This is a genomic window from Dysgonomonas sp. GY75 (genome assembly GCF_015234155.1).
Taxonomy (GTDB): domain Bacteria; phylum Bacteroidota; class Bacteroidia; order Bacteroidales; family Dysgonomonadaceae; genus Dysgonomonas; species Dysgonomonas gadei.
In genome coordinates this window covers 57,672-115,342 of record NZ_JADCLQ010000030.1, presented here as the reverse complement: position 1 = coordinate 115,342, position 57,671 = coordinate 57,672, and the positions used below count along the sequence as shown (strand labels likewise).

53 protein-coding genes and 1 riboswitch (2 of these 54 cut by a window edge) are annotated in these 57,671 nt (G+C 40.6%); of the genes, 32 read left to right on the top strand and 21 right to left on the bottom strand.

Annotated elements, in window-relative coordinates; genetic code table 11:
• From rpoB to IR083_RS11535, 5 genes are all read left to right on the top strand, one after another.
• Positions 1–191, top strand: partial view of a DNA-directed RNA polymerase subunit beta gene (gene rpoB, locus IR083_RS11555; protein ID WP_006800201.1) — the end only. 3,619 nt of this gene lie to the left of the window's left edge; 191 of the gene's 3,810 nt are visible here — the last part of the coding sequence; its start codon lies off the left edge, out of view; it ends in the stop codon at positions 189–191.
• A gap of 117 nt (positions 192–308) precedes the next feature.
• Positions 309–4,592 carry a DNA-directed RNA polymerase subunit beta' gene (rpoC, locus tag IR083_RS11550; protein ID WP_006800200.1) on the top strand — a complete coding sequence of 1,428 codons (4,284 nt, stop codon included), beginning with the start codon at positions 309–311 and terminating at the stop codon, positions 4,590–4,592.
• A 693-nt stretch (positions 4,593–5,285) separates the two neighbouring features.
• Positions 5,286–8,408 (top strand): SusC/RagA family TonB-linked outer membrane protein, encoded by a 3,123-nt coding sequence (locus tag IR083_RS11545; RefSeq protein ID WP_006800199.1) that lies wholly within the window; start codon positions 5,286–5,288, stop codon positions 8,406–8,408.
• Positions 8,409–8,430: 22 nt separating this feature from the next.
• Positions 8,431–9,996, top strand: coding sequence for a SusD/RagB family nutrient-binding outer membrane lipoprotein (locus tag IR083_RS11540; protein ID WP_006800198.1), 1,566 nt, complete (start codon positions 8,431–8,433; stop codon positions 9,994–9,996).
• A gap of 50 nt (positions 9,997–10,046) precedes the next feature.
• Positions 10,047–10,556 (top strand): lipid-binding protein, encoded by a 510-nt coding sequence (locus IR083_RS11535; RefSeq protein WP_194224445.1) that lies wholly within the window; start codon positions 10,047–10,049, stop codon positions 10,554–10,556.
• Positions 10,557–10,761: 205 nt separating this feature from the next.
• On the opposite strand, the gene IR083_RS11530 is transcribed toward IR083_RS11535, so the two are convergent.
• The 4 genes from IR083_RS11530 to IR083_RS11515 form a co-directional block, all read right to left on the bottom strand.
• Positions 10,762–11,292: a GNAT family N-acetyltransferase gene (locus IR083_RS11530; RefSeq protein WP_194224444.1), complete on the bottom strand. Its 531-nt coding sequence runs from the start codon at positions 11,290–11,292 to the stop codon at positions 10,762–10,764.
• A complete protein-coding gene (gene pdxB, locus IR083_RS11525) occupies positions 11,285–12,397 on the bottom strand; it encodes a 4-phosphoerythronate dehydrogenase PdxB (RefSeq protein WP_194224443.1) in 1,113 nt (370 codons plus the stop codon). Before pdxB ends, IR083_RS11530 begins: the two co-directional genes overlap by 8 nt.
• Positions 12,378–13,073: an ABC transporter ATP-binding protein gene (locus IR083_RS11520; protein WP_194224442.1), complete on the bottom strand. Its 696-nt coding sequence runs from the start codon at positions 13,071–13,073 to the stop codon at positions 12,378–12,380. The genes pdxB and IR083_RS11520 overlap by 20 nt, the downstream gene beginning before the upstream one ends.
• A gap of 89 nt (positions 13,074–13,162) precedes the next feature.
• The gene (locus tag IR083_RS11515; protein ID WP_006800194.1) at positions 13,163–13,651 is read right to left on the bottom strand and encodes a ferritin; all 489 of its coding nucleotides are present in this window, start codon (positions 13,649–13,651) and stop codon (positions 13,163–13,165) included.
• Between the two features lie 392 nt (positions 13,652–14,043).
• On the opposite strand from IR083_RS11515, the gene IR083_RS11510 reads away from it, so the two are divergent.
• From IR083_RS11510 to IR083_RS11495, 4 genes are all read left to right on the top strand, one after another.
• Positions 14,044–15,768, top strand: coding sequence for an ABC transporter ATP-binding protein (locus IR083_RS11510; RefSeq protein ID WP_194224441.1), 1,725 nt, complete (start codon positions 14,044–14,046; stop codon positions 15,766–15,768).
• A gap of 3 nt (positions 15,769–15,771) precedes the next feature.
• The gene (locus tag IR083_RS11505; RefSeq protein ID WP_194224440.1) at positions 15,772–17,544 is read left to right on the top strand and encodes an ABC transporter ATP-binding protein; all 1,773 of its coding nucleotides are present in this window, start codon (positions 15,772–15,774) and stop codon (positions 17,542–17,544) included.
• Between the two features lie 155 nt (positions 17,545–17,699).
• Positions 17,700–18,035, top strand: coding sequence for a hypothetical protein (locus IR083_RS11500; protein ID WP_194224439.1), 336 nt, complete (start codon positions 17,700–17,702; stop codon positions 18,033–18,035).
• A 248-nt stretch (positions 18,036–18,283) separates the two neighbouring features.
• Positions 18,284–20,260: a KUP/HAK/KT family potassium transporter gene (locus IR083_RS11495; RefSeq protein WP_006800190.1), complete on the top strand. Its 1,977-nt coding sequence runs from the start codon at positions 18,284–18,286 to the stop codon at positions 20,258–20,260.
• Here the strand turns inward: IR083_RS11495 and IR083_RS11490 are convergent.
• The 10 genes from IR083_RS11490 to IR083_RS11445 form a co-directional block, all read right to left on the bottom strand.
• Positions 20,249–21,316, bottom strand: coding sequence for a M20 family metallo-hydrolase (locus IR083_RS11490; protein ID WP_194224438.1), 1,068 nt, complete (start codon positions 21,314–21,316; stop codon positions 20,249–20,251). The two genes, IR083_RS11495 and IR083_RS11490, sit on opposite strands and share 12 nt — an antisense overlap.
• An 8-nt stretch (positions 21,317–21,324) precedes the next feature.
• Positions 21,325–21,696, bottom strand: a complete 372-nt coding sequence (locus tag IR083_RS11485) for a DUF1801 domain-containing protein (protein WP_194224437.1) — start codon at positions 21,694–21,696, stop codon at positions 21,325–21,327.
• An 8-nt stretch (positions 21,697–21,704) separates the two neighbouring features.
• Positions 21,705–22,262, bottom strand: a complete 558-nt coding sequence (locus IR083_RS11480) for a hypothetical protein (protein WP_194224436.1) — start codon at positions 22,260–22,262, stop codon at positions 21,705–21,707.
• Between the two features lie 30 nt (positions 22,263–22,292).
• On the bottom strand, positions 22,293–22,964 hold the full coding sequence (locus IR083_RS11475; protein ID WP_194224435.1) for a 2-C-methyl-D-erythritol 4-phosphate cytidylyltransferase: 672 nt from the start codon (positions 22,962–22,964) through the stop codon (positions 22,293–22,295).
• Positions 22,961–23,158 (bottom strand): exodeoxyribonuclease VII small subunit, encoded by a 198-nt coding sequence (xseB, locus tag IR083_RS11470; protein WP_194224434.1) that lies wholly within the window; start codon positions 23,156–23,158, stop codon positions 22,961–22,963. Before xseB ends, IR083_RS11475 begins: the two co-directional genes overlap by 4 nt.
• A 2-nt stretch (positions 23,159–23,160) precedes the next feature.
• Positions 23,161–24,213 carry a WG repeat-containing protein gene (locus IR083_RS11465; protein ID WP_194224433.1) on the bottom strand — a complete coding sequence of 351 codons (1,053 nt, stop codon included), beginning with the start codon at positions 24,211–24,213 and terminating at the stop codon, positions 23,161–23,163.
• Between the two features lie 22 nt (positions 24,214–24,235).
• Positions 24,236–25,603, bottom strand: a complete 1,368-nt coding sequence (gene xseA / locus IR083_RS11460; protein ID WP_194224432.1) for an exodeoxyribonuclease VII large subunit — start codon at positions 25,601–25,603, stop codon at positions 24,236–24,238.
• The gene (locus IR083_RS11455) at positions 25,600–27,021 is read right to left on the bottom strand and encodes a S8 family peptidase (RefSeq protein WP_194224431.1); all 1,422 of its coding nucleotides are present in this window, start codon (positions 27,019–27,021) and stop codon (positions 25,600–25,602) included. The genes xseA and IR083_RS11455 overlap by 4 nt, the downstream gene beginning before the upstream one ends.
• A 366-nt stretch (positions 27,022–27,387) precedes the next feature.
• Complete coding sequence (locus tag IR083_RS11450) at positions 27,388–27,537, bottom strand: hypothetical protein (protein ID WP_006800180.1); 150 nt, start codon at positions 27,535–27,537, stop codon at positions 27,388–27,390.
• A 792-nt stretch (positions 27,538–28,329) separates the two neighbouring features.
• Positions 28,330–29,571 (bottom strand): carboxypeptidase-like regulatory domain-containing protein, encoded by a 1,242-nt coding sequence (locus IR083_RS11445; protein ID WP_006800178.1) that lies wholly within the window; start codon positions 29,569–29,571, stop codon positions 28,330–28,332.
• Between the two features lie 157 nt (positions 29,572–29,728).
• Here IR083_RS11445 and IR083_RS11440 point away from each other — a divergent pair, with 157 nt between their 5' ends.
• The 5 genes from IR083_RS11440 (at position 29,729) to IR083_RS11420 (ending at position 32,290) form a co-directional block, all read left to right on the top strand.
• A complete protein-coding gene (locus tag IR083_RS11440; protein WP_006800177.1) occupies positions 29,729–30,385 on the top strand; it encodes a rhomboid family intramembrane serine protease in 657 nt (218 codons plus the stop codon).
• A gap of 145 nt (positions 30,386–30,530) precedes the next feature.
• Entirely contained in the window at positions 30,531–30,860 is a 330-nt protein-coding gene (locus tag IR083_RS11435; protein ID WP_006800176.1) for a hypothetical protein, read from the top strand.
• 53 nt (positions 30,861–30,913) lie between these two features.
• Positions 30,914–31,588 (top strand): OmpA family protein, encoded by a 675-nt coding sequence (locus tag IR083_RS11430; RefSeq protein ID WP_006800175.1) that lies wholly within the window; start codon positions 30,914–30,916, stop codon positions 31,586–31,588.
• A gap of 200 nt (positions 31,589–31,788) precedes the next feature.
• On the top strand, positions 31,789–32,037 hold the full coding sequence (locus tag IR083_RS11425; protein ID WP_006800174.1) for a GlsB/YeaQ/YmgE family stress response membrane protein: 249 nt from the start codon (positions 31,789–31,791) through the stop codon (positions 32,035–32,037).
• A 28-nt stretch (positions 32,038–32,065) separates the two neighbouring features.
• Positions 32,066–32,290 (top strand): hypothetical protein, encoded by a 225-nt coding sequence (locus IR083_RS11420; RefSeq protein WP_006800173.1) that lies wholly within the window; start codon positions 32,066–32,068, stop codon positions 32,288–32,290.
• Positions 32,291–32,358: 68 nt separating this feature from the next.
• Here IR083_RS11420 and IR083_RS11415 read toward each other — a convergent pair whose 3' ends face one another.
• Entirely contained in the window at positions 32,359–34,293 is a 1,935-nt protein-coding gene (locus IR083_RS11415; protein ID WP_194224430.1) for a S9 family peptidase, read from the bottom strand.
• Between the two features lie 183 nt (positions 34,294–34,476).
• Positions 34,477–37,068, bottom strand: a complete 2,592-nt coding sequence (gene clpB, locus IR083_RS11410; RefSeq protein ID WP_194224429.1) for an ATP-dependent chaperone ClpB — start codon at positions 37,066–37,068, stop codon at positions 34,477–34,479.
• Positions 37,069–37,682: 614 nt separating this feature from the next.
• A riboswitch (TPP riboswitch) is annotated at positions 37,683–37,782 on the top strand.
• Between the two features lie 80 nt (positions 37,783–37,862).
• On the opposite strand from clpB, the gene thiM reads away from it, so the two are divergent.
• From thiM to pyk, 7 genes are all read left to right on the top strand, one after another.
• Positions 37,863–38,663, top strand: a complete 801-nt coding sequence (gene thiM, locus IR083_RS11405; protein WP_194224428.1) for a hydroxyethylthiazole kinase — start codon at positions 37,863–37,865, stop codon at positions 38,661–38,663.
• Between the two features lies 1 nt (position 38,664).
• Positions 38,665–39,303: a thiamine phosphate synthase gene (gene thiE, locus IR083_RS11400; RefSeq protein WP_194224427.1), complete on the top strand. Its 639-nt coding sequence runs from the start codon at positions 38,665–38,667 to the stop codon at positions 39,301–39,303.
• 2 nt (positions 39,304–39,305) lie between these two features.
• Positions 39,306–39,959 carry a thiaminase II gene (gene tenA / locus IR083_RS11395; RefSeq protein WP_194224426.1) on the top strand — a complete coding sequence of 218 codons (654 nt, stop codon included), beginning with the start codon at positions 39,306–39,308 and terminating at the stop codon, positions 39,957–39,959.
• A gap of 83 nt (positions 39,960–40,042) precedes the next feature.
• Complete coding sequence (gene thiD / locus IR083_RS11390; protein WP_194224425.1) at positions 40,043–40,852, top strand: bifunctional hydroxymethylpyrimidine kinase/phosphomethylpyrimidine kinase; 810 nt, start codon at positions 40,043–40,045, stop codon at positions 40,850–40,852.
• Positions 40,853–40,962: 110 nt separating this feature from the next.
• The gene (locus tag IR083_RS11385) at positions 40,963–42,225 is read left to right on the top strand and encodes a PLP-dependent transferase (protein WP_006800166.1); all 1,263 of its coding nucleotides are present in this window, start codon (positions 40,963–40,965) and stop codon (positions 42,223–42,225) included.
• Between the two features lie 191 nt (positions 42,226–42,416).
• Entirely contained in the window at positions 42,417–42,845 is a 429-nt protein-coding gene (aroQ, locus tag IR083_RS11380) for a type II 3-dehydroquinate dehydratase (protein WP_006800165.1), read from the top strand.
• Positions 42,846–42,893: 48 nt separating this feature from the next.
• Positions 42,894–44,360 carry a pyruvate kinase gene (gene pyk, locus IR083_RS11375; RefSeq protein WP_006800164.1) on the top strand — a complete coding sequence of 489 codons (1,467 nt, stop codon included), beginning with the start codon at positions 42,894–42,896 and terminating at the stop codon, positions 44,358–44,360.
• A 111-nt stretch (positions 44,361–44,471) separates the two neighbouring features.
• Here the strand turns inward: pyk and IR083_RS11370 are convergent, their stop codons facing one another.
• Both IR083_RS11370 and IR083_RS11365 read right to left on the bottom strand, forming a co-directional pair.
• Positions 44,472–45,554 (bottom strand): linear amide C-N hydrolase, encoded by a 1,083-nt coding sequence (locus tag IR083_RS11370; protein ID WP_194224424.1) that lies wholly within the window; start codon positions 45,552–45,554, stop codon positions 44,472–44,474.
• A gap of 211 nt (positions 45,555–45,765) precedes the next feature.
• Positions 45,766–46,119: a cupin domain-containing protein gene (locus IR083_RS11365; protein WP_194224423.1), complete on the bottom strand. Its 354-nt coding sequence runs from the start codon at positions 46,117–46,119 to the stop codon at positions 45,766–45,768.
• 222 nt (positions 46,120–46,341) lie between these two features.
• Here IR083_RS11365 and IR083_RS11360 point away from each other — a divergent pair, with 222 nt between their 5' ends.
• The 3 genes from IR083_RS11360 to IR083_RS11350 all read left to right on the top strand — a co-directional run bounded on the left by IR083_RS11360 (position 46,342) and on the right by IR083_RS11350 (position 48,705).
• Positions 46,342–46,986, top strand: coding sequence for an O-methyltransferase (locus IR083_RS11360; RefSeq protein WP_194224422.1), 645 nt, complete (start codon positions 46,342–46,344; stop codon positions 46,984–46,986).
• Between the two features lie 96 nt (positions 46,987–47,082).
• Positions 47,083–47,436: a 30S ribosome-binding factor RbfA gene (gene rbfA, locus IR083_RS11355; RefSeq protein WP_006800160.1), complete on the top strand. Its 354-nt coding sequence runs from the start codon at positions 47,083–47,085 to the stop codon at positions 47,434–47,436.
• A gap of 3 nt (positions 47,437–47,439) precedes the next feature.
• Positions 47,440–48,705, top strand: a complete 1,266-nt coding sequence (locus IR083_RS11350; protein WP_194224421.1) for an FtsX-like permease family protein — start codon at positions 47,440–47,442, stop codon at positions 48,703–48,705.
• On the opposite strand, the gene IR083_RS11345 is transcribed toward IR083_RS11350, so the two are convergent.
• Both IR083_RS11345 and IR083_RS11340 read right to left on the bottom strand, forming a co-directional pair.
• The gene (locus tag IR083_RS11345) at positions 48,700–49,185 is read right to left on the bottom strand and encodes a GNAT family N-acetyltransferase (protein ID WP_194224420.1); all 486 of its coding nucleotides are present in this window, start codon (positions 49,183–49,185) and stop codon (positions 48,700–48,702) included. The two genes, IR083_RS11350 and IR083_RS11345, sit on opposite strands and share 6 nt — an antisense overlap.
• A gap of 3 nt (positions 49,186–49,188) precedes the next feature.
• Positions 49,189–49,608, bottom strand: coding sequence for a hypothetical protein (locus IR083_RS11340; protein WP_006800157.1), 420 nt, complete (start codon positions 49,606–49,608; stop codon positions 49,189–49,191).
• Positions 49,609–49,715: 107 nt separating this feature from the next.
• Between IR083_RS11340 and IR083_RS11335 the strand changes: the two genes are divergently transcribed.
• The 8 genes from IR083_RS11335 to IR083_RS11300 all read left to right on the top strand — a co-directional run bounded on the left by IR083_RS11335 (position 49,716) and on the right by IR083_RS11300 (position 56,735).
• Positions 49,716–50,078: an MmcQ/YjbR family DNA-binding protein gene (locus IR083_RS11335; RefSeq protein ID WP_044216314.1), complete on the top strand. Its 363-nt coding sequence runs from the start codon at positions 49,716–49,718 to the stop codon at positions 50,076–50,078.
• A 15-nt stretch (positions 50,079–50,093) separates the two neighbouring features.
• Complete coding sequence (gene yihA / locus IR083_RS11330) at positions 50,094–50,690, top strand: ribosome biogenesis GTP-binding protein YihA/YsxC (protein ID WP_006800155.1); 597 nt, start codon at positions 50,094–50,096, stop codon at positions 50,688–50,690.
• A 36-nt stretch (positions 50,691–50,726) separates the two neighbouring features.
• Positions 50,727–51,371, top strand: a complete 645-nt coding sequence (locus IR083_RS11325; RefSeq protein ID WP_194224419.1) for a carbohydrate-binding family 9-like protein — start codon at positions 50,727–50,729, stop codon at positions 51,369–51,371.
• A 161-nt stretch (positions 51,372–51,532) separates the two neighbouring features.
• Positions 51,533–52,180: a DUF47 domain-containing protein gene (locus IR083_RS11320; protein WP_006800153.1), complete on the top strand. Its 648-nt coding sequence runs from the start codon at positions 51,533–51,535 to the stop codon at positions 52,178–52,180.
• 12 nt (positions 52,181–52,192) lie between these two features.
• A complete protein-coding gene (locus IR083_RS11315) occupies positions 52,193–53,230 on the top strand; it encodes an inorganic phosphate transporter (protein ID WP_006800152.1) in 1,038 nt (345 codons plus the stop codon).
• 38 nt (positions 53,231–53,268) lie between these two features.
• On the top strand, positions 53,269–54,432 hold the full coding sequence (locus IR083_RS11310) for an acyltransferase family protein (RefSeq protein ID WP_194224418.1): 1,164 nt from the start codon (positions 53,269–53,271) through the stop codon (positions 54,430–54,432).
• 137 nt (positions 54,433–54,569) lie between these two features.
• Positions 54,570–56,372, top strand: a complete 1,803-nt coding sequence (gene rpsA, locus IR083_RS11305) for a 30S ribosomal protein S1 (protein ID WP_194224453.1) — start codon at positions 54,570–54,572, stop codon at positions 56,370–56,372.
• Between the two features lie 126 nt (positions 56,373–56,498).
• Entirely contained in the window at positions 56,499–56,735 is a 237-nt protein-coding gene (locus IR083_RS11300) for a hypothetical protein (protein WP_194224417.1), read from the top strand.
• A gap of 67 nt (positions 56,736–56,802) precedes the next feature.
• On the opposite strand, the gene IR083_RS11295 is transcribed toward IR083_RS11300, so the two are convergent.
• Positions 56,803–57,671: the 3' portion of a catalase gene (locus IR083_RS11295; protein WP_194224416.1), read on the bottom strand. 637 nt of this gene lie beyond the right edge of the window; the window shows 869 of its 1,506 coding nt (coding positions 638–1,506); the start codon falls outside the window, past its right edge; its stop codon occupies positions 56,803–56,805.

Below are 57,671 nucleotides of genomic sequence, written 5' to 3'. Positions count from 1 at the left end.
TTGAAGCATTCGGTGCGGCTTATATCCTGAGAGAAATCCTGACTATCAAGTCCGATGACGTTGTCGGCCGTTCCAAGGCTTACGAAGCTATTGTGAAAGGTGAGCCAATGCCACAGCCGGGAATACCTGAATCCCTGAACGTATTGCTTCATGAAATGCGTGGTCTGGGATTAAGCGTATCGCTTGACTAAACAATATTAGCCGTTAGCTTTTGGCTTTTAGCCTTTAGCTGACGGATTCTAAATACTCTAACAAACAGCTATTGGCTAATAGCTAACAGCTAACAGCTTTTAAAGGAAAAAAGTAATATGGCTTTTAGAAAAGAAAATAAAGTAAAGAGTAGCTTTTCAAAAATAACCGTGAGTCTTGCCTCTCCCGAAGAAATTCTGGAAGCATCGAGCGGGGAAGTTTTGAAACCCGAAACTATCAACTACCGTACATACAAACCGGAACGTGACGGGCTTTTCTGCGAACGTATATTCGGCCCTGTAAAGGATTACGAATGTCATTGCGGTAAATACAAAAGAATCCGTTACAAAGGTATTGTCTGCGACCGTTGCGGTGTTGAAGTAACAGAAAAGAAAGTTCGCCGCGAACGCACAGGTCATATCCACCTGGTAGTTCCGGTAGCTCATATCTGGTATTTCCGTTCTCTACCTAACAAAATGGGTTATCTTCTGGGTATCCCTACAAAGAAACTGGACTCTATCATTTACTACGAACGTTATGTAGTGATCCAATCAGGTATCGCGGTAGAAGAAGGAGTAGCAGAAAAAGACCTTCTTACAGAAGATGAATACTTGAACATACTGGATAAACTCCCTAAAGAAAATCAACTGTTGGACGATACCGATCCGAACAAGTTTATTGCTAAAATGGGAGCCGAGGCCGTTTACGATTTGTTGTCACGTATCAATCTTGATTCGTTGGCAAACAATCTGCGTCACAAAGCCAGTACAGATACATCTCAACAACGTAAGAACGAAGCGTTGAAACAACTTCAGGTTGTAGAAGCGTTCCGTGGATCGAAGGGCAAGAATAAACCTGAATGGATGATCGTTAAGATCGTTCCTGTTATTCCGCCGGAACTTCGTCCGCTTGTTCCGTTGGATGGTGGCCGTTTTGCTACATCCGACCTGAATGACTTGTATCGTCGCGTTATTATCCGTAACAACCGTCTGAAAAGACTTATCGATATCAAAGCACCGGAAGTGATCTTGCGTAATGAAAAACGTATGCTTCAGGAAGCTGTCGATTCATTGTTCGATAACTCACGTAAATCAAGCGCGGTTAAAACAGATGCTAACCGTCCGTTGAAGTCGCTTTCCGACAGTTTGAAAGGTAAACAAGGACGTTTCCGTCAAAACTTGTTGGGTAAACGTGTCGACTATTCGGCCCGTTCGGTAATCGTCGTTGGTCCTGAATTGAAGATGCACGAGTGCGGTATTCCTCAGGATATGGCAGCCGAGTTGTACAAACCGTTTATCATCCGTAAGCTGATTGAGCGCGGTATCGTTAAGACCGTAAAATCAGCGAAGAAAATAGTAGACCGCAAGGAACCTGTGGTTTGGGACATCCTCGAACACGTAATGAAAGGACATCCTGTGTTGCTCAACCGTGCCCCTACACTTCACCGTTTAGGTATACAGGCATTCCAGCCGAAGATGATCGGAGGTAAGGCAATTCAGCTGCATCCACTATCGTGTACGGCGTTCAATGCCGACTTCGACGGTGACCAGATGGCCGTTCACTTACCATTAGGTAATGAAGCTATCCTCGAAGCGCAGATGTTGATGCTTGCATCTCACAATATCCTTAACCCTGCGAATGGCGCACCTATTACTGTACCATCTCAGGACATGGTTCTCGGATTATATTATATTACTAAGATACGCAAGGGAGCTAAAGGCGAAGGCCTTATATTCTACGGACCCGAAGAAGCGATCATCGCTTATAATGAAGGAAAAGTAGATATTCATGCCCTTATTAAAGTATATGTAAATGATCTGGATGAAACAGGAAACGTTGCTAAACTGATGCGTGAAACTACTGTCGGACGTGTTCTTGTTAACGAGAAGACACCGGTAGAAGTAGGTTTTATCAATGAAGTACTTTCTAAGAAATCACTTCGTGATATCATCGGTAACGTGATCAAAGTAGCCGGAGTTGCTAAAACAGCCCAGTTCCTCGACGATATAAAAGACTTAGGATATACAATGGCATTCCGTGGAGGATTGTCGTTCAATCTTGAGGATGTAATCATACCGGAAGAAAAAGATGAATTGGTACTTCAGGGTTATGACGAGGTTGAGCAGATAATGAATAACTACAACATGGGATTCATTACCTACAACGAACGTTACAATCAGATTATTGATACATGGACTCACGTTAACTCCAGATTGTCAAATATCCTGATGAAACAATTATCGGAAGACAATCAGGGATTCAACTCTGTATATATGATGTTGGATTCAGGAGCCCGTGGTTCGAAAGAGCAGATCCGTCAGTTGTCAGGTATGCGTGGTTTGATGGCAAAACCCCAGAAGAGTGGAGCTGAAGGTGCTCAGATTATTGAGAACCCGATCCTTTCCAACTTTAAAGAAGGTCTGTCGGTGTTAGAGTACTTTATCTCTACCCACGGTGCGCGTAAAGGTCTTGCGGATACAGCTTTGAAAACAGCCGATGCCGGTTACTTAACCCGTCGTCTGGTTGACGTTTCTCAAGATGTTATCATCAATGAAGAAGATTGTGGAACACTTCGCGGACTTGTTTGTACAGAGTTGAAGAACAACGAAGAAGTTGTGGCTTCTCTTTACGAACGTATCTTAGGCCGTGTATCAGTTCACGATATACAACATCCGTTGACAGGCGAACTAATCGTTAAATCGGGTGAAGAAATCAAAGAAGATACCGCAGCCAAAATTCAAAACTCTCCTATCGAAAGTGTTGAAATACGCTCGGTGCTTACCTGTGAATCAAAAAAAGGTGTTTGTGGAAAATGTTACGGACGTAACCTTGCCACAGGGCGAATGGTTCAGCGTGGTGAGGCTGTCGGCGTAATCGCAGCACAGTCAATCGGTGAGCCGGGTACACAGCTGACACTTCGTACATTCCACGTTGGGGGTATCGCCTCTAACATTGCTACCGAAAGTAGTATCGTTGCAAAATATGACGGAGTATTGGAAATCGACGATCTGCGTATCGTAGAAGCAATTGATGAAACCGGTAAAAAGACACAAATCGTAGTTAGCCGTTTGGTTGAACTTCGTTTGGTTGACCCGAATACTAAAATTGTCCTTCTTACTCACAATATACCTTATGGTTCCAAACTTTATTTCAAAGATGGGGCCAAAGTGAAGAAAGATGACCTTATCTGCGAATGGGATCCGTTTAACGCAGTTATCATTTCTGAAGCAACCGGACGTATCAAATTTGAAAATGTTATTGAGAATGTAACATACAAAGTTGAGTCGGACGAACAAACCGGTTTGAAAGAAAAGATTATCGTTGAATCACGTGATAAAACCAAAGCACCGGAGGCTCATATCCTTGATGAGAAAGGGAATATGATGAAAATGTACAGCTTACCATTAGGTGCTCACATTGTAAAAGATGATAATGACACTATCAAAGCCGGAGATGTACTTGTTAAGATTCCTCGTGCCGTAGGTAAAGCGGGTGATATCACGGGAGGTTTGCCTCGTGTGACCGAGTTGTTCGAGGCTCGTAATCCTTCCAACCCTGCTGTGGTATCTGAAATCGACGGAGAAATCTCATTTGGTAAGATCAAACGTGGTAACAGAGAGGTTATAGTTACGTCTAAACTTGGAGAAGTGAAGAAGTACCTTGTTCCTCTTTCGAAACAGATCCTTGTGCAGGAGAATGACTTCGTAAGAGCAGGTATGCCATTATCGGACGGAGCAACCACTCCTTCGGATATTCTGGCTATCATGGGACCAACAGCTGTTCAGGAATACATTGTAAACGAAGTACAGGATGTATATCGTCTGCAAGGTGTGAAGATCAACGATAAACACTTCGAAGTAATTGTGCGTCAGATGATGCGCAAGGTAGAAGTGATCGATCCGGGAGATACACGCTTCCTTGAACAACAGGTTATCGATAAATACGATGTAATGGAAGAGAATGACCGAATCTGGGGCAAAAAAGTAGTCCTTGATGGTGGTGATTCTGCAACATTCGAGCCGGGACAGATTGTAACCGCACGTAAACTGAGAGATGAGAACTCTATGCTCAAACGTAGAGACCTTCGCCCGGTAGAAGTGCGTGATGCAATTCCTGCTACAGCTAACCAAATACTTCAGGGTATCACACGTGCAGCCCTTCAAACTCAAAGCTTTATGTCAGCCGCTTCGTTCCAGGAAACTACAAAAGTACTGAACGACGCTGCTATCAACGCGAAAGTGGACAGGCTGGAAGGTTTGAAAGAGAACGTAATCTGTGGACACTTGCTTCCTGCAGGTACAGGTCAGCGTGAATTCGAAAAACTTGTAGTTGGTACCAAAGAAGACTTTGACAGAATTGCTGCTACGAGAAAGACTGTTGTAGATTTTGACGCCGTAGAATAATTAATTATTCTTTTATATAGTTAGAAGGAGGGGTGATGTAATGTCACTCCTCTTTTTTTATTGTACAAATTTTAAGCATCCCTTTTGCCGTACTCTATGTTGTGATAATATCAAGCCGGTGATTGCAAGTCGCCTTGTAACGGGACTGTAAAGTACTATATCGGAATATCAATTATTTTGTTTTTGTATTTTCTTGGAAGTTAGTTAAGAATTGATAGGCTATCCCTCCTGTTAAGCCTTTGTTTCCATTGTTTAGGAAAGTGACAGGATAAAAAGTGTATAAATGCTTCAATTTAAATACGCTATGTTCCTGTAACCGTTGATTATCAATTTCTAAAAAAAAAGCTATCTAAAAAACATTCCTCTTTTCTACTATCTAAGCTCAAGTGAATCTTTATAAAAATGACACAAATAATGCTCAAAAATGACATAAAGATTCTTTTAGTATATAAAATAGTCATAATTGTTAAATATTGCACTTTTTTATAAATTTTTGTACATAATTGAAAAATTGTTGTACATTTGTCGACTATAAAAATGAGATATATCACTATGAACGTTTATTTGTCGATTAATAATCATTTTGAGTCATTTCTGAGTTTTATTATTTCATAATGAAAATAACATGGCAAATATAAAATCATATTGAAACAGTCGAATATGTAGTACTAATCTAAAAAGAGTGTGTGTAATATGAAAAAAAGGTTGTTATTGATTCTATCCTGCTTATTTCTAAGTATCGGATACATTGCGGCACAAACAACAAAGATCACGGGGACTGTTGTTGATGATCTGGGAGAGCCCGCCATAGGCGTATCTGTGGTAGTGAAAGGTACTACTATCGGTACTGTAACTGATGTTGAGGGAGTGTTCTCTATTAATCTTCCCGAAGGAAAATCAACATTGGTATTCTCCCTGATAGGGATGAAATCGAAAGAAGAAACTGCCAGAGCAGAGATGAGGGTGGTATTGGAACAAGATGCCAAAGTAATGAATGAAGTTGTGGTAACAGCAATGGGCATACAACGCGATCAGAAGATATTAGGATATGCTGCTACTCAAATCAAATCAGATGAAATATCAGCAGCGAAATCCGGATCTGTAATGAGTGGCTTGAACGGTAAGGTAGCCGGAGTTAATATTTCGACAGCAGGACCTACCGGAACCTCACAAAAGGTACTGATCCGTGGTATATCTTCTTTTAATAATAATAATCCTCTGTATATTGTTGATGGTGTACCAATTACGAATGAGCGTTTAGGGACTGATTATGTAGACTTTGGCAATAGTGCCAATGACATAAACTCTGAAGACGTGGAATCCGTAACTGTATTGAAAGGTGCGTCAGCAACTGCACTTTACGGTTCGCGTGCAGCTAATGGTGTTATAATGATAACAACTAAAAGAGCAAAAAATGAAAAGCTCACTATATCTTATGACGGTGCGTTTACTGCATCAAATGTTCTCCGTGTTATGCAGACCCAAGACCTGTATGGACAAGGCTGGGGTGCTTGGGACAGGGCAGAGAATGGTTCGTGGGGGCCACGCCTCGATGGAACTATCCATGAGTGGGGGTCAGATCAACTGGATCCAGTAATGACAAAGCCTTTTTCGTATGTGAAAGATAATATCCGTAACTTTTACAAGACCGGTTCCGAATTAAATAATGTTCTATCGGTACGCTATGGAACAGATAAACTCGGAATTTATGCCTCTTATGGAAATGTAAGCAGTAATGGAACCTTGCCTAATGATGGTGATAAATATTCACGTAATACAATTTCTTTGCGCGGAAATGCGAAATGGGATAAGTTCTCACTTGATGTATCTGTCAACTTTGCTCGTAAAGATATCCGTCGTACAGAACAAATGGAGATGGAACTTTTACAGCATGCAGTGGATGTAAACTATTCAGAAATGAAGAACTATAATGATGAACGTTATAATCTTGATAACTATTATACTTTCTATGCCACTAACCCTTACTGGATGGTTGACAATAACTATTATTTATATCAGGATAACCATACATACGGTAAGATTGAAGCTTCTTATCAATTGTTTGGAGGACTTAAAGCCACTGCACGGCTAGGTGGAGACTTTCTTAATTATGACAGAGAAAATATAAATGCCAAAACGTCTTTTTCCCCAGGATCTTATAGCGATTTGGGAGGTGCGACTCCACAAAATGGATACTATTCAAATTACAGATATAACAGAGATCAGTTAGATGCGACAGCATTCCTCTCTGCAGATTATAAAATAGCAGACTTCACTATTGGCGGTACAGCGGGGTGGAACCTGAATCAACGTACATATCAATATACAGGAGGATATGTAAATGGATTAGATGTTCCTGGATGGTACAATTTGCAAAATACAACATCGGCCGCCATTTCCGAACAGTATTCCGAAAGAAGGCGCTTAATCGGAGTATTTGGACAAGCTGAAATAGGCTACAAAAACTTCGTGTATCTGAATCTATCGGCCCGTAACGATTTATCGTCTACATTGCCAAAAGATAAAAATAGCTATTTCTATGGAGGGGCCAATGTTTCCCTTATTCTTACAGAGCTGCTTCCTACACTGAAAAATAGTAAAGTAGACTTCTTGAAAATACGTGCAGCTTTAGGACAAACAGGTAATGATACAGATGTTTACCGGACTTCGTCATGGTATACACCATTAACTTCTTCCACCTTCTATTACACACGTTTACCTATTGGTGGTGTATCGGGACTTAGTGAAAATAACAGACTGCCAAACTCGGATTTGAAACCTGAAATAACTACAGAATATGAATTGGGATTGCAAGGTAACTTTTTCGATAACCGGGTTCATGTAGACTTTTCTTATTATAACAAACGTACCAAAAACCAGATCATACCGGCTACACTTGCTCCTGAATTAGGCTATACAACCGAAACTAAAAACATAGGTCTTTTGGAAAACAAAGGGGTAGAAATCGCTGCCGGTGTGACTCCGATCCGCACAAAAGACTGGGAATGGACAGTGAATGGTACATTTACCAAAAACACAGGTAAGGTACTTAAACTTTGGGATGAAATAAAAGAATACAATATCTACTCTTGGCGCGGTGTAGAATATAAGATGAGACTAGGCGAAGAAATAGGAACGTTTCAGATACCGGACGTTGCCCGCGTAGAGGATGAAAATAGCCCTTATTATGGTTATACAATCATTACCTCCAGCAATGGATTGCCTACCCCGTCAACCACTAAGAAAAAAGTGATCGGCTCATCACAACCAGATTTTATTTTGGGATTAAATACTGCTCTTAAATACAAAAACTGGGGATTAACAATTGTGGGAGACTGGCATAAAGGAGGATGGATGGCATCCAATACATCGTATATTACGCATTTCAATGGTAATTCAACTCAAACAGTGTTTAATGAACGTAATACCTTTATTTATCCACATTCTGTTAAAATAGTAAATGGCGAGTATGTGGAAAACAATATTCCTGTATCAAGCAGTTCATTCAGTTCTTTTGGTAATTATTCGAGCAACCCTTTGGTTAGGGATGATATGGTTATACCTAAAGATTTCTTTAAGATCCGTGAAATAACACTATCTTATGATGTGCCGAAGAAGTTTCTAAACTCTACACCTTTAAGTAAGGTTGTAATAAGTTTCATTGGCCGAAACCTTTTCTTATTTACTCCTAAGAAAAATAACTATGTAGACCCTGAGGTTGCAAATATGGGTAACGACCTGACTTCCGAATTCGGAGAAATATCCAGTGCTGCTTCTTACAGAAGTTTAGGAGGAGCTATTAAGGTAGAATTTTAATCAATCTAACGAAGAAAAAAATATGAAAAAGAAGAAATTTTTATATAAAACCTTGTTGGTGTTTTTGTCAAGTATATCACTTATTTCATGTGATGAGTATTTAGATATCAACAATAACCCGAATTATCCTACAGAAGCGACACTGGGAACCTTACTGCCTTCTACGGGAGCCACTACTGTAGCTCAATGGGGATTAAACGGGCAGTTACTAGGTGATTTATGGAATCAGTATGTGACTCAGGGAAATACTACTAATCAGTATAATACAACTGTAAATTATACCCTAAATCAGGATTCATACAATGCATTTTGGACCAATGCTTATGCTAATACATTGCCTGACTTAAAAATAATGGTTTCCCTTGCAGAAGAAAAGAGTGCTTGGAACTATTGGGTAATTGGTAAGATATTGACAGCGTACAACTATCATATGCTTACAGACTTTTATGGTGATATACCATTTACAGAAACTCTCAATGCGAATGAATATAGATCCCCAAAATATGATGATAGTAAGACTGTTGTATATCCAGGAATTATTAATCTCTTAGATGAAGCAATTGCAAAGGCTCCAGATGCTAAAGGAGGATCGAATCCTGTTATTACTACAGGAGATTATTTCTTTGGAGGAAATATTGACAAATGGATTGCTTTTGCTAAAAGTTTGAAACTGAAACTTTATATGCGCGATTTTGAGGCAAATAAAACACAGATAGCTTCTTTGATTAACGCTGGAGGGTTGCTTACAGAAGATTGTGCCTTTACGGCTTTTGAGGATGCAACCAACAAAGGAAATCCTTTATATGAGTATAATATCCGTCAATTAAATACACGGGTAAATATAAGAGCTTGTCATACGTTTCTTGAATTTTTGTTAGCCTCAAATGATCCACGCATCGAACAAGTATATGAAATAACTTCTGCTGCGACAGACTCTATTGCTAAAGGACAAACACTTACAACAAGAGAAATGTACGGAGGACTACCATGTGGTACCAAACCATCTTCAGATCCTAAAGGAGAAGATCCTGTGCCTCTTACCAAATCGTCAGCGTACAAGCAAGCTTTCTCCGATGCTGTGTATTTGATGAATACTGCAGAATCATATTTTCAGGTAGCTGAAGCGCAGGCAAGACTAGGTAAAACTGCAGAGGCTAAAACTGCTTATGAAGAAGGTGTGCGTCAGGCATTTGCACGTTGGGGATATAATGCGGCTGATTTCATAAAAACAGGGGGGGCGTATGCTTTCAATAGCTCATCTCTAGATACTATGTTGAAGAGCATTTTAACTCAAAAATGGATAGCAGGAGTAAAAGCCAATTCGTGGGATTCATGGATGGATCGTAACCGTACAGGTATTCCTGCAATTAGCGATGCTCAAAAAGTGCGTGTAAGCAATGTTACTCCGGGATTAGAGGCAGATTATGAGTTGGGAACTTTGATCGCTCCAGGTGAAACAGTCCTTCAGCCAAGAGAGATCCCTCGGCGATTGCCTGTACCAAACGTGTCGGCTCTGTACAATCCTAATGCTCCGGCGACTCAACCTACACAAGAACCTCTATGGTGGCAGGTCGCTAAAGACAAGTAATATGAAACATCAATTCCAATTTTAGTATTCAGTACTTAATAAAATAAAATATGAAACAAATAAAATATATTCCATTCTTATTCTTGCTACTTCTGGGATTCTTTTCCTGCGATACATATGGAGATTATGAAATTGAATATTCTTCCATTCATCCCTTAGGTGGTAAATACAGAGTGATAGTAACAGATGAAGCGGGGACACAGGTGTATAAAAACTATTGTGAAATTTCCAATACAATAGATGGTTCCACTACTCAGTGCTGGTTGCGCATCGGAGGTTATGCTCTTAGTGGATCAAATGCTTATTCAATTAATGGAAAAATCAATTGTGATTTAGGTTCTCTTGCTTTTTCAGGAACTGATATTGAGAACTTAGCCGGGAATGTAGCCACCTCTACCACCACATTTACCCTTACAGGTGGAAAGGTCACGCTAAAAGGTGCAACTGCGCCGTCAGGTACTGTGGCGGATGCTATATCTTTCACTTTTACAAATTCACGGTTCCCAGGAAAGACTTATAAAGCAGAAGGCTATCGTTTCACTGGTTGGGCTGAAGACTAAAAATTGCTGATCAATAATAAATTGTAAAATCAAAAGCCCGGAGTTCTTATTGCCCCGGGCTTTATACTAAAAGGGGGGAATTATGTCCGTGTCATCCCTCAACTTCAAAAGAACGGGCATCATACAAACACTATAATGCAGTGATGTATCAATCTTGGAAGGGACTGACAGCTTACCTCAAGCCAGTCTCTTTCACCCCTTTTTATTATCTTTGTATAGAGTATTTATGTTCTACGCTTAAGATACCCTTACATATAATCCGTTCTTCGAAAACTGGAGTCCTGACCATTCCCACCGATTCCATCAATCTGATGGAAGCTGTGTTTGCCGAGTCGGTTATTCCATAAACTTCATTTACTCCGGTTATCTTAAAAGAATAATCTATGAGCAGTCTCAATATCTCTTTTGCAAAGCCGCAGTTCTGATATTTGGGAGAAATGTTGCATCCGATTTCAGCTCTATTGTCTTCTATCTTTAGAGCACAGTCACCAATAAGTTTTCCGGTATTCTTACTGATAATAGCCAGCCCAATCCATTCTCCTCTTTTTCTAAAGTCGGGATTACTGTTTCTATTTACAAAGTCCAGAGTCTGTTCTTTTGTGAATGGTTCCCAATATTGGTATTTGGCAACCTCCGTTAGTGAACGATAAGAGAAAATATCCTCAACGTCAGTTATGGCTATGGGTCTAAGTAAAACTCGTTTTGAGAGAATGAAATCTGGTATTTCTTTATTCATGTTTGAAACCTAAATCACTCAGGATGTTCTCATCTTCCAAAGCATTTATAACTGTATAGGCAAAGTATTCCCGCCGCAACGGGTATTCATTTCTCAACTTTTTGAAAGTATCAGGAAAAGCCTTTAAACGGCTAAAATCATCCAGCGGATTATAAGTATTCAGTATTGCTTCGTGAATCCGATTGTCCATTCCAGAATACTGCTCCATGTCTATTACCGGATTGACAGGGGCAGGTTCTTTAACCAACGAAACAGGTTGTTTATCCAATCCGTAAAGGTCTGCAATCGATTCCAGCGACATACGCGTCGCATTTGCTTTTCCGTCGGCAGAATAACCTGCTATATGAGGAGTGGCGATATCCACCAAGTTGAGATATTCCAAATCAACCTGAGGTTCGTTTTCCCAGCAGTCGATAATGGCACCCGATATCGTATTCTCCTTAATTGTGTCTTTAATAGCTCCGGTGTCTATTATCCCTCCACGTGCAGAGTTAATGATAACAGGCTTTTTCTTCAGTAAAGAGAAGAATTCTTCATCCGCCAGATGATACGTTTTATATTCACCTTCTTTTATCAGAGGAGTATGGAATGTAATTATATCCGCCTCATCCATTATCGTTTGCAGGCTGACAAAGCTATTATCTTTTTCCTGCGCTTGTCTTGGCGGATCGTTCAGAAGAACTTTCATTCCTAATATTTCACAGGCTTTTGCTACCTTCTTACCTACATTACCCACCCCGACAATGCCTATTGTTTTATCTCTTAAGTCAAAACCTTTTTTCCGGGCAATGGTAATAAGGGAAGACACCACATACTGCATTACTGAACCGGAATTACAACCAGGAGCATTTTTCCAGATAATACCATGCGCATCACAATATGCAGTATCTATATGGTCATAACCAATGGTAGCGGAACAAATTAGCTTTACATTACTTTCCTTCAATATGCTTTCGCCAAAATGGGTCACTGTACGAACAATCAATGTGTCCGCATTTTTTATCGTATCCTGTGTAAAAGCTGAACCATCGAGATAAGTTACATCTCCAAAATGCTCAGCTATTCCTTTCAGATAGGGTATATTTTTATCTGCTATTATTTTCATTAGTCAATTTATGAAACATATTTTCTATCGAGTCTATTTCCGCTATTTCGTGGTCTGCGATAAGCTGACCTTTATCCAACAGGATAAATCTTGAACAGATATCTTTTACCTCATGCAGGATATGTGTCGAAAACAGCACCACCTTATTTATAGATAAATCTATAAGCAAATCATTCAGACTTTCGCGTTGGTTAGGGTCCAGTCCGCTGGTTGCCTCGTCCAGAATCAGGAATAAAGGGTCGTTAACCAAAGCTTGTGCAATTCCTACCCGTTGCCTGTTTCCTTTCGACAAGTCCTTTATCTTCTTCTTATACTCTTTTTGCAGGCCTGTTTGCTCCATCACTTCTGATATACGTTCTTTACCTGCATCGTATATTCCGGCGACATAACTGAGGTATTCCTTTACATACATATCTTCATATAAAGGGTTATCTTCGGAAAGATAGCCTGTTTGCCGCTTTATTTCCAGAGCATTCTCAAAAAGGTCTTTCCCGGAAAAACTTATATGCCCGCTATCCGGCTGGATAATTCCCGCCAGAATTTTCATCAGGGTAGACTTTCCTGCTCCGTTGACACCCAGCAGTCCGATAATCTCCCCTTTATTCATAGAGAAACTCACATCCGATAATGCGACCTGATTGCCATAGCTCTTCGATATATGTTCTATCTGTATCAAATACTTCTGTTTTAATAATTAAGGGTATAAAAATAACAAATCTCCCTGACATTAATCAGGGAGACTTGCCTTATTCGTATTCAAAATCGTTATGATCTTGCTTTCAGCTCCTTGTCAAGAGTATAGATACCGAATCCGTTATCCTTGATCATTTTCAGCGCATCGATATATCCCTGTGCTGTAGATTCTTCTTCTACCTGCTCGTTTACAAACCATTGCAGCATGCTTTCTGTAGCATAGTCCTTTTCTTCACGGGCTATAGTAACCAGATTGTTAATCATAGCGGTTACTTTTTGCTCATGTACCAGCGTGTCTTCAAAGGCTGCCAACGGAGATTGCCATGACTGAGCAACTTTTGCTATTGGTTTTAAATCCACTTTACCACCTCTTTCAATTACATAATTGAAAAGTTTCATTGCATGTTGCTGTTCTTCGTCAAACTGGTTTTTGAACCAATGAGCGAAACCGGGTTTACCATCTGCAGCAAAGTGAGCAGACATTGATAGATAAAGATATGCAGACCAGAATTCTGCATTGATTTGCGCATTTAATGCGGCTTCTAATTTTTTACTTAACATAATAATGATATTTTTGATGATAGTTATTGTTCTGAACAATTTAGATACAATATTACAAATATAATATTAACTCATCAAAAAATATAGATATTTGTTAACAGGATATTGATAATAACTATAAAGCCGACTATCTCAAATACTATAATAAAATATAGATAATTATATTTCTAAAAAATATCAAAAACAATCATTAATGTTTATCGTTTAATTAAGTGAAGAATAGTATTTAATGCAACATTATCTAATAGTGACCTACTTTGTTGTTGTAGATGCAAAAGTAATAAATAGGTCCGCGACCTTAAATGTATGTTTCAAAAGTTAAAAACTTATCGGCAAATACATTTATCTTTGTACGCATTTATACAAAACTGAACCGAGCCAATAGAATATAAATGAAGAAATACTGGCAAATACTGAAAAAATATTCGCTTAGTCTTATTATCAGCCCTTTTCTTGTACTGATAACGGTAATGAGTGAAACCATACAGCCTCTGTATATGGCTGACATAATCGACAATGGTGTAATGCCGAAGGATTTGTCGGTAATAACCGGTGTCGGCATCAAGATGGTTGCAGTGTCTCTGATAGGATTGATAGTCAGTATCATTAACGTATATGTATCGTCCCGCGCATCCATCGGATTTGGCACGGACCTGAGGTCGGGCCTTTTCAACAAAATACAGCAGCTTTCATTTACCGAAATAGACCATTTCAATTCGGCATCATTAATCACCCGCCTTACCAACGATATATCACGCATCCAGCAGGTAATACTGATGGGAATGCGGCTGATGCTGCGCTCCCCGCTGATGCTGGTTATGGCTATATTCTTTGTAATCAATATCAATACCGATTTAGCCCTGATACTTATCGGAGCTGTGCCTGTTCTGGGCATCAGCGTATTTCTTATTCTCCGTAAAGGTTTTCCATTATTTATGAAGGTACAGCAAAAAGTCGATAACCTGAATGCCGTAGTAAGGGAGAACCTGATTAATATCCGGGTGGTGAAATCCTTTGTAAGAGAAGATTTTGAGAGTAAAAAGTTCACCCGTAGCAGTGAAGACCTGCGCGACATGGTTGTCAGGGCATCCAATATAGTTGTTACGATGTTTCCTGTCATGCAGCTGATAATGAACGTATCTACCATCGCCATCCTTTGGGCAGGCGGGGGAAAGGTTATATCCGGTGAACTGAAAGTAGGAGAACTGATCTCATTCGTGAACTATCTGGTGCAAATATTGATGGCTCTGATGCTGCTTTCGATGGTAATAATGGGAATTGCACGAGCCTCGGCTTCATCGGAACGCATACTGGAGGTACTCGATACAGAGCCTTCATTGGCCGATACTAAAGAAGGCTTGCTGAATAAACACAAGATGGTTAAAGGAGAGGTCACATTCCGCAATGTCTATTTCCGTTATAGCGGAGGAGAGAATGATGTCCTTAAAGATATCAGCTTCCATGCCCGCCAGGGAGAAACCATAGCGGTGGTAGGAGCAACAGGCGCGGCAAAGAGTTCAATGCTCCAGCTTATTCCCCGACTGTATGATACTACAGGGGGCGAAGTTTTGATAGACGGGATAAACGTGAAAGATTATAGTTTGGATGAACTTCACTCGGAGATAGGCATGGTATTGCAAAAGAACGAATTGTTTACAGGTACTATTATAGATAATCTCCGTTGGGGAAAACCCGATGCTACGACAGAAGAGGTAGAGGAAGCAGCTAAAGCAGCACAAGCCCATGACTTCATTATGTCCTTCACTGACGGATACAATACACTGCTGGGGAGGGGTGGTATAAATGTATCAGGTGGACAGAAACAACGGATTTGTATAGCGCGCGCCCTGCTGCGCAAGCCTAAGATCCTCATTCTCGACGATAGTACCAGTGCCGTGGACTCGGAAACCGAGCAAAAGATCCGCCACAACCTCGACAACCTGCTTCACGCCACAACTGTGTTTATCATCACACAACGGATAAACACAATGCAGTCTGCCGACAGAGTTATTGTACTCGAAGACGGAGAGATAGATGCCATCGGCAAGCCATCTGAATTGATTGAAAATTCGGAAGTGTATAAGGAAATATATAACTCACAGCAAATAGCATTCTGAGACATGGCACACGGAGACCACTACAAGCATACAGGAAAACCAACGGAGGGAAGGAAAACATTCCTGCGGCTAATGTCATATCTTACCTGCGATAAGAAGCTGCTCTCGGTGATCGGCTTTCTTATTATTGTCAGCATAGTATCCAGTCTGCTGGGTTCATATATGCTTCGTCCTATTATCAACGACTATATTCTGCCGGGTGATTTCAACGGGCTTGTAAAAATACTTCTCGTATTGGCAGGTATTTATCTGGCCGGAGTCGTAGCTACTTATATCCAGTACATTCTTCTGAATAAAATAGGGCAGAATACAGTGACCCGCATGCGTACCGACCTGTTCAAAAAGATGGAACAGTTACCTATCAAATATTTCGACACCCATCAGCATGGCGACCTGATGAGCCGCTATACGAACGATATAGACCAGATAAGCACGGCGCTTACCGACAGCCTGTCCGATATGCTTTCCAGCGCGCTGATGCTAATCGGGATTTTTGCCCTGATGATATACATCAGCCCGGTATTAACGCTGGTGACCCTGATTACTGTTCCGCTTATGTTTATCAGTGCTAAACTGATCGTAAAACGCAGCCGTAAGTATTTTAAGGCTCAGCAGGAAACACTGGGTGAGGTAAACGGATACATCGAAGAAATGATAAGCGGGCAAAAGGTCATCAAGGTATTCGGACACGAAAAGAAAGTAGAAGCCGACTTCGATGTAGTCAATCAGAATCTGAAAGGAAAATCCGAGAAAGCACAGTTCTATTCAGGTATGATGATGCCCGTAATGCAGAACCTGAACACGTTGAACTATGTCATTATCACCATTGTGGGAGCATTGCTTGCTATATTCAGAGGTTTTGATGTCGGTGGACTTGCTGCTTTTCTGCAATATTCACGCCAGTTCGGGCGGCCGATAAACGAGCTTGCGAGCCTGTACAATAGCATCCAGGCTGCGATAGCAGGGGCTGAACGTATCTTTCAGGTGATAGATGAAGATCCTGAACAAGGTGATGCACTCGATGCCGTCAGCCTCCGTAATGTAAAGGGCGATCTGGAAATGAAAGACGTCTACTTCGGCTACAAACCTGAGAAACTCATTCTGAAAGGAGTATCCCTGCATGCTACTCCCGGAACTAAGATTGCACTGGTCGGTGAAACCGGAGCGGGCAAAACCACGATACTCAATATGCTGCCCCGCTTCTTTGATATCAAATCGGGGGAAATAACTATAGATGGTATTTCTACCCGGAATATCAGACGAGAAGATCTTCGCAGGTCAATGGCCATCGTTTTGCAGGATACTCATTTATTCACGGGGACTGTGCGCGAGAATATCCGCTTCGGACGACTCGACGCAACTGACGAAGAGGTAGTACAGGCCGCAAAGCTGACAGCCGCACATTCTTTTATCAAACGTTTGCCGCAAGGTTATGATACTATACTCGAAAATGATGGGGCAAACCTTAGTCAGGGGCAACGTCAGTTGCTCAATATCGCACGTGCGGCTGTAGCCGACCCTCCGATACTACTGCTCGACGAAGCTACAAGTAATATCGATACACGCAGCGAACTGCTTATACAGAAAGGACTCGACCAACTGATGGAAGGCCGTACCAGCCTGATTATAGCCCATCGCCTGTCTACAGTCATGAATGCGGATAGGATTCTGGTAATGGATCGTGGACAAATCATAGAGCAAGGCAGTCATAAAGAATTGCTGGAGATGAAAGGCAAATATTATTCTTTATATCAGGAACAATTCGAAGAATTTTAAATTTTCTATAATTCATGCCTTCTTTTATAATATAGATAAAGTTTTCGGAAAAAGGTAAAACTTATTTTTGATTAGTTGTTATTTGGCTATTACGATCAAAACATTTAACTTACACAAGCATTATTTTTAGAAACCAATACAATATTTTCAAAACGATGGAAAATACACATTACAAGGGAGATCTGTACCCTGATGCACTTCACCTGTTCAAAAAGAAAAGGATTACTAATATGAATAAAATCCAGGAGTTTCTGAGTCAGGAATATCCTGATAATCTGGTAGCAATTGACGATGCCTTGGAAAGACTGAAAAGTTACCGGAAAAGTATGGGATTGCGTTATCTCATTATTGGAGCTGCACTTATCTTTATAGGGATAGCGGCGGCGCCCTTTATAGAGGAAGGAGGAATAATAGGTTCAGCTTTACGAGGTGCTTCGGTTGGCGGGGGGGTCGTGTTGCTAATACAAGGGTACATAAATAGGAATTGCTAGTCGTACACTCTACTGCTAAACCAACCTTCTATTAAACATTAAAAACTCCTGTGCAAGATTAAAACTTTCGGACTTTAGAGTTGTTAATAACTCTGACGTTTATTTGTCTGCAAAATAGTACTAAGTTCTTAAGTGAGTTGAAAAGAGAAGAATAAACAATCTATAGACTGTAAGAAAAATTAACCGTAGATAGTACTTTTATATGGAATAATCTTGTACTTTTGGGGCAATTTTCAATATGAGAATGCATGAAAGAAAATCATAAAGTCCCGTTTAGCGCTCTCGGTGTAACGCTTGCTATCGGTATCGTATTCGGCGACATAGGTACATCCCCTTTGTATGTGATGAGGGCTATTCTGAATGCCCTGCCTGCCGGACAACTTACACGTCCCGACTATATTTTGGGTGCTGTATCTTGTGTTATCTGGACGCTGACGATCCAGACCACTCTTAAATATGTTATCATTACCCTTCGCGCCGATAATAAAGGGGAAGGTGGAATACTCTCACTATATGCTCTCGTGCGTCAGAAATACCGTTGGGCATATGTTCTGGCAGGGCTGGGAGCAGCCACACTGCTTGCCGACGGTATCATTACTCCTGCAATGACCGTAATGTCGGCAGTGGAAGGGCTGAATACAATTGCCCCCCATATTCCTGTTATACCCGTCACTATAGCTATAGTTCTCATACTGTTTCTCGTCCAGCCATTTGGTACAGGTTCCCTGGGGAAATACTTTGGTCCGTTGATGATAGCATGGTTTACTATGATGGCAGTTATGGGTATGAGCCAGCTAGTCACTGATGTCACTGTATTGAGGGCGTTCAATCCGATGTATGCGATTAACTTTCTCATTGCTGTTCCACAAACAATGATTATACTGGGTGCAGTATTTCTTTGTACCACAGGAGCGGAAGCTCTTTATTCCGACTTAGGACATTGCGGTCTGAAGAATATCCGCGTATCATGGATATATGTGAAGATAGCACTTATCGTTAATTATCTGGGACAGGCAGCATGGATAATTAACAGTCACGGCAAAGTAACCCACGACATCAACCCGTTTTTTGCCATGATGCCCGAATGGTTTAGCCTTATCGGGGTACTAATGGCTACACTTGCCGCCATTATAGCCAGTCAGGCACTTATCAGCGGTTCGTTCACAGTCATCAGTGAGGCTATATCCCTTAATATCTGGCCAAATGTAAAAATTCAATATCCGACTAATATAAAAGGACAACTCTATATCCCTTCCATCAACCATATGATGATGGTCCTATGTATCATTATCATTCTTACCATGCAGTCCTCTATGAAACTGGAAGCAGCTTACGGGCTTGCTATTACCCTGAGCATGCTGATGACAAGTGTGCTGTTGTTCCTTTATTTTATGAAGAATAACAGGCCATTATGGTTTAGTATTCCGTTGACTTTATTCTTTGTGGTTATTGAATTCAGTTTCTTCCTTGCCAATATGCAGAAATTTGCCCACGGAGGTTTTGTACCTATCGTTATAGCCAGTATACTACTGCTATTCATGTACTCATGGTATAACGGACGGAGGATAAAACGCCATTATACTGTCTACGATCAGGTAGACGAGCAATATATCAATCAGATTATCCGTATCAGTAAGGATGAAACCGTACCTAAAGCGGCAACTCATCTGGTGTATATAGTAAAAGCCAACAACAAGAACTTCCTTGAAAGTAAAATAGCATACTCTTTATTTAAAGGGACTCCTAAGCGCGCCGACACTTATTGGTTTGTCCGTATCAAAAGGACGGATGAACCATACGAATTCAGCTATGAAACGACGGTGTATGTGCCGAAAAAGGTATTCCGTATCAATATCAGAGCAGGATTTAAGCTGGGTATCCATACCGATAAGTATGTAACACTAATCGCAAATGAACTGGAGCGCCACGGACTTGTCGACCTCACCACGCGCTATCCTTCTATGCAGGAAGGAAATGATAAGAGAGGCGATTTCAAGTATATGGTAGTGGACCGTATATTTCGCAATGTACACATGAATCCATCGCGTCAGATCGTACTCGCCTGCTATAATCTGGTAAAGAAACTCACCACTTCCGATACTCAGATGTATGATATAGACCCGTCACTGGCCGTAGTGGAAACAGTTCCGCTAAGGCAGATCGATCATACCGAGGAGCAGCTAAAAGAGTTGTTGAAGCAATCAGCGGATGAATCAGAGTCGTAAACCGTCCAGCAGTTTTACATATAGTTCTATGCTTTCCCGTATCTCGCTAAGCAGGATATATTCGTTTGCTGTGTGTGAACGGGCCGAATCTCCCGGCCCCATCTTCAATGTAGGAAACGGCATAAATGTTTGGTCTGATAGGGTAGGTGAACCATAAGGTTCTTTACCTATCATTATAGCACGCTGGACAAAAGGATTTTCCAGAGCTATACGGGATGAATTGAGACGGAACGAACGAGGTTTCACTTCGCATCCGGTGTGCCTGTCTATCAGGTTGAACAGTTCTTCGTTACTATATAATTCATTGCTGCGGACATCTACGACAAAATCACACTTGTCGGGAACTACGTTGTGTTGTGTTCCGGCATTGATCATCGATACTGTCATTTTTACAGGACCCAGCAGATCACTGACCTCGGGAAATTGGTATGTTCTAAACCACTCTACATCTTTCAACGCTTTGTATATCGCATTTTCTCCTTCGTTACGGGCAGCATGACCTGCTTTTCCGTATGCAGTGCAATCAAGTACCAGAAGTCCTTTCTCTGCAATGGCCGGATTCATTTGCGTAGGTTCCCCAACAATACCGAATTCTATTTTGGGTAGAAGGGATACTATAGCTTCTGCTCCATCCTTTCCCGAAACCTCTTCTTCGCATGAGGCCAGGAATATAAGGTTATAATCCTGTTTCTTAGCAGTCAGGATAAAGAAAGTATGAAGTAGAGAGACCAAGCTAGCTCCGGCATCGTTACTCCCCAATCCAAACAATGTGCCATCATCCACCTCAGGTGTAAAAGGGTCTTTAGTCCATCCCGATACAGGGCGTACGGTATCCATGTGAGAATTGAGGAGGATGGTAGGCCTGGTTTCATCAAAGTCTTTCGACTGTATCCAAAGATTATTCCCTTTTCGTTGCGGTTCGTAACCAGCCTTATGCATGCATGTTGCTATGATCTCAGCCACATTATGCTCTTCTCTGCTGAAAGAAGGCGTTTTTATCATATCTTTCAGCAGGTCTACTGCATTGTAGTATAGCGCGTCGATATCGTGTTCCATAAATGGTTTTATTTCTTGATTTTTATTATTCCGTTTCTGTACAAATTCAATGCATCATTCAATATAAGTTTAATGGTTTCGATTGGCAGATCTTCATTCGGATCGATTCTCAATATCTTCATCCGTGAACGACTGCCCTGCTCCAATTCAGGATGATTGAGTAGCTTGCCTTCAACCATCAGGATATATGGCTCACCGGTCTTCTTATCTGTCCATAAATAACAAAACATTTTTTTCTTGTAACAAAAACAGGGCATCTCGTATTTTACAGTCTCCGAAACATCTTTGTCCATATTCAGGATAATGCTACGCAAAGCTAATAAGCAGCTTTTCTGAGGCTCTTCCTTATTCAGATAATAATTTGAGAGAGTATCTATCATGCCATTTTCTATTCGAATAGTTCGGGATATAGTTGCTTGGATATACAATGTACCTGATGCCTGATGTCATCATCTATAAATCTACTCCAATTAAGTGACTCAAAAATTTCCTCCAATGCCATGCAAACCTGAAAATCATCTTCCGACACCTTGTATGCTAATCCTGCTTTTGTTCCCGATACCGACAATTCGAAGCTGTTGGGCAATACCCATATATGTACCTTATTATCTAAAATAGAAATATGCTGAGGTTGTTCCAGATCGGGAAAATGATTGATCGTGATTCTCAGTTTGTCCAGATCGTCGAAAGAGTAGGAGACTGTAGGGTCGAATGGGATACAACCTTCTTCGAGCTTATTAAGTGTTACCCCCAATTCCGCAAGCTTTACCTCAAGGTCTTTTCTATCGGCATATTTGAAATAGGCGCAAAAAGAATCACCTTCGCAGTTATGCCCTCCTCTCGAACGCATGTAGTAGAAGTATTGCAGCCGGTTGCCCCACCGCTTGATTTCTTCACGTGTATTATTCTGAAAAATACGGTCTTCCGGTATCTTGTCTAAATTCACAGCCTATTTATTTAAATTTTAAAAACAAAACTATTCACCTCTCACTATCAACTCCCCTATTTTCAGATCCAGCGGAGTTGTAATCTTTATATTCGTCACTTCACCTTTTACCAGATGTACATCTATACCCATGGCCTCTACTACTGATGCGTCGTCGGTAAATGTATCTTTGAATTCTGTTTCATACGCTTTTTTCAATATATCCGTATGGAAAACCTGCGGGGTCTGTACCAACCGGATTTTAGAGCGGTCTATTATCCTGCTCTTTGTGCCATCGGTCATCTCCCGAAGGCTATCCGTTGAATCTATCACCGGTATAACGGCATGATATTTTTCAGCAGCATCGAAGCATCGCCCAATCATTTCTTTTGAGGCAAAGGGTCTCACTCCATCCTGTATGGCTACTATTCCTCCATTAATCAATCCTAATCCGTTTTTCACTGAATGAAAGCGGGTTTCTCCACCCATCGCGATTGTATGAGGTATCCCGAAGTGATAATTGGCACATAGTTCTTTCCAATATACCTGATGAGAGTATGGTAGCATAAGGATAATATCAATATTGCTATCGTAAGAGTGAAAAGCCTCGATAGTACGCATCAAAACAGGTTTACCCGAAACCGGGATAAACTGTTTGGGCAGATCGCTTCCCATACGCAGGCCTTTACCGCCCGCAACGATAATGACACTTCGATTGCTCATTCTATTTTATCGAGTATTTTTTGTATTTCAATGTTGGTCTTTTGCAATTTGTCTTTGCAAAACTTGATAAGTGTAGCTGCCTTTTTTACTTCCTCCAGGAGCACATCCACATCAAGTTCTTCATTTTCGATGCGGTACATGATGTCTTGCAGCTCCTGCATCGCTTCTCCGTATGTTTGTTCTTTCTTTGCCATGCTTATAATAAGTTCAATATCATTTTAACTAAGAATGTGGCGATGCCTGCGGCAACGATGACAGCCATCGCCGCCGTAATTTTTTCCACTTTCCCGTACTCTCTTTTCAGGACAATGTTCACTTCATTATTCTTATCGATATAATATGCCTTCCTCCCTTTTGTTTTCACAAATGCCAAGCCATTACAAAAATCACTCGCTTTATCGTACTGAAAAGGTATTATAGGGTTATTGTCTTTATCGATGAATCCCCATTTATAATTATTCTCGGCAACAGCAAGCCCTTCCTTGAAAGTCCGCAGATTGTGATACCGGAAAGGTATTGTCACTTCCCCTTTTTCATTTATACAGCCATACTTCTCGTTCGACCTCACAATAAGAAGTCCTTCGCTGAAAGTATCATCTGCAAACTCATACGTAAAAGGGATTATCTCTTTGCCTGCCTTATCCAGTACTCCGGCTTTACCTCTCTTTTCCACACAGACTAAACCATTGCGACAGTCGCCTGCCGAATCGTATTCTATCGGAATCACTATATTGCCTCCTGTATCTATATATCCCCAGCGATTGTTTTTCGATACCTGCCCTAATCCTTCACAAAAGCAGAAAACATCATCATATATAAAAGGAACCGCCACGTTGCCTTCCGTGTCTATGTATCCGGCCTTATCTTCTTTAAATACACCGCATAGCCCTTCCCTGAACCAGTATATATCATCGTACTGATATGGAATGACGAGCTTGCCTGCCTTATTTATAAAGCCCCATTTACCGTCTTTCTCCACTCCGGCCAGTCCTTCGGAAAAAATATCAGCGTCTTCATAGTCTCCCGATAATACTTCCTTCCCCGCTTTATCGATGAATACTCCCTTATCGCCTTTTTGGGCAAAAGCCAGTCCTTCGCTGAAGGGATAAGCAACATCGTATGTGCAGGGAGTAACAAGTTCTCCGTATTTGTTCGCATACCCCATCCCCTTGCGGACTCCTATTTGCACCATCTCATCCTGAAAATTGAACGGAAAGGCATACGGTATCGGATTTCTTTCTATACTCATATTATTTTGTTATTTTACAATCTCATTTTACAATCGATTCTATTTTCCCATCGGCAAAAACGGTGGTTATCTCATCTCCGCTTTTTGCCGTGTGGCTGTGTTTCAGCACTTTGCCGTCTTTCATCGTCAAGGTGTAACCCTTTTTTAATATATTTTCGGGTGAGGATAAATGTAACTGTTTATCCAACGTTTCCAACCTATTTAATTCTTCTTTATATTGCTGTTGTATACTTCTTTTCAAACTATCCTCCAGCAGGAAAAATTTGCTTTGGTTATCTTTCAATAACTGTAAAGATTTCCTCTTCAAATTGTCTTCGAGGAATGTAAACTTATTCTGATTTTCGCGTTGTATCCGCACCATTCCTTTTGCCAATACATTTCCGGCAGATGAAAGGACTGTGAGCTGTTCTTTGTACCAGCCTTTGAGGGCAAATGAATTTTTAGTTTCGAATACGCTCAGGCGCACGGTTTCATCCTGTAGCCGTTGCGAAACCAAAGATACTATATCCTGAGATATTTCAGTCAACTCTGCTGCTGTTTCTGTCAGGTTGGCAATCAGGAATTCAGCTACTGCCGTGGGTGTTTTTGCCCGGGTATGCGCTACAATATCCAGCACGGTTTCGTCCCGTTCGTGTCCTATCCCCGTGATAACAGGCAGTGGAAACTGAGCGCAACCGGCAGCTAAGAGATAAGAATCGAAACTGCTAAGATCGGATGTGGCTCCCCCTCCCCTTATAATGACGACAGCATCGAAGCAATCCTGATATTCGTATATACGCTCCAGTGCTGAAATAATAGAATCCTCAGACCTGTCGCCCTGCATGATGGCCGGAAAAAGTTTTGTATAGAATACAAATCCGAAAGCGTTCTTATGCAGCTGATCGAGAAAATCCTCATAACCCGCTGCCGTAGGAGAAGAAATAATGGCGATGCGATTCAATGGAAGAGGCAATTCCAGTTCCTTGTTAAGATAAAGGACTCCGTCTTCTTCAAGTTGCTTGAGAATGGCAGCACGGTTCAAGGCCTGATCGCCCAACGTATAGCTGGGGTCGATATCGTGAACCGTAAGGCTGAAACCATACAACTCATGAAATTCGATACTCACCTGCACCAATACTTTGAGGCCCGAAGAAAAAGTCTGTTTAGTAGAATTTTCGAAATAAGCCCTTAACAGATGGAAGGTATTAGCCCATATCATACCCCGGGCTTTGGCCACAAGCGTTTTACCGGCACGGTCTTTTTCTATAAATTCCAGATAGCAATGCCCGTTCTGATTGACCCGTACATCGCTCATCTCCGCTCTGATCCAGACCATTTCGGGGAGAGTGTCGTTAAGTACTCCTTTTATAAGGTTGTTCAGTTCATATAGAGAGATAGCCTGATTGTTCATTTCTTTTTCTTTGAAGCTTCTTTAACCTGACTTGCTGCTTTTTCTTTCTTTTCCACTAAAGATTGGGCCAGAGACATTGCCTTTCCCATGTCGGGCAAACCGTACCCGTAGTCCTGGTCGGGAGTTTCGAAATTGTCGGACGATTGGCGTACAATATTTACTATTTCGCGGTTAGTCAATGCCGGAAATGCCTGCCACAGGCAAGCGACCATCCCGCACATGATAGGAGATGAAAATGAAGTCCCGGCCTTGAAACTTACATGTCCCTTGTCATCGATAGTTGCCGCTCCTAGTCCTAATGCCATCACATCAGGCTTGATCCGCAGGTCGGCAGTCAGACCACGCGAACTGAAACCGACAATGCTTGAATCCTGTTGTATAGCACCCACAGTCAGTACATTCACTGCATCAGACGGAGGGGTTATCTTTCTCCATTCCGAATCGCCGGAGTTGCCTGCACTGATTACCACCAGCATTCCTTTCTGAGACGCTTTGTCCGCCGCCCGTGAAATAAGAGCCGTTTTACCGTCAAGGTCTTTATGGGTATAGCTTTTTGCAGGCTTATCAAAGTTGTTATATCCTAACGATGTATTTACTACATCTACTCCCACGCTATCGGCATATTCTATTGCTGTAGCCCAATAATCTTCCTCTATTGGAAATTCACTGCGGGAATCTTCCGAGCCAAACAACCAAAAGCCGGCTTCGGGCGCAGTGCCCACAAACTGCATCGGCTTGTTTGTGCCTATACAGGATAATACGTTCAAACCATGCTGATTAGCATTATTGAACAGGTCTTCATTCTCATACACAAAGCCTTTGTATCCTTTTATATCCAGATTGTTGAGCATCTCTATCTGAGGTAAGTGATTAAATCCGGCGTCGATAACTGCGATAGTCATGCCTTTGCCTTTGAATCCGGCATTATGCAAGGCCTGTCCGTTGTTCAGTTCGATATTTGTACCCGATTTTGAATAGTAGTTGCCAAATGCTACTGTTTCTGTGGACAGATAGTTCACGATACTGTCCGTTTTGGTTTCACCTTTCGGCTTTCCTTTCCAGACAAAGAGGGCATCGGATACGAAGGGGAGTTCTTTATATTTATCTACCAGCATACTGTCGCTGCAATGGACGGCAACCGTTTTCATCCACTTACTTTTGGCTACGATAACTCCTCCTACATTTTCTATGGCTTTGATATATTCCGAAGAAATTGGAAGGTCGGAAGCATCTATAGCAAACCCTTGTCTCCGGCGGCGTTCGATTGCTTTGGGAGAAAGGAATTCTTCAGGCTTATCTATTGTATAGGGTGTCTGTCCTTTATCGTTGAGTGTCAGTCGGAATTTGTAGTTGTAATCCTGAGCAAGCAGGGCCGAAACCGAGGCTAGCAGGGCGCAAAGTAATGTTACCTTTTTCATATTGTTATTTGTTTTATACAAAAGTAAAGATAATAGTTGTTAGTCGTTTATTTTAGATGTAATTATTAGAGTTTACAATAATATCAATTATTCATTAAAAGCTGTACTGTTGAATGAAAAAGTTCAATGCTTTAATCCTGTAAGCGTTCTTTGTGAAAATGTTTATCATTCAGTTCAAGCCTGCCGGGCTTGAACTCACTTTTGATATTGCCCAAAAGTAATACAAGCAATCTTTGTTCGATTGTGCGTAGCTAAAAAAATCGAACATTTAATTCAACAATAAATTCAAATAGCCGATTGATACAAACAATATGGAGTAAGGCAAAAGTATACAATGCCTTACTCCATATTGTTTTTCAAGAGCTGTTATTTATGAGATCGACCCAAATAATAAGATAACAGCAGCGACCCTGCCTGCAAGGCAACTAATACCCAAAAGGCATTCTGCCTTCTGTTTTTTCGTTTCAAAGCTTTTAGTTCTTTCGTTTCTTTATCATTCAGTTCAAAATCTTCCATAATCCTCAATTTTTTATAAATCAAATGTTAATTTAAATGGTTTATTTTATAGAAACAATCGAAATGCTGATTTTGATTAAAAATAGCGTATATTTTTCTTTAATTAAGGATTTAAAGGTATACGTAACAGTATGGATTGGTCGTTTTTTGAAAAAAGTTTATCTATGTATTTTGAAGTATACTAGTTTACAAGAAAAAGAGTTCTTTGAAATAATTAATTAGCAAATAAGTGAAATAGTGTAACCTTTGTTACCTTTTATTTTTAACCACAGAGTAAACGGAGTAGCACGGAGTCTTTTTATTCATGGGATGCTTCGCTTCACTCAGCATGACAAAGTTGGTTGTAGTTTACTACTAATTGTATAGAGTGTTACCTTTGTTACCTTTTTGCGTCTTTGCATCTTTGCGAGTATCATCTTTCATTCGTAATTAAGATGAAATTACGGAGTTTTTAGAAGAAAAAGTGACAATAAAAATTGTGTAAAAAGTCGTCAGGTTTGTCAGGTTTTGTACATAAGCTATCGGCTAACAGCTATGAGCTAACAGCTAAAAATGTGTTACCTTTGTTACCTTTTAACAAGTTGTAAGTATTGAGTCGTAGGTTGAATGTTATATGAGATACGAGTAGACAAGACACGAGATACAAGTTGTTAACTGATGACTGTTAACTGAAAAAAGTGTTACTTTTGTTACCCTTTGAAGGAAGATACGAGATGCTCTGCTCAGCATTACAAGCTAATTATTAATTGTTTTCTGTGTTACCTTTTCGTTCTTCTCCTTTTATCTACCGGCTTATATGAAGATCAGTAAAGCCGCTAATGGAATAACTAAAGCATACTTGCCAAGGTAATATGGTATCCCTCTGGCTTTCTTTTTAGAGTTGTCTCCTAAAGAGAGTTCTCCGGTAAAACTATAATTATTCCAACCGGAATTGGACTCGTGATTGAAAGACCAGAAGTCCTCCTGAGTAGAATCAGGGAAATAAAACAGTTCCTGACAGTATCCGCTTAATTTCCGTTTCTTTATTTTTATCTGGTCGACAGTACCTACACAGTTAACATCACAGTGGTAAACTATTTCTTCTTCATGCCCAAACTCATTCACCGCTCTGAATTTATAATAAGTATAGCAGTCTTTCATATAGTATTTACCATTACTGGCTTTTGCAAACTCGAACCGCCCTACTTTTCTCAATACCCGAACCATCTTTCCCAGGTATCTTTTTGCAGGTTGCGATGCCAGAATAGAATCGACTGATTCTATCTCCATCGATTTAATGGTCATGTCACTTTTGTTGATCCGCACTTCTCCATTTGCCCAGCCTTCTTTTCCGGCCAGAGGTTCTATATTCAATATTATAAGGGAACTGTCCGATGTATACGTTCTTGTTGTTTCATTATTAATACTTTTGCCAAATGAGAGGAGGTGTGAGGCATGATATTCAGCCCCGTACAGTTCTGACGTAGGAGTTACTGATTTTTGCAGCCGTCTGATGTCTACTATATTGTATGTATAAGGTATCCGTTCCTTTTTTAAGGATTTCTTCAATACTTTTTCATCCAGAGTGGTTGTGTATTTGAGGTATATCTCGTTTTGCAGCGTGTCGGTAGTTTTTGTTTGCAGGAAATGTAACAGGTATCCGATGGAGTGGTCTGTGACCAGATTCTTTTTGGTATTGAGCATTACTTCTTCCAGCAGCATATCGGCATCATAGGGGCTGATAACAACCGGACTGAGGGAGACCGGATTCAGTTCCATGACAACGGTCGGCTGTTGCCGCAGAGCAGACTTCGATACCGATCTGGATTTATATCCAATGCATTGAAAGTAGATGATATCCTCGCTGTTTCCGGGTATAGAAAACTGTCCGCTTGCATTGGTATATGCATATTCTTTCGATGAGGCTCCGTATTGGACTATAACGTCAGGGACAGGCTTCTTTGTATCCTTATCCAAAACGATACCATTGATAGGAGTTTGGGGCAGAATATATATACATAGAAATAAGAGAGGGAATATAATTACTCTTTTCATCGATTTCGCAATTTAGGCTGTTATCTGATAAACGTCGCTAAGCAATATTTATTGAGATATTATATGACAAAAATCAAATTTATATCTTTCGGAATCAAAATCAACAACTAAATGCTCTTTTTTATACCTTTGCCCTGATTATTAAAATTGACGATATATGGCATTCAATATTGCGGATATACTACCTATCATTATCATAGTGCTTACGGTGCTTACCAGTATAAAGGGGTTTAATGATATGGCCTTCTTCGACCGGTATAAATTTCAGGTGGGGGCTATATTGGGAAAATCGAAGCAGTGGGACAGGCTCTTGACTTCGGCAACATTGCATGGCGATTATATGCATCTCATTTTTAATATGATGACCTTGTATTTTTTCTCCAGTGTGATCATACAATCTCTGGGTATCTGGCAGTATCTGACAATTTATTTCTTATCCATCATAGGAGGGGGCTTATTGTCCTTGTGGGTTCACCGTAAAGAATATTATTATAGTGCTATCGGTGCTTCGGGCGGCGTTGTCGGTATCTTGTTTGCCGCCATAGCTTTATATCCGGATATGACGCTTGGGGTGATGTTTATTCTTCCCATGAAAGGATGGCTTTTCGGTATCCTCTATCTGGGTTATTCCATATACGGGATGCATACAAGACAAGGAAATATCGGACATGACGCCCATCTCGGAGGTGCTGCCATAGGACTTATCCTTGCAGTAGTTTTTGCGCCGGTAATACTTCAGATCCATACATTATATATCGGAATAATGATAATTCCGTTGATTGTTTTGGCATATCTTGTTTTAAGAAAGAAATAATTGTACATTTGCTATGTATTTTAACACAAACGGAATGGCAAATCGAAATGTCTTGGTCTGTAAAAACTATTTCGTTCATTGAACATAGCACTTATTACTTTGTTATTAAATTATACATATATTTTGTAAGTAAAAAGCAATAATAATGAGCAACGAGAAAGACCTTATACAGTACGACGAGGATGATGCGGTAAAGTTTATACAGAACTATCTTCCCCAGGAAATGAAAGGAAAGTATACGAACGATGAGATAAATTATATCATCGATATTGTGTATGACTTCTATGATGAAAAAGGATTTATGAATGATGAAACCGATGAAGAATCGGTTGTAGATATCGATGAAGATGAAATTGTCGCCTATGTACTGAAATATACAAAGAAGGACAAAGTGAATAATTTCTCAGAAGATGAAATCGCCTTTATCATACAGGGTGAACTTGCTTATTGCGACTCAATAGGAATATTTGAATAGAGAAAATATCACAAACAAAAAGTATACAAATAATAATTAAAATTTTATCAATTATGAAACAATTTTCAATTCTTGCAGCAATATTTATGAGTTGCGCAGTTATATTTTCTAGCTGTGGAGCTAGTGATACAGTAAAAGGCGGTGGTATAGGAGCAGGAGCAGGCGGTGCTCTTGGCGCAGGTATCGGAGCCATTATCGGTGGTGGTAAAGGAGCTGCATGGGGTGCCGGTATCGGAGCTGTAGTCGGAGGTACTGCAGGTGCTGTTATCGGAAACAAAATGGATAAACAAAAGAAAGAATTGGAACAGATCAATGGTGCTCAGGTTGAGTCTATCAATGACGGGCAAGCTATCAAAGTTACTTTCGAATCAGGTATCTTGTTTGCTACTAACTCAAGCACACTGAATTCTGCTTCCCAAAGTGCACTGACAAGCTTTGCTACTTCTTTGAATAATAATCCTGATACAGATGTTCAGATATATGGGCATACAGACAATACAGGCTCTGATGCTATCAATAATCCATTGTCTGAAAAACGTGCACAATCGGTTTATAACTTCCTTCAAACTAAAGGAGTGTCTGGTAGCCGTATGGTATCTCAAGGTTTCGGTTCTACCCAGCCTGTTGCTGATAATAGTACTGTTGCAGGAAGAAGCCAAAATCGCCGTGTTGAAATCTATATTCTTCCTAATGAGAAGATGATTAAAGACGCTGAACAAGGTAAATAATAGCTTTGTAAATAACAATAGAAATGAAGGCTGTTCTTGACGAACAGTCTTCTTTTTTGTATAGATGAATTTCATATGCGCAGAAGAAATGGCGAACTTTTTTAACATTCCGGATGTTATATAAATGATCGCTTTGGTAAAAGCAGTAGACTACAGGAGATTTCAAATATCACAATATTAACAAGTAAATATAAGAAATTATGGGATTTATATGGTCAATCATAATAGGTATATTAGCCGGATTTATCGCCGGTAAAATAATGAAGGGTAGTGGTTTTGGTCTTATCCTTAACCTCATAGTCGGAGTAGTCGGAGGTTTACTCGGCGGATGGATATTTACGTTACTCGGTCTGGGTGTAAATGGTATTATAGGTAATCTGGTTATGTCCACAATTGGTGCCGTTGTGCTGCTTTGGATAATATCCCTGTTTAGCCGTAAGAAAGAATAGAATTACTAATTGATAAAATAGAATAATTATGAAGAAAGTATTGATAGGAGCAGCCTTGGGGGCTGTAGCAATTTACGCAGTCAGCAGACTGTATAAGCAAGGTAAATTAGACGGTTTTTGTGACGATATGAATAAATTTGCCAGCAAAGCAAAACGCAACCTGAAAAATGTAGCCGATGTAGGCAAGAATCAGGTAGAATACATCAAAGACCGTGTTGAATATGAGTTGAATAACGGAAAAGAGAGTAAATAATATACAGATAAGAAAATATAAGAATGGGTAGCTTAGTCATTACCCATTCTTATTATATCTAGAGGATGTTATTTCATCTCTGCCTCCTGTTTCTCTTTCAAGTGTTCTCCTAAGAATTTCTCCATAGCACGATAGAAATCGAATCTGTTCTCCTCGTTATGAAATCCGTGCCCTTCATTATCCTTTACCATGTATTCGGTTTCTATTCCTCGTTTTTTCAGAGCTGCCACCATTTGGTCCGATTCATCTTTATTTACACGCGGATCGTTTGCACCCTGCGCTATAAATAGTGGAGCTTTTATCTTATCTACATGAAATACCGGAGAAGAACCGGCTAACAGAAGGCTGTCCTTTTTCGGATCACCTACCATTTCATACATCATATCCAACATCGGTTTCCAGTATGGAGGTATCGTATTTAGGAATGTGAATAGGTTCGATACACCTACATAGTCCACTCCGCAAGTGTAGAGATCGGGGGTGAATGTAAGGCCAGCTAAAGTAGCGTATCCTCCATAGCTTCCTCCGTATATGGCTATTTTATCAGGATTGGCTATCCCTTTTGCCTTCAGCCATTCCACACCGTCTGTAATGTCGTCCTGCATTGTTTTTCCCCATTGCTTAAATGATATTTCCCAGAACTTCTTGCCGAATCCGGTAGAACCCCGGAAATTCATCTGGAACACGGCATAACCCCTGTTTGCCAGAAACTGTATCTCAGGATTGAATCCCCATCCGTCACGGGCCCAAGGGCCTCCATGCGGGTTAACCACTACAGGCAGGCTTTTCGCAGTCTCCATGGTATATCCTTTCGGGAGTGTCAGGTATCCTTCTATTTCCAGACCATCACGTGTTTTATATGTGACACAGTTCATTGTCGCCATGTTGTTTTCATCCAGCCACGGGTAAATATCGGCGATATGTGTCAACACGTCTTTTTCCACATCATAGACATAATAAGCTCCCGGAGTCTTGTCATTGTACGTGCGGACAATCAGCATATTTTCTTCTTTGTTCTGACTATTAATGCCAAACGGCCTGTTTGCTACCTTAGAGGAAATCTTATCGTATATGCCCTTCAATTTATCATCAAAGAAATGACGTTTTATGCCATCATGTCCCTGATAAGCAACCAACTGCAACTTCTTGTCCTTTAGAGAATATGATGCTCCGGATATATCGTATTTATCATTTTCATAGAGCTTTTCATCTTCTTTCATTGTCTGAGGATCGAATATGATCAATGCATCTTTGTCCCTGCCTATATTCGATGTTGCATACAGTTTCTGATTATCAGATGTAAAGAAATAAGGATTGAGGGTTTCTTTAAAACTCGTGGTTATAAGGACTTTGAAAGCGTCCTCTTCTTTATCTCTGTACAGAAGGCTCTGATTTACTCCATCAATAGCAGTGGCGACACGCAGTTTGCCGTCATGGTCTGTCATCCATCCCTGAATATTTCCCGGATTTTCAGCGAGCATTGTCAACTCTCCGGTCTCAATATTCAAACGGTAAGGATCGAATATCTGAGGATTTCTTTTATTCAGCCCGATAATGACTTCACTGTCTATCTCAGGCAGGTCGTCAATGATTTGAGTACGCACTTTTTCGAATGCAGTAAGTGGCAGTGGATTACTGCCGTCTATATTAACGCCATAAAGCTGATAATTTTCGTCACCTCCGGTATCTTTCAGAAATAGGATGCGATTATTATTACCCCACAAATATCCGGCAATATCCCTCTCTGTTTCCGAGGTAATTCTTACGGCTGAATCTTGCCCTATTTTCTGCACATAGATATTCATCCTTTTTTCGTAAGGTGCGGTATAAGAAAAGTATTTTCCATCAGGAGAAATCTGATATGAAGCCTTTTCAGGGTTTCTGAAAAAATCTTCTAAGGGTAATATTGGAGCGGGTACCGGAGCCTTGTTGCATGATGTTGCCAGCCCAAGTGTTAAACAAAATAAAGTGATAATGCTTAATGTGAATGATTTCCTTTTCATAGTTTAAATGGTTTTATTACTACTATAAGTACTTGTCGTACAAATGTATTAAAAAATCACAAGAATACTTTTTTTATTAAAAAAAGTTGCTCCGTTAGATTTTTAGGCAATCAATATATTTCCTCATAAATGGGAGAAATCCGGTCGATTAGCAAATCAACCGGATTTCTTATATCCACATCTTTAGTTATTGAAACTCAACTCCCCATCCTTCATATCTATTATGATGGGATTCTCCTTATCTACTGTTCCGGCGAGCAGTTGTCTCGATAGTGTATCCAGTACAGTACGCTGTATAACACGTTTCACCGGACGTGCCCCGAATTCAGGATCATAACCCATTTGCGCTATCCCGGCAATAGCTTCTTCTGTAAATTCCAGTTTCACCCCGTTGCCTTTCAGCATTTTTACTATGCTTTCGAGCTGTATGCGGACAACCTGTTCTATCTGTGCCAGATTTAATGGTTCGAACATAACTGTCTCATCGATACGGTTCAGGAATTCGGGACGCATATTCACTTTCAGCATATCCAACACTTCGCGTTTGGTTTTCTCCACCACTTCGTTGTGGTTCTTTGGTGTTATTCCCGCAAAGTTTTCCCGGATCAATGGAGAACCCATATTGGACGTCATAATGATGATTGTATTTTTGAAGTTTACCACACGCCCTTTATTATCGGTCAGGCGTCCGTCGTCCAATACCTGCAATAAGATATTGAAAACATCGGGATGCGCCTTTTCTATTTCATCGAATAAGACTACCGAATACGGCTTACGGCGGATAGCTTCAGTCAATTGTCCCCCTTCGTCATAACCGACATATCCCGGAGGTGCCCCGATAAGCCGGGTAGCACTGAATTTTTCCTGATACTCGCTCATGTCGATACGGGTCATCATATTCTCGTCATCGAACAGGAATTCGGCGAGGGCTTTCGCCAGCTCGGTCTTACCGACACCTGTCGTACCCAGAAATATAAACGAGCCTATGGGACGTTTGGGGTCTTGCAGTCCTGCACGGCTACGGCGTATCGCATTCGATACGGCAGAAATAGCTTCATCCTGCCCCACGACACGCCTGTGCAATTCCACTTCGAGGTTCAGTAATTTCTCCCGTTCGCTTTGCAGCATCTTGTTGACAGGGATGCCTGTCCAGCGGGAAACCACATCAGCAATATCGTATGAATCGACTTCCTCTTTTATCATTGCCTGATTTCCCTGCATTTCATGCAGTTGTCCTTGCAGTTTGCCTATACCATCTTCCAATTCTTTCAATTTACCGTAACGGAGTTCGGCAACCTTTCCGTAATCGCCTTCGCGCTCGGCCTTTTCCGCTTCGAATTTGGTATTTTCTATCTCTATCTTATTCTGCTGGATCTTATTGATAACTTCTCTTTCCGATTGCCATTTGGCTTTCAGGTCTTTTTCCTCATCTTTCAGCCGGCTTATTTCTTTCGATAGCTCTTGTTCCTTCAGCTTGTCATTCTCGCGGCGTATAGCTTCACGTTCGATTTCGAGTTGTTTGATACGACGGCTCTTTTCGTCCAGTTCTTCCGGTACGGAATCCACTTCCATACGCAATTTTGCCGCAGCCTCGTCCATCAGGTCGATAGCCTTATCGGGCAAAAAGCGGTCGGATATATAGCGGCTCGACAGTTGCACAGCAGCAATAATAGCTTCGTCTTTGATACGCACCTTATGGTGATTTTCATATTTTTCTTTCAGTCCCCGCAGGATGGAGATTGCATCGGCCTCGCTCGGTTCATCCACCATTACAGTCTGAAAACGGCGTTCCAAAGCCTTGTCCTTTTCAAAATATTTCTGATATTCGTCAAGTGTAGTCGCGCCTATCGAACGTAACTCTCCTCTTGCCAATGCCGGCTTAAGGATATTAGCTGCATCCATCGCTCCCTCACTTTTACCTGCGCCTACCAATGTATGTATCTCGTCGATAAATAAGATAATCTCTCCTTCCGACTTGGTAACTTCATTCACTACAGATTTCAGCCGTTCTTCAAATTCGCCTTTATATTTTGCCCCTGCAATCAGCGCGCCCATATCCAGAGAATAAATCTGTTTGCTTTTCAGGTTTTCAGGAACATCACCCCGTACAATACGATGCGCAAGCCCCTCGGCAATAGCAGTTTTACCCGTACCCGGTTCGCCTATCAGTATAGGATTGTTCTTGGTGCGGCGGCTAAGTATCTGCAACACACGGCGTATCTCATCATCGCGGCCGATAACGGGGTCCAGCTTTCCGTCCTTGGCTCTTTGAGTCAGGTTTATAGCATATTTTTCCAGTGACTGATAAGTATCTTCGGCAGTCTGGCTGGTTACATTCGTGCCTTTACGTAGTTCATTGATGGCCGGTTGCAGTTCCTTTTCGGATATACCTGCATCTTTGAGCATCTGCGCCGCCGTGCTTTTGCCTGATAATACACCTAACAATATATGCTCGAGGGAAACATACTGATCACCCATCTTTTTTGCATATTCGGCAGCTTTTTCCAGTGCAACATTACTTTCGCGGCTGAGGAACGCTTCACCTCCTCCCGAAACCTTCGGAAGGGAATCGATCTCCTTGCTTAATATATTCGTCAAATGACCGGGATTTGCTCCCAGTTTCTGAAAGAGGAAATTCACGACATTCTCCCCGGTCATGATTACTCCCATAAGTATGTGTGCCGGTTCTATAGACTGTTGGCCTTTTTCTTTTGTTATCTCAATGGCTTTTTGTATCGCCTCCTGAGATTTGATTGTAAAATTATTGAAATTCATATGTTTAGTTTTTCTGTTTGCTTGTATTTTATATAACTATTGTCTGTTTACACTTGTTCAAAATATTTGCCAATCTGATATTTTTGACAAAATGTCAGTTTATTCGTCATTTTTAGTCTAACACGAATGGGACTCTAAAACTTGACAAACTTGACACTTTTTACATGTTTTTCATCCTGTCACTCTTCTGAAAACTCCGTGCTACTCCTTTTTGGCTCCGCCGACCGCTGGTTCTCCGTGTTTAAAAATAAAAGGTAACAAAGGTAACACATATTTCAGCTTTTAGCTGATAGCTATCAGCCGTTAGCTTAGGCTATCGCACAAGAGACTTTAGGGTAAACATAAATACAGTTCTTTCAACTTTGTACTCATTACTTAAAACTTATTACTTGTTAAAAGGTAACAAAGGTTACACTATTTCACTTATTTGCTAATATGCTAATTTTAACTACACTTTGTTTCGTTGAACGATGTTTCAAATTTGCTAATTAATTATTTCAAAGAACTCTTTTTCTTGTAAACTAGTAAACCGATAACTAGTATACTTCAAAATACATAGATAAACTTCTTTCAAAATACGACTTGTTTCTCCAATAATTTTCGTTAAGTTTGCATGTCACTGTTAGGGGTGTTCTTTTCCTGAAAGAGCTGAGATTAAACCCTTGAACCTGATGTGCTGTAATGGGCATCGTAGGAAAACGGTCGTGTTTTAGATTTTTAGTTATAATAAACATACATCTATAAGCCGTTTCGTACTATTCGAAGCGGCTTTTTATTTTTAATATTATCTGGGTATGATTGATATTCAAAATTTAGTGAGGGATTTAAATATTGTCAGAAGCAAGTCCCCTTTAATTCATAACATCACAAATTATGTGGTGATGAACAATACTGCCAATGGGCTGCTGGCTGTTGGGGCATCCCCTGTTATGGCGCATTCGCTCGAAGAAGTCGCCGAAATGGCGAGTATAGCATCTGCATTAGTAATAAATATCGGAACTCTTGAACCTCAGTGGGTGGAAGCTATGCTAATAGCGGGTAAAACCGCTCTGGCTAAAAATACTCCGATCGTTTTCGATCCGGTAGGGGCAGGGGCAACCACTTACAGGACAAAAGTGTGCAAACAGATAATTGAAGAGTGTAAGCCTTCCATTATAAGGGGGAATGCATCCGAAATAATGGCCTTATGGAATGCGAATGTACAGACTAAAGGTGTCGATAGCACCGATTCTTCTGATTCGGCTCTCGATCCTGCTAAGGCACTGGCAAGGCAAACAGGCGCAGTGGTAGTTGTCAGTGGGCAGACTGATTATATTACCAATGGAGAGAATACCTGCACCGTAGAGAATGGCCATCCGATGATGGCACGTGTGACGGGTATGGGGTGCACGGCTACGGCAGTTGTTGCAGCCTTTGCTGCAGTCAATGGTGATATGCTGGAAGCGGCTACGCATGGTATGGCTGTTATGGGTATTGCCGGAGAAATTGCCGCCCACAAGTCTTCTGGAAACGGAAGTTTACAAGTTAATTTTCTGGACGAACTTTACAATCTGGATGAAGCGGTAATAAAGGATACTATAAAGCAAATAAAATAAGATGGCGGCATTCGATTTGAGCCTGTATCTGGTTACAGACCGTTCGCTTTCGCTTGGACGACCATTGGAAACGGTTGTAGAGGAAGCCGTGAGAGGTGGGGTGACGATGGTACAACTGAGGGAAAAGGATGCTTCTACGCTGGATTTTTATAATCTGGCAATGAAGTTGAAATCCATACTGAAATCTTACAATGTACCACTTATTATAAACGACAGGCTCGATATTGCATTGGCCTGCGATGCCGGAGGGCTACACATCGGACAAAGTGATATGCCCTACTCAGTTGCCCGCAAGCTACTTGGTAAAGATAAGATTATTGGCCTTTCTGTTGAAAGTATTCAAGATGCGATAGATGCTAATAATCTCGATGTAGACTATATAGGCATTTCGCCTGTATTCGGTACGCAGACTAAAACAGACACAGCGCCAGCTTTAGGATTGGAGGGAATAGGTGAAATAACCCGCATATCCGGACATCCCAGTGTGGGAATAGGAGGAATCAACCTGACGAATGCGCAGGATATAATACAGGCAGGTGCAGATGGAATATCGGTGGTATCGGCTATTATGTCGGCTCCTGATCCGCAGCAATCTGCCCGTCAGCTAAAAGAAATCATAAACAAATCAAAAAATAGATAGCTATGAAATGGAGTGAACAGGCATGGAACGCAGCAAAACCGATATATAATAAAATACTGGAACAACCCTTTATTCAGGGATTGATAGATGGTACGCTCGACAGGGAAAAATTCATCTTCTACATTCAGCAGGATGCCCTATATCTTGCCGAATATGGCAAGGTATTGACCGGAATAGCTTCAAAGCTCAGTAACCCCGAGCATATAGAGGCTTTTATCCACTTTGCCGGAGATAGTATAGCGGTAGAAAAAGCATTGCACGAAACTTTTGTCAGTAAAATATCTTCCACATCCAAACCTGAACCATCTCCGGGTTGTTTATTATATACTTCATTTCTTTTGAGGCAACTGGCAAGCGCTCCTGTGGAGGTAATTGCTGCGGCTGTATTGCCTTGCTTCTGGATTTACAAAGAGGTGGGAGATTATATTCTCGAACATCAGGTAACAGGTGAAAACCCTTATCAGGAATGGATAAATACATATGGCGGCGAAGAATTCGAACTGTCGGTAAAAACTGCCATTTCCATTTGCGACGAACTTGCAGATAAATGTACCCTGCAACAACAGCAGGCGATGACCGATGCATATGTCATGTGTTCCAGAATGGAATGGATATTCTGGGATAGCGCATGGCGATTGGAAAAATGGGCGGTATAGTATATAATGGAAAGTTGAGAATGGAAAATTGAAAGTTATTGTATTCCGTTTTCAATTCTCAACTTTCAACTTTCAATTAAAATATGAAACACTATAAAACAGCACTTACCATTGCGGGAAGTGATCCCAGCGGGGGAGCAGGGATACAGGCCGACCTGAAAACTTTTTCGGCCTGCGGTTGCTACGGAGCAACGGTCATTGTGGCCGTAGTAGATGAAAATACAATAGGTGTAACGGATGTGCATCCTATCCCCGTTCCGTTTGTATCGGGACAGATAAAATCGGTGTTGGATGATATCGGCGCCGATGCGATAAAGATCGGAATGCTCCATTCTTCGGAGCTTATACTGGCTGTAAAGGATACGTTGTCACGATATAATATAAAGAACATTGTCCTCGACCCTGTGATGGTTGCCACATCCGGTGATAAACTCTTGCAGGATGAGGCGATTGAAACATTGAAAAGCGAGCTCATCCCTTTTGTCAGGGTTATAACCCCGAATATTCCCGAAGCCGAGATATTGTTGGGCAAAAAGATTCGAAGTCAGGAGGAGTTGCCAAAAGTTATTAAAGATCTTTCGTTTGGGAACAAAGTATCCGTACTGCTGAAAGCAGGACATCTGACCGAGGATAAACTGACCGATGTATTCTATAACGCCGAAACCGATGAAATAATAGAACTGAGTTCGCAACGTATCCATACAAAAAATACGCATGGGACGGGTTGTACATTCTCTTCTGCCATAGCTGCGTATCTCGCACATAGACTGCCTCTTAACGATGCTATAAGACAGGCTAAAGATTATATGAATAAAGCTATCACTATCGGTGCCGGATATGAAATAGGGAAGGGGCACGGCCCTGTGCATCATTTCTTCGATTTCTGGGAATAGAAAGTGTCTGCCATATTTATGGTATTTAGGATTATATTTCATCACATTGTAATGAATATTCCATAAGTCTTTTTTACCTTTGAACTTTAATTTTCAAATGTCATAAACTGATGGCTCAAAACGACTCTCAAAACAAGAAATTTTCTACCCGCATTATCAGCGAAAAGTTTAATAAACAGGATGTACACGGTGCTATAGCGATGCCTATATACCGTAATGCAGCCTTCGAATTTTCCGATTCGGAAAGTATTGCCGCCGCATTCCAGTATAAAGAGGAGGTGGCATCCCATACCTATACCCGGATAACGAACCCTTCGGTTGAGAATTTTGAACGTAAAATAAAGGCAGCATCGGGTGCTGAAAATGTAATGGTGGTAGCTTCCGGTATGGCAGCTATATCCAATACATTTCTTACAATAGCTTATGCGGGAAGCAATATTGTGACTTCTCCACACCTGTTTGGAAATACTTTTTCGTTGTTTAAGTTTACGCTTGCGGCTTTCGGAGTTGAAGTGCGTTTTGTGAATACAGATAATATTGAAGAAATAGCCTCGGCGATTGATGAAAATACCTGTGCTTTCTTCTGTGAATTGATAACAAATCCCCATTTGGAAATAGCCAATCTGCCCGAAATATCGAAGGTGTTGAAGGTGGGTAATGTGCCGATGATTGTAGATACTACTATCATTCCGTGGTGTGGTTTCGATGCCCGCAAAGCCGGAGTGGATATCGAAGTGGTATCGACTACGAAATATATATCAGGCGGTGCAACTACAATTGGTGGTGCTATTCTCGACTATGGTACTTTCAATTGGGCAGAGAATAAGCGATTGGCTACAGTAGCCCGTCAAGACGGAACATCGCAGTTCTCATTCAAACTGAAACGTGAGATTGCACGTAATATAGGTGCGGCTATGGATCCCGAGGCTTCTTACTTGCAGGCGTTGGGAATGGAATCGTTGCAGTTGCGTTACGAAAGAATGTCTGCTTCGGCATACGAACTGGCACAATTCCTTGCTAGCCGGAAAGAAGTTGTAAAAGTGGGTTATCCAAAATTGGAAAGCTCTCCTTATAAAAAAATATCAGATACGCTATTTCGTGGTAATCCCGGCGCTATGCTCACTTTCAGCCTGGAGAGCAAAAAGGCGTGCTATAAATTTATGGACAGGCTACAGGTTATCCGTCGTGCAACAAACTTGTTTGATAATAAAACATTGATAATTCATCCCGAGTCCACAATCTATGGGACATTTTCGCCTGAACTGAAAGTAGTGATGGGAATAGAAGATAATCTGATGCGTCTGTCTGTCGGATTGGAAGATATCTCAGATTTGCAGGCTGATATAATACAGGCACTGAATGATTTGAATTAATATCCAATCGTATCAGATGTTTTGGGTGAGGCAGTATAATCAAAATAAATTTTACTACTGCTTCCACTATTAAAAACGTTCATTAATTTACATTAATTGTAAAATATTAGTTACTTCTTTCAAAGAAAAGTAGTACTTTTGTCCTCTAAACAAACAAAATAGCTGAATTCGGCGCTAAATAGCTGATAAAAATGAAGATACTGATAATAAACGGGCCAAATTTGAATTTGTTGGGTAAAAGGGAACCGGATGTTTACGGGAATACTTCTTTCGAAACATACTTCTCCCAGTTGCAACAAACCTATACGGACTGCGAACTATCATATTTCCAATCTAATCACGAAGGAGCGCTGATTGATAAAATACATGAGATGGGTTTTTCATTTGATGGAATCGTCTTAAATGCAGGAGCCTATACGCATACATCTGTTGCCCTTCATGATGCTATCAAAGCTGTGAATACGCCAGTCGTGGAGGTGCATATATCCAATATCCACACACGGGAAGAATTCCGGCACAAATCAATGATTGCGGCAGCATGCAAAGGATCAGTAGTCGGCTTGGGGCTATTTTCATACGAACTTGCAATAGACTTTTTTCGAAAGACAAAAAAGGCCTGAGAAGATTAGAATAAAAAAAGAACTATATACATTAATTAAATTGCATTTATGACTCAGAAGAAAACGAAAATTGTAGCTACAATTTCAGACATGCGTTGTGATGTTGATTTCATCAAGTCGTTGTATGACGCAGGAATCAACGTTGTTAGAATGAATTCAGCCCACATGACAGAAGAAGGCTTTATTCAAGTAATGACAAATGTACGCGCAGTATCTCCTTACATTGGTATCATGATGGATACTAAAGGTCCGGAAATACGTACAGCTAAAAATGCGTCAGGAGAAAAAATCATTGTAAAAACAGGCGATAAAGTTAAAGTTGTCGGAGATTTGAATTTCCTTTCCACACAAGAGCAAATTGGTGTTTCTTATCCAAGTATCGTACAGGATGTGCCTGTAGGTAGCACGCTTCTCGTTGATGATGGTGAAACTGCAATGAAAGTTATTGACAAAACAGCTGATTACCTGCTATGCGAAATCCAGAATGATGGAACTATCGGTAACCGTAAGAGTGTAAACATACCGGGTGTTAGCGTAAATCTTCCTTCTATCACAGCAAAAGATAAAAGAAGTATCGAGATCGCGATCGAAAATAAAGCGGATTTCATCGCTCACTCATTCGTAAGAAACAAACAAGACGTTTTGGATGTACAGAAAATCCTTGACGAATATAACAGCCCTATCAAGATTATCGCTAAAATCGAAAATCAGGAAGGTGTTGACAATATCGACGAAATTTTCGAAACAGCATACGGTGTGATGGTTGCGCGTGGAGACCTTGGTATTGAAGTACCACAGGAAAAAATTCCGGCAATCCAGCGTTTGCTTATCCGTAAGTCTATCGAATACAAGAAACCGGTTATCGTAGCAACTCAGATGTTGCACACAATGATCGAGAATCCACGTCCTACACGCGCCGAAGTAACAGATATCGCGAATGCGGTATACTACGGAACTGATGCTGTGATGTTGAGTGGTGAAACAGCTTACGGTAAATATCCATTGGAAGCTGTTCGTACAATGGCACAGATTTGTGCTACTACAGAGCAATCTAAACTGGACGAAAAAGTTATTCCTGTTCCGTTTAAAGATGAGGAATATGATACTACATCATTCCTTGCAAAACAAGCTGTGAAAGCTGCAACTCAACTGGGTCTGGCTGCTATTATCACAGATAGCTATACTGGGCGTACAGCTCGTACAATTGCAGCATTCCGCAGTAAGTGTCCTGTTTATGCTGTTTGCTGTAGTAACGAAGTTGCCCGTCAACTTTCAGTATGCTACGGAATACAGGCAAGTTATCAGGAATCGACAGGATTTACAACTCACCAGCATAAGCAATATTTCCTGAAGGCTCTTAACTCTATGCTAGACAAAGGGCTGGTTAAGAAAGACGATCAGGTTGCTTACCTTAGTGGTTCATTCGGAGAAGGCAAAGGAACATCTTTCCTTGAAATCAATGGCGTTGGCCGTGTAGTAGATGCAGGTGATGCTTTTGAGGTACCTGTAGACTAAGGTGTAAGAGTTGTAAGTGATACGTTATGAAAATAAGTTTTGATTTATCACTTTACGAAAATAGAAAAAGGATGCTTAGATAAGCATCCTTTTTTATTTTATATTCGTTTTCTAATTTATATTTATTACATCTACAGGTTGTTGCATTATGATATCCATTGGCACTGCTTTATATTGGATATTGGAAAAATCAATAGTGTTCAGGTCGATACTTCTGATAGCACTGTTATACATAGTGCGGAAGTAAATAATGCGGTGCTCCATGTCGGTAGCTGAAGTCCATTGTGTAGCGCTAGGTATATCGGAGGGCACTTCTCCTATTGGAAACTCTATTCCTATCGGTATATCAAAATTATTTAATATCTGAAAACACTGAAGAACAGTTGCCAGAGGGCTCTCTTGTTGTGGTGCTGAAGTCTGATAAAAAGCCGCACGGACAAACCGGGATGGAGACGTTATATCTCCGGGTATACCCAGAAAGCCGCTTCCTGCACCAAAAGATACTAATTCTGTGTTCCCCAGTTGTTTTGTAGGTGCTGTACCCGTAAATAGGTTAACATAATTATTGAGATTCGTCATATGCCATTCGAAACCCGGAGAATTTGTAAGGACTCCCAGCTTATTCTCGTAAAACAGGGGGGTACCATTTATAACTTCAAGTACAAGTTGACGCCCCGATGTATCGGTAAATCTCCAGTGGATAGTTGAGGCTCGTGGGTCAATACTCATAATGCATACTTTTTTTACCGCTTCTTTTACTTCGTCTACTGTTTTACATTCACCTAGCAGCCAGGATACGAGTTGTAGGTCAGCTATGCTCTTTTCTTTTTTTGCAGTATCATAGTTTTCATACTTTCCGTAATTTGGAAAATAGAATAGTCCGGCCGAAAGTCCCATTTCATTTAAGCCTTCGGCTACAAAATCCTTTTGTTCCACAGCCAGTCCCACATATCCATAACGGGACGTAAAAGACATGCCGCCAATTCCTCCGGCGATATATGATTGTTTGGTATACCCTCTGGGTACAATAACATACTGGCTGTTCAGATTACTTCCACCCCATTCTATAGTGCGTGCAACAATGGTGGTTCCTCCCTTGCTTTTCAAAGTTATACCGGTACATGATTCTGTTGGAAGTGGATAAATAAATGAAATGGCAATCGCCAGCAGTGTAGCAGATAGTTTTGATTTCATGTTAGTTGTTTTTATGATTAACAAATAATATATATAAAATTAACAAATGCCGTGGATGATAAGTTCAATAGTCAGTAAGTTATTTTCATGATATACATGCTATTATCAGGAAGGGGTATGAGGCGGTTTGTACCAGAGGTAGTTTTCTGATTATGAATGGAGTATCCGGAATAAAAAAGGATGCTTAATGAGGCATCCTTTTTTTATGTTTTTATTCGAGATCGGTTCGGTCGTTCGTTGTGTCATTGTCTGGCTGAGACACTAACAGGAAGTCGATAGGCTCGGATGTTTCATTTGCAATATAATGTTTCATCATAGGTTCTATCAGTATACCTTGCTGATCTTTTACGCTTACTTTTTTACCTTCTACATAAAATATTGCCGGACCTTTCAGTACAAAGAAGAATTGCCGTGAGGAGGTATGGAAGTGCAAAGTCTCCCGTGTTCCGGCGGGCATGGTTTCGATTTTCACTGATAAGGAATCTCTGTTCATGAGAATCCAACTACTACATTTGTCGCCCCAGAAATAATGAGGCGCCGATTTTTTATCTATCACTCTGCTCATAATTCTATAAATTTTAAGGTGCAATGTCTTAAAATTAAGAAATATATCGGAAAATATCGTTGTTTTCTAAAAATAATTGCGAAATGATTATCTTTAGCCTGTATTAAGGTCGCAGACCTGTTTAGTACTTTTTATCTGCAACAACAATAGCCGGTTACGGTTAAGTGATGTTGCATTAAATACTTTCTGTTACTTAGCTTATTCAATTTATCGTAATAAACAATGTCATTAGACAAAAACGAAGCCATAGAAAATTATATTCTTTCCCATATAGATGATGAAGGGGATTTGTTAAAGCAACTCAACCGGGATGCACATGTAAACCTACTGAAGCCACGTATGCTGTCGGGGCATTTGCAAGGCAGGATGTTGAATATGTTTTGCCGGATGACGCAGCCGAAATATATACTGGAAATAGGAACATACACAGCTTATGCGACTCTTTGTCTGGCTGAGGGCGCAGCCGATGATGCAGAGATTCATACCATAGAGGTAAACGACGAACTGGAAGATTTCATCATGAAATATCTTCATAAAACGAAACTGAAAGATAAGATACATCTGCATATAGGCGATGCTATGGAGATTATACCTAAAATAGACCGCATATTCGATATGGTATTTATCGATGCCAATAAGCGTCACTATATAGAATATTACAATCTCATCTACGATAAAGTACGTCCCGGAGGGCTGATTATCGCGGATAATACTTTGTGGGACGGACATGTGTTGGATACACCGAAACCCTCAGATAAACAGACTATCGGAATACAGGCTTTTAATGATATGCTTGCTAAAGATGACAGGGTGGAGAAAGTGATATTGCCTGTAAGGGACGGATTGACTCTGATATGGAAAAAATAGCAGGTTGGTATTTTATCTTTACAGCATAAAGGATAACCATTGTTAACTGATTACTGTTAACTGAAAAGTATTACCTTTGTACCCAAAATATATAATATGGATACTACCAGACAACAAAAAATAAACCGCCTTATCCAAAAGGAATTAAGTGAAATATTTAGGAAACAGACACAGCAGATGCGAGGTGTGCTCGTTTCTGTGAGTACCGTGCGTGTTAGTCCCGATTTGGGATTGGCAAAGGTGTATTTGAGTATTTTTCCGTCCGAGCAAGGGAAGGAACTCCTCGATAATATCAAAACCAATGTAAAGGCTTTGCGTTTCGATTTAGGCCAGAAGGTTGGCAAACAGTTGCGCGTGATTCCCGAATTGAGCTTTTATCTTGACGATTCGCTCGATTATCTGGATAATATAGATAAACTGCTTGGAAAAGATAATAAGACAGAAGAATAAACCTTGAACCTTTCGCTCCATATAGCCCGGCGCTATCTTTTTGCCAAGAAGTCGCATAATGCCATCAATGTCATATCCATGATATCGGTGTTTGGGATAGCTTTGGCTACAGCTGCTTTGGTTTGTGTGCTTTCTGTATTTAACGGGTTCACCGGAGTTGTTTCCCAAACATTCAGCGCATTTGATCCCGAATTACAGATAACACCTGCAAGTGGAAAGGTGTTTGATCCTAACAATCCTCAAATGGAGGAAGTAAAAAAGATAGCTGAAATAGCATTTATATCCGAATCACTTGAAGAGAACGCCCTGTTGAAAAATGGCGATCGTCAGGAGCCTATCATACTAAAGGGGGTATCGAAGAAATTTGAAAACCTTGCCGATATCGATAAGCTGATTATAGACGGCCGTTTTCTATTAAGGGAGGATACTTCCGGTGCCGTTGAGGCTTCTGGTGCTGATTCATTGCAGGAATGGCATATAGACAATGGGGTTGTCGGAGCAGGTCTGGCAATGTTTCTCGGTGTGCGTGCCAACTTTGTCAATCCGGTAGAGGTTTATGTGCCTAAAAGAAATGTAAGGGTTAATCCGGCTAATCCATCTACAGCCTTCGACCGTTCCGATGTATTTATAAGCGGAGTGTTTGCCCTGAATCAGGCAAAATATGACGATCAGATGATGATTGTATCCATAGATCTTGCGCGCGAACTGTTAAGATATGAAACCGAAGTGTCTTCTATCGATATAAAGCTGAAAGATGCAGCGGAAGTAGATAAGGTTCAGGCGAAGATAAAATCTGTTTTAGGCGAGAATTACCTTGTTAAAAACCGTTTTGAACAGCAGGAGGATCTGTTTCGTATGGTGAGTATAGAAAAATGGGTCACTTTCCTTATTCTGGCTATAATACTGGTGATTGCGGTTTTTAATATCGTAGGTTCGTTGACGATACTTATAATAGAAAAGAATGAAGATATCAGGATTCTTAAAAATTTAGGAGCTGATAATAAACTTATATTGAAAGTTTTTCTGTTCGAAGGCGGTCTGATAACTTTCGTGGGTACTATTGCAGGGATAGTATTGGGTCTTATAATATGTCTGTTGCAGCAGTATTTCGGATTGTTACAACTTGGCTCTACGCCGGGGACATTTGTTATGGATGCTTATCCGGTAGTGGTGGAGCTGTTGGATGTTTTGCTCATATTTGTCACTGTAAGTATGATTGGCCTTCTTGCTGTTATTTATCCTGTAAATAATCTGCGCAAACGCTTATAGCATCAGTTGCCAGAATTCCACATCGATTAGCCTGTCAAATTTTACTCCCGATTCCTTAAAATTACCTATAAGCTCGAAGTCGAATTTACGGTGCAGTTTCTGACTCTCGGGGTTTGGCAGGGATATGACACCTATCAGAGAATGGATGTTTATCTTCTGCGCCCTGATTATCAATTCCTGATAAAGAATACTTCCAATTCCGCTTCCGGTTGCTTTGAGATCGAGATATACGCTGGTTTCCAGAGTTATATCATATGCGACCCGCTCCCTCCAGTTGTTAAGATATGCATAGCCGATAACGATGCCGTCTTGCTCATAAACGAAATACGGGAAATTTTTACCTGTTACCTTTTTTATGCGTTCCTTTATATCCTCTTCACTTACCGGATCGTATTCGAATGTTATGATGGTTTCTTTTATATAGTAATTATATATTTCTGCAATTCTCTTTGCATCATCCGGGGTTACGTCTCTGATCATAAATTACTGTGCTACAAGTGGAGGAATTTCATCTGTCTTATTGGGTATTACAGGGTCTACTGAGACGATGCTGTCGACAACAAATTTAGAGTAGCCGCGCCAGGGCAGTCTGCCGTAATATTCTTTATAGTGGAGTTTTACGTTCTGACCACTCATGCCCATCAGTTTTATAGCCAAATCTTTATCGTCTATCGAAAATTTAAATTCATTTGACTGGAGACCTTGCATGCCCTGGCCGAATCCGGACTGGATAAGTTCTCCTTCATAGGTTTTGAAGATAACCCCTTTGTGTTTTACATTATTCAATATGCCGGCCTTAACGCCTGAATCGCTGAATGGAACAAAATACCAGACATATCCGAATATGAGAAAGCCAGCTATAATGATGGCCACGATTGTTATAATGACTTTTTTTGCCGTCATAATCCTTTATGTTTTATGTTAAAATAATATATAAGATGTTATGTTCAGAAAACAAAGATATTCATATTTTTAGACTATTTTTGCATAAGGGTTCAAAAAGTAAGCCTATGAATATTGAAGAACTTAGAAACTATTGCATGTCTGTGAAAGGTAGCACGGAGTCATTGCCTTTTCTGAAACACAATGTTTTAGTTTTTAAAGTAATGGAAAAGATGTTTGCTTATATTCCGTTGGAACCGAAGGATGGAGTGTTCAGGGTAAACTTGAAATGCGATCCGGAAAAGTCAGCCAGGCTCAGAGAAAGGTATGCGGGAGTTGGCGAAACTGATTTTAAAACGCTTACATGGAATCTGGTCACTCTGGATAGCGATGTGCCTGATGAGGTCATAAAAGAACAGATAAGACATTCCGTAGATGAAGTGATAAGCAAGCTTTCTAAAAAGAAAAGAGAAGAGTATTTAAATTCGTAAACGAAGAAATTGAAAATGATTATAAGAGACGCTCAGTTTGTAGTAAGTAATACCGATTACCGTAAATGTCCGCAGGACGGAAAGCCCGAATATGCATTTATCGGAAGGTCTAATGTCGGCAAATCTTCACTTATTAATATGCTGACAAACAGAAAGGGACTGGCCATGACTTCCTCCAAGCCGGGGAAAACACAATTGATAAATCATTTTATAATCAATGATGAATGGTATCTGGTCGATTTGCCAGGATATGGTTATGCTCAACGAGGAAAGGAAGGACGTGACCAAATAAGGAAGATTATTGACAGCTATATCATAAACAGGGCAGAGCTAACCTGTTTGTTCCTATTGTTGGATTGCCGCCATGAGCCGCAACAGATAGATATTGAATTTATGAACTGGCTGGGTGAAGAAGGTGTGCCATTTGTGATTGTGTTCACCAAGATAGATAAGTTGAGTAAAGGCGCATTGAAAAAGAATATGGAAGCATATACCGATACCCTGAAAGAAACATGGGAAGAAATTCCTCCTATATTTTATTCATCTGCTGAGCATAGATTGGGGGCAGATGAAATATTAGGCTATATTGAGCAGATAAATAAAAGTTTATAAAAAGTCCGATATTTAAAAACCTAAATTGAATATAGCATGCTGTTAGTTCCCATGATCGATGTAGCTGATGCCAATAATTACACAAGTGTAATAGAGTATATGCATGAAGTGCAGAAGAATGAAGTTGCCTGTGTAAACTGGCCGGAACTTTATCCTTCCCGGCCCGAAGTGGCCTTCAAGATAGCCCATAACGGAACACATTTGTTCCTTCAATTCTTTGTGGAAGAAAATGAAATTCTGGCAGAAGCGAGTGAAGATAACGGCCCTGTCTGGAAAGATTCATGTGTTGAGTTTTTTATGTCATTCGGGGACTCTCTCCATTATTATAATCTGGAAGTATCTTGTATCGGTAAGGTACTCTTGGGTTACAGAGAGAATAAGGCGAATTCGGAGCATGCATCTCCGGCTCTCTTGTCTTCTATAAAACGATATCCAAGCCTGGGTACAGAGCCTATTGGAAGAAGACAGGGCGATTTTAAATGGAATGTGTTAATCGTTGTCCCGGTTTCTGCTTATTGGCAATCCGGATTGGAGACATTTCGTGGAGTTAAAGCACGAGGGAATTTTTATAAATGCGGAGATAATTTGACTATTCCGCACTATCTTTCATGGAATCCGGTTGAGACAAAAACGCCAAATTTTCACATGCCTTTCTACTTCGGGGATATATACTTTGAATAAAAATGCAGAATTGAAGCTAATAGTCAAATTTAGAGGAAGATATCGTTTTTATTTTTATGTTAAAAAAGCTTTCATAGAATAGATTTTTTTTTATCTTTGCATGCGTTTGGAGTTGCATTCTTCTTGTACTCCTTTTCAAATATGGATATATTTAAATTTTTATGAAAAATAATTTCTTCGATAGGTTTAAACCTAAAGAAAACAAGTTCTTTCCGCTAATGAGCGAGATGGCTCAGATAATTTTGGTTGCATCTGACCTGATCATCGAGTGCGTCCAAGTTACTAACCACAATGATGCTGTAGAATACTACAAGAAAATCAAAGAACAGGAACGCAAAGCGGATGCTATCCAAAACAAAATTTTTGAAGAGTTGAACGAAACGTTTATTACTCCATTCGACAGGGAAGATATCAACCATCTTTCTGCTACGATGGACGACGTGACTGATTTGATCAACAGTTGTGCAAAGCGTATTATGCTTTACAGTCCGAAAGTGATGCCAGAGGCTGCAACACGTCTTGCTATGTTTGTGCGCGAATCTGCAGGTTTTCTTGTTCAGGCAATTGATGAGCTTGATATCCTGAAGAAAAGCACTACGAAGATCAAAGAATATTGTGAACAATTAGGCGTTATAGAAAAGAAGGCCGACGATGTGTATGAGCATTTCCTTATCGACCTGTTTGAGAATGAAACAGACGCCATCGAAGTTATAAAACTTAAAGATATCCTCCATGAGCTCGAGCGGGCTACTGACGCCTCCGAAGCAGTCGGGAAGATTATAAAGACAATGATTGTTAAGTACTCATAATCAAACGTAGAAATGACATTACTGATAATAATTATTGTTTTAGCCATTATTTTCGATTTTATCAATGGATTCCACGATGCGGCTAACTCGATAGCCACAGTCGTATCCACAAAAGTTCTTACCCCTACCCAGGCCGTTATCTGGGCTGCATTTTTCAACTTTGTCGCTTATTTTATCGCCAAATTTATTATCGGAGGTTTCGGTATTGCCGACACTGTTTCGAAAACCGTGGATATGAGTTTTATAGCCAATCCTTCGCATGTTATTATTGCTGGGTTGGTCGCTGCTATCACATGGAATCTGATTACATGGTGGCTGGGTATACCTTCGTCTTCATCACATACGCTTATCGGCGGATTTGCCGGAGCCGGTATTGCCGCTTCGGGCTTTCAGGCTGTGCATGCAGGGGTGATAGGCGTTATAGCATTGTTTATTGTTGTTGCTCCACTGATAGGTATGGTTGGCGGTAATTTTATTACACTGCTGACGCTTCATCTCGTGAAAAAGGTTAAGCCGAATAAAGCAGACCGGTGGTTCAAACGATTACAACTTATATCATCCGCATTACTTAGTATAGGTCATGGTCTTAATGACTCACAGAAAGTAATGGGTATCATAGCTGCTGCATTGATCGCCTTCTCCCAAACCAATGTTGATGTACATCCATGGTTGCAGATGGACTCAATGGCAGATATGCACGACTGGGTTCCGTTGGCGTGTTTTACTGCAATAGCAGTGGGTACGATGTGTGGAGGATGGAAGATAATGAAAACAATGGGTAACCGTATTACTAAAATCACACCTATAGAAGGCTTCTGTGCCCAGTCGGCCGGTGCATTGACTTTATTTATTACCGAAGTGTTGCATGTGCCGGTAAGTACAACGCATGTGATCACCGGAAGTATTATTGGAGTAGGTTCTATAAAGCGTCTTTCAGCGGTACGCTGGGGTGTAACAAAAGATTTGCTTGTTGCCTGGATTCTGACTATTCCTGTGAGTGCAGTTATGGCTATGCTTTTTTATTACGGACTAGGTCTGTTTATTGCATAGTTCGCTGCTCCCCCTTATTGACACAAACGTATTTTTTTATGACAAAAGAACAAATAGAGCACTCCGGTGCTCTGATGGAAGGCGATAAAGTTTACTTTCCGAATCTGAACGGATTGCGCTTTTTCGCTGCTTTTCTGGTGATATTGGGACATCAGGAATTGATGAAAGAATATTATCTGGGGGTAGAACCGTATTTTTTGCTCAAGAATCCCGATTCGGGACAACTGGGGGTTATTCTGTTCTTTGTACTGAGCGGATTTCTTATTACCTATCTGTTATTGATGGAAGAGGCCAAGACCAAGACTATTTCCATCAAGTATTTTTATGTCAGGCGTATATTGCGCATCTGGCCTTTATATTACTTCCTTGTATTACTTTCTTTTTTCGTCCTTAGATATATTCCATTTTTTGAATGGCCATATATTGATATAGAAAATGCTTATTCGCCACGGAGCTTAATATTATATCTACTCATTTTGCCAAATGTGATCCTTCATGGTATGGAAGTAGTTGTACCCTATATTGGCCATTCATGGTCAATTGGGGTGGAGGAGCAGTTTTATATCATCTGGCCTGTATTGATGAAGTTCGTAAAGAAGAAAGAACGGCTATTGATTGGTGTGATAGTAACATATCTTTTAATAAAATTTACCATTCCATATATTCAAGATATGACAGGGAGTTATCATGTATATGTCTTTTCCAAGATCTGGGACAAATTCAGTATCGATTGTATGGCTATAGGAGGACTGTTTGCAATATGGCATTATAAAAAAAAGGCCATTATCCGCTACTTATATAGCCCCATACTGAACTGGTCTATAGTCCTTTTCTTGTGTGCAGTATTCTTCTCTACCTTTCGCTTGCCAAATCTTAATAATGAATTCTTTGCTATACTTTTTGGTGTTTTGATCCTGAATCTGGCAACGAATCCCAACCCTATTCTCAACCTCGAAAACAAGGTGTTCAGTTTTTTAGGGAAGATCTCATATGGATTATATATGTATCATATTTTAGGTATTGTGCTGTCTGTTAGGTTATTAGGTGGATTTGGCGTTTATGCGTGGGGTGTTCAGACCTGCTTTTCTCTGGGTATAACTGTACTGATTTCGACTCTGTCGTATTATGGTTTCGAACAACGCTTTATACAGATGAAAGGAAAGTTCTCTAAGATATTGAGCGGGGATAATGTTCATAAATGAGAAAAAGATTATTAAAATATACTTCAGAATTGCTTTATATTCTGAAAAACAATATCTTTGCACCGCTTTTCGAAGCAAATAATGTTTAACTTTTTAATGATACTGATCAGGACAGGCGCCAGATCGAATTTTGAATGATTGATAATTTAAAAAATGTACAGCCGGTTGTAGATTTCGACTGGGATGCGTACGAAAAAGGAGACTCTTATACAGGTAAGAGCAAAGAAGAACTTGTAGAAACCTATGACCAGTCGCTGAATAAAGTAAACGACAAAGAAGTGGTAATGGGTAAAGTAACTGCTATGAACAAACGCGAAGTCGTAGTTAATATCGGTTACAAATCAGACGGTGTTGTATCAATGAATGAATTCCGTTACAATCCTGATCTGAAAATTGGTGACGAAGTAGAAGTATACATCGAAAGCCAGGAAGATAAAAAAGGACAACTTATCCTTTCTCACAAGAAAGCGCGTGCGACACGTTCTTGGGATCGTGTTAACGAAGCTCTAGAAAAAGATGAAATCATCAAAGGTTACATCAAATGTCGTACTAAGGGCGGTATGATCGTTGACGTATTCGGTATCGAGGCATTTTTACCGGGTTCTCAGATCGATGTGAAGCCTATCCGCGACTACGATGTGTTCGTTGGTAAGACAATGGAATTCAAAGTTGTTAAGATCAACCACGAATTCAAAAATGTTGTTGTTTCACACAAAGCTCTTATCGAAGCTGAACTTGAACAACAGAAGAAAGATATTATTTCGAAACTTGAAAAAGGCCAGGTACTTGAAGGTACAGTTAAGAACATCACATCATATGGTGTATTTATCGACCTTGGCGGCGTAGACGGACTTATCCACATTACAGACCTTTCTTGGGGACGTGTTCAACATCCGGAAGAAGTGGTTAAACTGGACGAGAAAATCAACGTTGTTATCCTTGACTTCGACGATGATAAAAAACGTATTGCTCTCGGCTTGAAACAACTTACTCCTCATCCTTGGGATGCTCTTAGCGCTGAACTTAAAGTTGGTGATAAGGTGAAAGGTAAAGTTGTGGTTATGGCTGATTACGGTGCATTTATCGAAATCGCTCCGGGCGTAGAAGGTTTGATCCACGTTTCGGAAATGAGCTGGGCACAACACTTGCGCAGCGCACAGGACTTTATGAAAGTTGGCGATGAAGTAGAAGCAGTAGTGCTTACTCTTGACCGCGACGAGCGTAAAATGTCTCTTGGTATCAAACAATTGAAGCCGGATCCATGGGAAAATATCGAAGAAAAATATCCTGTGGGAAGCAAACATACAGCTAAAGTTCGCAACTTCACTAATTTCGGTGTATTTGCTGAAATAGAAGAAGGTGTAGACGGACTGATCCATATTTCAGACCTTTCTTGGACTAAGAAAATCAAACACCCTAGCGAAGTAACTTCTATAGGTGCTGATATCGAAGTACAGGTGCTTGAAATCGACAAAGAAAACCGTCGTTTAAGCCTTGGTCACAAACAACTTGAAGAAAATCCTTGGGATGTATTTGAAACTATCTTTACTGTAGGTTCTGTACACGAAGGAACAGTTGTTGAAATGGTTGACAAAGGTGCTGTAATCTCTCTTCCTTATGGAGTAGAAGGTTTTGCAACTCCAAAACACTTAGTGAAAGAAGATGGTTCTCAAGCGAAAGTGGATGAGAAACTTGACTTTAAAGTAATCGAATTTAACAAGGACTCTAAACGTATTATCGTTTCTCATAGCCGTGTATTCGAAGACGAAAAACCGGAAGCTAGGGAAGCAGCAGCTGAAAAGAAGGCTAGAAAAACTGCGAAGAAAGAAAAAGACGAAACAGTAAGTCAATCTTCTAATATGGAAAAAACCACATTAGGTGATATTGAAGAACTGGCAGCTCTTAAAGAAAAACTTTCAGGCGGAAGCGACGCTAAATAAGAACTGATATTCTATCTATAGAAGAGGGGGCAACTTTTAAAAGTCGTCCCCTATCTTTTTGTTTATATAGTATTACTTACTAATTTTATGTATATTTATAAACAGTATTCACTAAAGAGTAATATTATGGATGAGCTGGTAACTGTGAAAACGTCTGATTTTGAGGCTAATCTGGCTATTGCAAAATCATATTTGATAGATAATGGCATTGATTGTGTCGTTAATGGGGAGTATATCACAATTTCCTTACCCGAGGGAGGAGGAGCAAGGTTGCAGGTGATGTCCGGTGATTATAACCGCGCAATAGAATTACTCATTAAAGGGGGCTTTGCAAAGCGTGAGGATTATGATTTCCGCGAATGAGTTATTTTAATATATAAAGTAAGGCGGCCATTTATATTAAATGGCCGCTTTTTTGCTGATAATATAGTTAATTGGTAGTAGCTTTCACCCTCTCCTCCTGACTCATTGCAGCCAGATTTTTTATCTTCGCAATATCCAGTTTCAAGCCTTCGGCAACACGTGTCCCGTATTCCGGATGCGCTTTATAGAATATAGCGCATTGACGGTATTGAATGCGTTGTTGCGCATTTTTGATATGCCCTACTATATTGCTTATGAGATTGCTTCTATCGTAGTCCGACATGGCTCGTGAATATAAAGCTCCGGCTTGTACAAAGTCTATATCTCCCAATGGATATTCGTGACGAGCGGCCATTCCCTGCACATCAATTGCGGGAGGTGTGAATTTTGCATCCGGCGCGGGCCCGTTGAAGGAATTTGGATAATAATTAGGCGCACTTTCCTGGCTCCCGATATTCATATGTCCGTCACGTTGATAATTGTGCATAGGGCATTTCGGCGCATTTACGGGGAGCTGATCGAAGTTTGTGCCCAGTCGGTGTCTCTGTGTGTCCGGATAGCTGAAAAGTCGAACCTGAAGCATCTTGTCGGGCGATGAAGCTATACCCGGTATGAAATTACTTGGAGAGAAAGCCGCTTGTTCTATTTCGTTAAAGTAATTTTGCGGATTTCTGTTCAATACGAATTTACCTACAGGGATGAGTGGATAGTCGCTGTGGAACCATACCTTGGTAATATCGAAAGGATCGAATTTATAGTTATCGGCTTCTTCCGGTTTCATGATCTGCACATAGGCGGTCCAGGAAGGAAAATCACCTTTTTCGATACTGTTGAACAGATCGCGTGTAGCATAATCAGGGTCAGTTCCGGCCAACTCGGTAGCTTGCTGGTCTGTCAGGTTCTTTATTCCCTGATCTGTTTTGAAATGCCATTTTA

Bases quoted from the DNA above. Each gene is read 5' to 3' on its own strand.
- IR083_RS11370 (WP_194224424.1), bottom strand. From the start codon at position 45,554: ATGAAATCAAAACTATCTGCTACACTGCTGGCGATTGCCATTTCATTT.
- IR083_RS11490 (WP_194224438.1), bottom strand. From the start codon at position 21,316: ATGGAACACGATATCGACGCGCTATACTACAATGCAGTAGACCTGCTG.
- IR083_RS11340 (WP_006800157.1), bottom strand. From the start codon at position 49,608: ATGACGGCAAAAAAAGTCATTATAACAATCGTGGCCATCATTATAGCT.
- pdxB (WP_194224443.1), bottom strand. From the start codon at position 12,397: ATGAAAATAATAGCAGATAAAAATATACCCTATCTGAAAGGAATAGCT.
- xseA (WP_194224432.1), bottom strand. From the start codon at position 25,603: ATGAACAATCAGGCTATCTCTCTATATGAACTGAACAACCTTATAAAA.
- IR083_RS11485 (WP_194224437.1), bottom strand. From the start codon at position 21,696: ATGATAGATACTCTCTCAAATTATTATCTGAATAAGGAAGAGCCTCAG.
- IR083_RS11515 (WP_006800194.1), bottom strand. From the start codon at position 13,651: ATGTTAAGTAAAAAATTAGAAGCCGCATTAAATGCGCAAATCAATGCA.
- IR083_RS11465 (WP_194224433.1), bottom strand. From the start codon at position 24,213: ATGAGTATAGAAAGAAATCCGATACCGTATGCCTTTCCGTTCAATTTT.
- thiE (WP_194224427.1), top strand. From the start codon at position 38,665: ATGGCGGCATTCGATTTGAGCCTGTATCTGGTTACAGACCGTTCGCTT.
- IR083_RS11315 (WP_006800152.1), top strand. From the start codon at position 52,193: ATGACATTACTGATAATAATTATTGTTTTAGCCATTATTTTCGATTTT.
- yihA (WP_006800155.1), top strand. From the start codon at position 50,094: ATGATTATAAGAGACGCTCAGTTTGTAGTAAGTAATACCGATTACCGT.
- IR083_RS11500 (WP_194224439.1), top strand. From the start codon at position 17,700: ATGGAAAATACACATTACAAGGGAGATCTGTACCCTGATGCACTTCAC.
- IR083_RS11345 (WP_194224420.1), bottom strand. From the start codon at position 49,185: ATGATCAGAGACGTAACCCCGGATGATGCAAAGAGAATTGCAGAAATA.
- IR083_RS11440 (WP_006800177.1), top strand. From the start codon at position 29,729: ATGGCATTCAATATTGCGGATATACTACCTATCATTATCATAGTGCTT.
- IR083_RS11430 (WP_006800175.1), top strand. From the start codon at position 30,914: ATGAAACAATTTTCAATTCTTGCAGCAATATTTATGAGTTGCGCAGTT.
- IR083_RS11335 (WP_044216314.1), top strand. From the start codon at position 49,716: ATGAATATTGAAGAACTTAGAAACTATTGCATGTCTGTGAAAGGTAGC.
- IR083_RS11510 (WP_194224441.1), top strand. From the start codon at position 14,044: ATGAAGAAATACTGGCAAATACTGAAAAAATATTCGCTTAGTCTTATT.
- IR083_RS11300 (WP_194224417.1), top strand. From the start codon at position 56,499: ATGGATGAGCTGGTAACTGTGAAAACGTCTGATTTTGAGGCTAATCTG.
- IR083_RS11385 (WP_006800166.1), top strand. From the start codon at position 40,963: ATGGCTCAAAACGACTCTCAAAACAAGAAATTTTCTACCCGCATTATC.
- IR083_RS11545 (WP_006800199.1), top strand. From the start codon at position 5,286: ATGAAAAAAAGGTTGTTATTGATTCTATCCTGCTTATTTCTAAGTATC.
- tenA (WP_194224426.1), top strand. From the start codon at position 39,306: ATGAAATGGAGTGAACAGGCATGGAACGCAGCAAAACCGATATATAAT.
- IR083_RS11425 (WP_006800174.1), top strand. From the start codon at position 31,789: ATGGGATTTATATGGTCAATCATAATAGGTATATTAGCCGGATTTATC.
- thiM (WP_194224428.1), top strand. From the start codon at position 37,863: ATGATTGATATTCAAAATTTAGTGAGGGATTTAAATATTGTCAGAAGC.
- clpB (WP_194224429.1), bottom strand. From the start codon at position 37,068: ATGAATTTCAATAATTTTACAATCAAATCTCAGGAGGCGATACAAAAA.
- IR083_RS11420 (WP_006800173.1), top strand. From the start codon at position 32,066: ATGAAGAAAGTATTGATAGGAGCAGCCTTGGGGGCTGTAGCAATTTAC.
- pyk (WP_006800164.1), top strand. From the start codon at position 42,894: ATGACTCAGAAGAAAACGAAAATTGTAGCTACAATTTCAGACATGCGT.
- IR083_RS11310 (WP_194224418.1), top strand. From the start codon at position 53,269: ATGACAAAAGAACAAATAGAGCACTCCGGTGCTCTGATGGAAGGCGAT.
- IR083_RS11450 (WP_006800180.1), bottom strand. From the start codon at position 27,537: ATGGAAGATTTTGAACTGAATGATAAAGAAACGAAAGAACTAAAAGCT.
- IR083_RS11445 (WP_006800178.1), bottom strand. From the start codon at position 29,571: ATGAAAAGAGTAATTATATTCCCTCTCTTATTTCTATGTATATATATT.
- rbfA (WP_006800160.1), top strand. From the start codon at position 47,083: ATGGATACTACCAGACAACAAAAAATAAACCGCCTTATCCAAAAGGAA.
- aroQ (WP_006800165.1), top strand. From the start codon at position 42,417: ATGAAGATACTGATAATAAACGGGCCAAATTTGAATTTGTTGGGTAAA.
- IR083_RS11455 (WP_194224431.1), bottom strand. From the start codon at position 27,021: ATGAAAAAGGTAACATTACTTTGCGCCCTGCTAGCCTCGGTTTCGGCC.
- IR083_RS11415 (WP_194224430.1), bottom strand. From the start codon at position 34,293: ATGAAAAGGAAATCATTCACATTAAGCATTATCACTTTATTTTGTTTA.
- IR083_RS11535 (WP_194224445.1), top strand. From the start codon at position 10,047: ATGAAACAAATAAAATATATTCCATTCTTATTCTTGCTACTTCTGGGA.
- IR083_RS11365 (WP_194224423.1), bottom strand. From the start codon at position 46,119: ATGAGCAGAGTGATAGATAAAAAATCGGCGCCTCATTATTTCTGGGGC.
- IR083_RS11530 (WP_194224444.1), bottom strand. From the start codon at position 11,292: ATGAATAAAGAAATACCAGATTTCATTCTCTCAAAACGAGTTTTACTT.
- IR083_RS11495 (WP_006800190.1), top strand. From the start codon at position 18,284: ATGAAAGAAAATCATAAAGTCCCGTTTAGCGCTCTCGGTGTAACGCTT.
- IR083_RS11320 (WP_006800153.1), top strand. From the start codon at position 51,533: ATGAAAAATAATTTCTTCGATAGGTTTAAACCTAAAGAAAACAAGTTC.
- IR083_RS11435 (WP_006800176.1), top strand. From the start codon at position 30,531: ATGAGCAACGAGAAAGACCTTATACAGTACGACGAGGATGATGCGGTA.
- xseB (WP_194224434.1), bottom strand. From the start codon at position 23,158: ATGGCAAAGAAAGAACAAACATACGGAGAAGCGATGCAGGAGCTGCAA.
- IR083_RS11505 (WP_194224440.1), top strand. From the start codon at position 15,772: ATGGCACACGGAGACCACTACAAGCATACAGGAAAACCAACGGAGGGA.
- IR083_RS11325 (WP_194224419.1), top strand. From the start codon at position 50,727: ATGCTGTTAGTTCCCATGATCGATGTAGCTGATGCCAATAATTACACA.
- thiD (WP_194224425.1), top strand. From the start codon at position 40,043: ATGAAACACTATAAAACAGCACTTACCATTGCGGGAAGTGATCCCAGC.
- IR083_RS11540 (WP_006800198.1), top strand. From the start codon at position 8,431: ATGAAAAAGAAGAAATTTTTATATAAAACCTTGTTGGTGTTTTTGTCA.
- IR083_RS11475 (WP_194224435.1), bottom strand. From the start codon at position 22,964: ATGAGCAATCGAAGTGTCATTATCGTTGCGGGCGGTAAAGGCCTGCGT.
- rpoC (WP_006800200.1), top strand. From the start codon at position 309: ATGGCTTTTAGAAAAGAAAATAAAGTAAAGAGTAGCTTTTCAAAAATA.
- IR083_RS11360 (WP_194224422.1), top strand. From the start codon at position 46,342: ATGTCATTAGACAAAAACGAAGCCATAGAAAATTATATTCTTTCCCAT.